This window comes from Peptostreptococcus canis (assembly GCF_014229965.1).
GTDB lineage: Bacteria > Bacillota > Clostridia > Peptostreptococcales > Peptostreptococcaceae > Peptostreptococcus > Peptostreptococcus canis.
In genome coordinates this window covers 230,687-288,357 of the sequence record NZ_JABGBW010000002.1, presented here as the reverse complement: position 1 = coordinate 288,357, position 57,671 = coordinate 230,687, and the positions used below count along the sequence as shown (strand labels likewise).

The 57,671-nt window shown below is 30.2% G+C and carries 49 protein-coding genes and 1 other annotated feature (2 of these 50 running past the window's edge); of the genes, 40 read left to right on the top strand and 9 right to left on the bottom strand.

Features of this window, described 5'->3' with window-relative positions; all coding sequences use genetic code 11:
- Positions 1–1,063, top strand: the 3' portion of a protein-coding gene (locus tag HLB29_RS04370) for a BaiN/RdsA family NAD(P)/FAD-dependent oxidoreductase (RefSeq protein ID WP_185623935.1). Its footprint begins 170 nt before the window's first position; only the last 1,063 of its 1,233 coding nucleotides appear in the window; its start codon lies beyond the left edge, outside the window; its stop codon occupies positions 1,061–1,063.
- Between the two features lie 147 nt (positions 1,064–1,210).
- Here HLB29_RS04370 and HLB29_RS04365 read toward each other — a convergent pair whose 3' ends face one another.
- A complete protein-coding gene (locus HLB29_RS04365) occupies positions 1,211–1,678 on the bottom strand; it encodes a hypothetical protein (protein ID WP_185623934.1) in 468 nt (155 codons plus the stop codon).
- Positions 1,679–1,893: 215 nt separating this feature from the next.
- On the opposite strand from HLB29_RS04365, the gene HLB29_RS04360 reads away from it, so the two are divergent.
- Both HLB29_RS04360 and nifJ read left to right on the top strand, forming a co-directional pair.
- Entirely contained in the window at positions 1,894–3,660 is a 1,767-nt protein-coding gene (locus tag HLB29_RS04360) for a SpoIIE family protein phosphatase (RefSeq protein WP_185623933.1), read from the top strand.
- A 468-nt stretch (positions 3,661–4,128) separates the two neighbouring features.
- Positions 4,129–7,662 carry a pyruvate:ferredoxin (flavodoxin) oxidoreductase gene (gene nifJ, locus HLB29_RS04355; protein ID WP_185623932.1) on the top strand — a complete coding sequence of 1,178 codons (3,534 nt, stop codon included), beginning with the start codon at positions 4,129–4,131 and terminating at the stop codon, positions 7,660–7,662.
- Between the two features lie 88 nt (positions 7,663–7,750).
- Here the strand turns inward: nifJ and HLB29_RS04350 are convergent, their stop codons facing one another.
- Positions 7,751–8,353 (bottom strand): Maf family protein, encoded by a 603-nt coding sequence (locus HLB29_RS04350; protein WP_185623931.1) that lies wholly within the window; start codon positions 8,351–8,353, stop codon positions 7,751–7,753.
- Between the two features lie 267 nt (positions 8,354–8,620).
- Here HLB29_RS04350 and HLB29_RS04345 point away from each other — a divergent pair, with 267 nt between their 5' ends.
- The 4 genes from HLB29_RS04345 to HLB29_RS04330 all read left to right on the top strand — a co-directional run bounded on the left by HLB29_RS04345 (position 8,621) and on the right by HLB29_RS04330 (position 13,162).
- Positions 8,621–9,538, top strand: a complete 918-nt coding sequence (locus tag HLB29_RS04345; RefSeq protein ID WP_185623930.1) for a putative ABC transporter permease — start codon at positions 8,621–8,623, stop codon at positions 9,536–9,538.
- Between the two features lie 206 nt (positions 9,539–9,744).
- Positions 9,745–10,956 carry a carboxylate--amine ligase gene (locus tag HLB29_RS04340; protein ID WP_185623929.1) on the top strand — a complete coding sequence of 404 codons (1,212 nt, stop codon included), beginning with the start codon at positions 9,745–9,747 and terminating at the stop codon, positions 10,954–10,956.
- Between the two features lie 12 nt (positions 10,957–10,968).
- Positions 10,969–11,676, top strand: a complete 708-nt coding sequence (gene cuyB, locus HLB29_RS04335) for a cysteate racemase (RefSeq protein WP_185623928.1) — start codon at positions 10,969–10,971, stop codon at positions 11,674–11,676.
- 1 nt (position 11,677) lies between these two features.
- Positions 11,678–13,162, top strand: coding sequence for a UDP-N-acetylmuramoyl-L-alanyl-D-glutamate--2,6-diaminopimelate ligase (locus HLB29_RS04330; RefSeq protein ID WP_185623927.1), 1,485 nt, complete (start codon positions 11,678–11,680; stop codon positions 13,160–13,162).
- Positions 13,163–13,229: 67 nt separating this feature from the next.
- Here the strand turns inward: HLB29_RS04330 and HLB29_RS04325 are convergent, their stop codons facing one another.
- From HLB29_RS04325 to HLB29_RS04315, 3 genes are all read right to left on the bottom strand, one after another.
- Positions 13,230–13,787 carry an HdeD family acid-resistance protein gene (locus tag HLB29_RS04325; RefSeq protein WP_185623926.1) on the bottom strand — a complete coding sequence of 186 codons (558 nt, stop codon included), beginning with the start codon at positions 13,785–13,787 and terminating at the stop codon, positions 13,230–13,232.
- A 110-nt stretch (positions 13,788–13,897) separates the two neighbouring features.
- Entirely contained in the window at positions 13,898–15,250 is a 1,353-nt protein-coding gene (locus HLB29_RS04320; RefSeq protein WP_185623925.1) for a hypothetical protein, read from the bottom strand.
- The gene (locus HLB29_RS04315) at positions 15,234–15,737 is read right to left on the bottom strand and encodes an RNA polymerase sigma factor (protein WP_185623924.1); all 504 of its coding nucleotides are present in this window, start codon (positions 15,735–15,737) and stop codon (positions 15,234–15,236) included. The genes HLB29_RS04320 and HLB29_RS04315 overlap by 17 nt, the downstream gene beginning before the upstream one ends.
- Before the next feature lie 163 nt (positions 15,738–15,900).
- Here HLB29_RS04315 and HLB29_RS04310 point away from each other — a divergent pair, with 163 nt between their 5' ends.
- The 3 genes from HLB29_RS04310 to HLB29_RS04300 all read left to right on the top strand — a co-directional run bounded on the left by HLB29_RS04310 (position 15,901) and on the right by HLB29_RS04300 (position 19,298).
- Positions 15,901–16,623, top strand: a complete 723-nt coding sequence (locus HLB29_RS04310; protein ID WP_185624131.1) for a DUF2254 family protein — start codon at positions 15,901–15,903, stop codon at positions 16,621–16,623.
- Between the two features lie 187 nt (positions 16,624–16,810).
- Entirely contained in the window at positions 16,811–17,908 is a 1,098-nt protein-coding gene (gene ychF / locus HLB29_RS04305) for a redox-regulated ATPase YchF (protein ID WP_185623923.1), read from the top strand.
- 292 nt (positions 17,909–18,200) lie between these two features.
- The gene (locus HLB29_RS04300; protein WP_185623922.1) at positions 18,201–19,298 is read left to right on the top strand and encodes an NAD/NADP octopine/nopaline dehydrogenase family protein; all 1,098 of its coding nucleotides are present in this window, start codon (positions 18,201–18,203) and stop codon (positions 19,296–19,298) included.
- A gap of 143 nt (positions 19,299–19,441) precedes the next feature.
- On the opposite strand, the gene nagA is transcribed toward HLB29_RS04300, so the two are convergent.
- On the bottom strand, positions 19,442–20,578 hold the full coding sequence (gene nagA / locus HLB29_RS04295; RefSeq protein WP_185623921.1) for an N-acetylglucosamine-6-phosphate deacetylase: 1,137 nt from the start codon (positions 20,576–20,578) through the stop codon (positions 19,442–19,444).
- 469 nt (positions 20,579–21,047) lie between these two features.
- Between nagA and HLB29_RS04290 the strand changes: the two genes are divergently transcribed.
- The 28 genes from HLB29_RS04290 to HLB29_RS04155 all read left to right on the top strand — a co-directional run bounded on the left by HLB29_RS04290 (position 21,048) and on the right by HLB29_RS04155 (position 52,148).
- The gene (locus HLB29_RS04290) at positions 21,048–21,500 is read left to right on the top strand and encodes a leucine-rich repeat domain-containing protein (RefSeq protein WP_185623920.1); all 453 of its coding nucleotides are present in this window, start codon (positions 21,048–21,050) and stop codon (positions 21,498–21,500) included.
- Positions 21,501–21,526: 26 nt separating this feature from the next.
- On the top strand, positions 21,527–22,786 hold the full coding sequence (yfmF, locus tag HLB29_RS04285) for an EF-P 5-aminopentanol modification-associated protein YfmF (RefSeq protein ID WP_185624130.1): 1,260 nt from the start codon (positions 21,527–21,529) through the stop codon (positions 22,784–22,786).
- A 35-nt stretch (positions 22,787–22,821) separates the two neighbouring features.
- On the top strand, positions 22,822–24,111 hold the full coding sequence (gene yfmH / locus HLB29_RS04280) for an EF-P 5-aminopentanol modification-associated protein YfmH (RefSeq protein WP_185623919.1): 1,290 nt from the start codon (positions 22,822–22,824) through the stop codon (positions 24,109–24,111).
- A gap of 9 nt (positions 24,112–24,120) precedes the next feature.
- A complete protein-coding gene (lgt, locus tag HLB29_RS04275; protein ID WP_185623918.1) occupies positions 24,121–24,858 on the top strand; it encodes a prolipoprotein diacylglyceryl transferase in 738 nt (245 codons plus the stop codon).
- A complete protein-coding gene (gene rsmH / locus HLB29_RS04270) occupies positions 24,848–25,783 on the top strand; it encodes a 16S rRNA (cytosine(1402)-N(4))-methyltransferase RsmH (RefSeq protein WP_185623917.1) in 936 nt (311 codons plus the stop codon). The genes lgt and rsmH overlap by 11 nt, the downstream gene beginning before the upstream one ends.
- Before the next feature lie 61 nt (positions 25,784–25,844).
- On the top strand, positions 25,845–27,257 hold the full coding sequence (locus HLB29_RS04265; RefSeq protein ID WP_185623916.1) for a UDP-N-acetylmuramoyl-tripeptide--D-alanyl-D-alanine ligase: 1,413 nt from the start codon (positions 25,845–25,847) through the stop codon (positions 27,255–27,257).
- A complete protein-coding gene (mraY, locus tag HLB29_RS04260) occupies positions 27,257–28,222 on the top strand; it encodes a phospho-N-acetylmuramoyl-pentapeptide-transferase (RefSeq protein WP_185623915.1) in 966 nt (321 codons plus the stop codon). The genes HLB29_RS04265 and mraY overlap by 1 nt, the downstream gene beginning before the upstream one ends.
- Positions 28,223–28,251: 29 nt before the next feature.
- Positions 28,252–29,631, top strand: a complete 1,380-nt coding sequence (gene murD / locus HLB29_RS04255; RefSeq protein WP_185623914.1) for a UDP-N-acetylmuramoyl-L-alanine--D-glutamate ligase — start codon at positions 28,252–28,254, stop codon at positions 29,629–29,631.
- Between the two features lies 1 nt (position 29,632).
- Positions 29,633–30,739, top strand: coding sequence for an undecaprenyldiphospho-muramoylpentapeptide beta-N-acetylglucosaminyltransferase (gene murG / locus HLB29_RS04250; protein ID WP_185623913.1), 1,107 nt, complete (start codon positions 29,633–29,635; stop codon positions 30,737–30,739).
- A gap of 160 nt (positions 30,740–30,899) precedes the next feature.
- Complete coding sequence (ftsZ, locus tag HLB29_RS04245; protein WP_185623912.1) at positions 30,900–32,063, top strand: cell division protein FtsZ; 1,164 nt, start codon at positions 30,900–30,902, stop codon at positions 32,061–32,063.
- 71 nt (positions 32,064–32,134) lie between these two features.
- Positions 32,135–32,599: a transcriptional regulator NrdR gene (nrdR, locus tag HLB29_RS04240; protein WP_185623911.1), complete on the top strand. Its 465-nt coding sequence runs from the start codon at positions 32,135–32,137 to the stop codon at positions 32,597–32,599.
- A gap of 20 nt (positions 32,600–32,619) precedes the next feature.
- The gene (der, locus tag HLB29_RS04235; RefSeq protein ID WP_185623910.1) at positions 32,620–33,945 is read left to right on the top strand and encodes a ribosome biogenesis GTPase Der; all 1,326 of its coding nucleotides are present in this window, start codon (positions 32,620–32,622) and stop codon (positions 33,943–33,945) included.
- A 12-nt stretch (positions 33,946–33,957) separates the two neighbouring features.
- Positions 33,958–34,569 carry a glycerol-3-phosphate 1-O-acyltransferase PlsY gene (gene plsY / locus HLB29_RS04230; protein WP_185623909.1) on the top strand — a complete coding sequence of 204 codons (612 nt, stop codon included), beginning with the start codon at positions 33,958–33,960 and terminating at the stop codon, positions 34,567–34,569.
- Positions 34,570–34,589: 20 nt separating this feature from the next.
- Positions 34,590–35,600 carry an NAD(P)H-dependent glycerol-3-phosphate dehydrogenase gene (locus HLB29_RS04225; RefSeq protein WP_185623908.1) on the top strand — a complete coding sequence of 337 codons (1,011 nt, stop codon included), beginning with the start codon at positions 34,590–34,592 and terminating at the stop codon, positions 35,598–35,600.
- Between the two features lie 113 nt (positions 35,601–35,713).
- The gene (locus HLB29_RS04220) at positions 35,714–36,409 is read left to right on the top strand and encodes a YggS family pyridoxal phosphate-dependent enzyme (RefSeq protein ID WP_185623907.1); all 696 of its coding nucleotides are present in this window, start codon (positions 35,714–35,716) and stop codon (positions 36,407–36,409) included.
- Between the two features lie 32 nt (positions 36,410–36,441).
- The gene (locus HLB29_RS04215; protein ID WP_185623906.1) at positions 36,442–36,936 is read left to right on the top strand and encodes a cell division protein SepF; all 495 of its coding nucleotides are present in this window, start codon (positions 36,442–36,444) and stop codon (positions 36,934–36,936) included.
- 12 nt (positions 36,937–36,948) lie between these two features.
- Positions 36,949–37,206, top strand: a complete 258-nt coding sequence (locus HLB29_RS04210) for a YggT family protein (protein ID WP_185623905.1) — start codon at positions 36,949–36,951, stop codon at positions 37,204–37,206.
- Between the two features lie 7 nt (positions 37,207–37,213).
- Positions 37,214–37,999, top strand: a complete 786-nt coding sequence (locus tag HLB29_RS04205) for a YlmH family RNA-binding protein (protein ID WP_185623904.1) — start codon at positions 37,214–37,216, stop codon at positions 37,997–37,999.
- Positions 38,000–38,065: 66 nt separating this feature from the next.
- The gene (locus HLB29_RS04200; RefSeq protein ID WP_185623903.1) at positions 38,066–38,710 is read left to right on the top strand and encodes a DivIVA domain-containing protein; all 645 of its coding nucleotides are present in this window, start codon (positions 38,066–38,068) and stop codon (positions 38,708–38,710) included.
- Between the two features lie 120 nt (positions 38,711–38,830).
- Positions 38,831–39,048, top strand: a binding site (T-box leader).
- Between the two features lie 59 nt (positions 39,049–39,107).
- Positions 39,108–42,230 (top strand): isoleucine--tRNA ligase, encoded by a 3,123-nt coding sequence (gene ileS, locus HLB29_RS04195; protein WP_185623902.1) that lies wholly within the window; start codon positions 39,108–39,110, stop codon positions 42,228–42,230.
- A 214-nt stretch (positions 42,231–42,444) separates the two neighbouring features.
- Entirely contained in the window at positions 42,445–43,083 is a 639-nt protein-coding gene (locus HLB29_RS04190) for a helix-turn-helix transcriptional regulator (RefSeq protein WP_185623901.1), read from the top strand.
- 17 nt (positions 43,084–43,100) lie between these two features.
- Positions 43,101–43,940 carry a pyruvate, water dikinase regulatory protein gene (locus tag HLB29_RS04185; protein ID WP_185623900.1) on the top strand — a complete coding sequence of 280 codons (840 nt, stop codon included), beginning with the start codon at positions 43,101–43,103 and terminating at the stop codon, positions 43,938–43,940.
- A gap of 135 nt (positions 43,941–44,075) precedes the next feature.
- Positions 44,076–46,721, top strand: a complete 2,646-nt coding sequence (gene ppdK, locus HLB29_RS04180) for a pyruvate, phosphate dikinase (RefSeq protein ID WP_185623899.1) — start codon at positions 44,076–44,078, stop codon at positions 46,719–46,721.
- A gap of 330 nt (positions 46,722–47,051) precedes the next feature.
- Positions 47,052–47,453, top strand: coding sequence for a GrdX family protein (locus HLB29_RS04175; RefSeq protein ID WP_207719512.1), 402 nt, complete (start codon positions 47,052–47,054; stop codon positions 47,451–47,453).
- A 19-nt stretch (positions 47,454–47,472) separates the two neighbouring features.
- Positions 47,473–48,759 (top strand): glycine/sarcosine/betaine reductase component B subunit, encoded by a 1,287-nt coding sequence (locus HLB29_RS04170; RefSeq protein ID WP_185623898.1) that lies wholly within the window; start codon positions 47,473–47,475, stop codon positions 48,757–48,759.
- 13 nt (positions 48,760–48,772) lie between these two features.
- A complete protein-coding gene (locus HLB29_RS04165; protein ID WP_185623897.1) occupies positions 48,773–50,065 on the top strand; it encodes a glycine/betaine/sarcosine/D-proline family reductase selenoprotein B in 1,293 nt (430 codons plus the stop codon).
- A 73-nt stretch (positions 50,066–50,138) separates the two neighbouring features.
- Entirely contained in the window at positions 50,139–51,251 is a 1,113-nt protein-coding gene (locus HLB29_RS04160; RefSeq protein WP_185623896.1) for a YkvI family membrane protein, read from the top strand.
- A gap of 240 nt (positions 51,252–51,491) precedes the next feature.
- On the top strand, positions 51,492–52,148 hold the full coding sequence (locus HLB29_RS04155) for a Crp/Fnr family transcriptional regulator (protein WP_185623895.1): 657 nt from the start codon (positions 51,492–51,494) through the stop codon (positions 52,146–52,148).
- Positions 52,149–52,352: 204 nt separating this feature from the next.
- Here HLB29_RS04155 and HLB29_RS04150 read toward each other — a convergent pair whose 3' ends face one another.
- Positions 52,353–52,859, bottom strand: a complete 507-nt coding sequence (locus HLB29_RS04150) for a dihydrofolate reductase (protein ID WP_185623894.1) — start codon at positions 52,857–52,859, stop codon at positions 52,353–52,355.
- 18 nt (positions 52,860–52,877) lie between these two features.
- On the bottom strand, positions 52,878–53,711 hold the full coding sequence (locus HLB29_RS04145; protein WP_185623893.1) for a thymidylate synthase: 834 nt from the start codon (positions 53,709–53,711) through the stop codon (positions 52,878–52,880).
- Positions 53,712–54,026: 315 nt separating this feature from the next.
- Between HLB29_RS04145 and HLB29_RS04140 the strand changes: the two genes are divergently transcribed.
- Together HLB29_RS04140 and HLB29_RS04135 are read left to right on the top strand one after the other, a co-directional pair.
- The gene (locus HLB29_RS04140; RefSeq protein WP_185623892.1) at positions 54,027–55,925 is read left to right on the top strand and encodes a cell wall-binding repeat-containing protein; all 1,899 of its coding nucleotides are present in this window, start codon (positions 54,027–54,029) and stop codon (positions 55,923–55,925) included.
- Positions 55,926–55,989: 64 nt separating this feature from the next.
- On the top strand, positions 55,990–57,378 hold the full coding sequence (locus HLB29_RS04135) for an aldehyde dehydrogenase (RefSeq protein WP_330604393.1): 1,389 nt from the start codon (positions 55,990–55,992) through the stop codon (positions 57,376–57,378).
- Between the two features lie 239 nt (positions 57,379–57,617).
- Here HLB29_RS04135 and HLB29_RS04130 read toward each other — a convergent pair whose 3' ends face one another.
- On the bottom strand, positions 57,618–57,671 hold the 3' portion of the coding sequence (locus HLB29_RS04130; RefSeq protein ID WP_185623891.1) for a flavodoxin family protein. It continues 1,173 nt past the right edge of the window; the window shows 54 of its 1,227 coding nt (coding positions 1,174–1,227); its start codon lies beyond the right edge, outside the window; its stop codon occupies positions 57,618–57,620.

The window sequence follows — 57,671 nt, the reverse complement described above, 5'->3', positions numbered from 1 at the left end:
AGCATTAATTTCCAATATATATAGAAATGGAAATTTTATGTATAGTTCTCTTTATTCCTACACAAATGAAAATTTAATATCGGATCTTAGTAAATATGGGCTTAAGATAAAGATAGAAAGAGGTAATAGAGTCTTTCCGAAGAGTGATAAAGCATTGGATGTTGTAAAGACTTTGGAAAAGATGGTAGACGATGATAATATAAACATAGTATTTAATAAGGCTGTAAAAAAGATTGAACATAAATCAAATAAAATAACGGGTATAAGTTTAAGTAATGGTGAAAAAATATATGCGGATGCCGTTATATTAGCTACAGGTGGATTAAGTTATCCATTAACCGGTTCCACAGGAGATGGATATACTTTGGCCAAAGAGTTGGGGCATAGTATTACTAGGATAAAGCCGGCCTTAATAGGAATGGAAACATCACCAATTCCATATAATAGTATGGTAGGGCTTAATCTAAGAAATATATCTATTGTATTAAAATCAAATGGTAAAAAAATATACGATGATTTTGGTGAATTAGAATTTAGAAGATATGGTATAGATGGGCCCGTAATTAAGTCAGCCAGTTGCTTTATAGAAGATTTTAAAGAAAACAATTATGAAATAGTATTAGACTTGAAGCCTGCATTGTCTTTTGAAAAACTAGATTCCAGAATTCAAAGGGACTTTAAGAAATATAGCAACAAAAAATTTGAGGATTCTCTTATAGATTTAATACCGAGAGATATGATAGATTATATTTTAGATTTATCACAAATTGAAAGAAATAAACCGGTACATCAAGTAACCAAAGAAGAAAGGTTATTTTTAACAAGGACAATAAAAAATATAGTATTTGATATAAAAAAATTACGACCTATTGATGAAGCAATTGTGACATCTGGTGGTATTTCTGTAAAAGAAATAAATCCTAGTACTATGGAGTCAAAAAAAATAGAAGGCTTATATTTTGCAGGTGAAATAGTGGATGTAGATGCTTTTACGGGAGGGTACAATTTGCAAATGGCGTTTTCAATGGGTTATTTGGCGGGAGTGAATTCGGCCATTAAATAGTGAAAATATAATAATAAAAGGACTATCAATCAATAAACTGATTAAAGTTGTACTCAAAATTCTGCTTAGAGAAAGTTATATCAGTTATTGTGATGGTCCTTTAATAATATCTAAATAAAAATATAATATAAGTTTAAAATAACTTAACTAGATAGGTTTTGTAACATAATTAAAAATTTTCTCATTTCCTAAGTCAATGATACCGGTATTGATATACTTAACTATACAGTCTATATCCCATTCGGTTAAGTATTGAGTAGGAATTTCCAGTATATATCCGCTTGATGATAGAACTTCATTTAATCTGAAGATACTCGAACATGGTGCTTTATCAGAATAATAACCTGTATATTTATTTTTATGACTTGATAAACTGTTATTTTGTATTTCTATAAGTGTTTCGACATAATTTTTGTAGCTGTCTCTGAAATCACTAACACAAATACCACAATTATCTAAAATTGCTACAAGTGACTTATCTTTTAACATATTTTCAACGAATTGATTTGAAGTTAATTTTCCTGAAATAATTCCTTTTTGATATTTTCTCAATACTTTCTTTGTTTGGGCATAGATTCTATATCGTGTATTTAAATCTAGTTGCAAAAATTGCATAAGAATCACCCCTTCAAATCTATCATACTATAAATACAGAAAAAAATCCATAATAATATATTAAAAATTCTAAAAATACTGTAAATTGTAATTTAACGAACTTTTCTATTTTTGATGTAAAAAAATTGATTACATAGTATAATATAGTAAATAAATTAATTAATTTGATAATAGACCGTAAGTATGTGTTTATATTATCTATTAAGGGGGGCAGTATGAAGTATATAGATAAAATGAAAAACCTTGTCGAAATATCTAAGATTGTCACAGAATCAGATAACTTTTATGAAATCAAAGATCTGATAATTAATAAGATGCTTGGAGTTGTTCACCCAACTAAAGCGTGTGTAAATCTTTTTTATGGAGATGATTTTAGATACGCGCATTTAGTATGTTCTGCGACGTTGGATCATATTCCCAGTTTATTTCCTCAAAATGAACCACATGGTTCAAAAATTGATTTTAGTGTGTATCCTCAATATATACATGATGCAGTAAGAGAGAAAAAACAGATTATTATAGATAATATTTTTGAAGATGAAAGAGCCAAAGGAGAGGAGGAAATGGCTCTAAAAGAAAAATATGTCGGAAGAGCAGTTTTTCCTTTTGTGTTGGAAAATAAAACAGTTGGTTTTATGACTTGTTATACTAAAAAAGATGAGAAACTGGAACAAAGTGATATAGATTTTATATCACAAGTTGCTTCCTTAATGACTTTATCAATATCTATTACTGAGAAAAATCAGGGGATTAACAATTTAGTTAGGAAATTAAGGAGTTCAATAAATAATATTAATAAAGCATCTATACAAATGTACTCATTAAAAGATTTGAATTATTATTTAAGTAAGATGACATCTGTCTTAAGGGATACGCTTCACAGTAAATACTCAATAATTATATTGTATGAAAAAAATACAGATGGTGGATTCGATATAAAGACTAAATCTGATGTATCTTTTGATTTTACAGAAGAATTCGAACTTATATTAAACGGTATTATTAATTCAAAAGATTCTAATGGTATAAATAACAACATAAATATGACGTTGAAAGATGATACATATATTAGTAGTTATATATATCATAGGATTATAATCGATTCTTCAACAAAACTGCTGGTCTTATGTGCAGGTGATAAAGAATACTCAAATGATGATGCAAATTCATTATCAATTTTGATAAAACAAATATCTATGGGCATACATACATATGAGTTTTCTATAATTGAAGAAAAGCACAAGGATATAGAGAATGATTTATCTATTTTAAGAAAACAGCAAAGACTTATAATGGATAGTAGTAACATACAGACTTTTAATAAAAAGGAAATGTTTTTTTATCATGAGCCGGCAAAAATTGTAGGAGGCGATTTTTATCACGCAATAGAATTGGAAGATAGAATATCTTTTATAGTAGCAGATGTAATGGGGCATGGTGTAGCTTCGAACTATATTGTAGCAATGATAAAAGGAGCTTTTGATATATTAGTTCAATATTCAGATTCTCCAAAGGAAATATTGAGTAAGATGAATGATCATTTATTTGATGAATTTGATGAAATGGGAATTTATGCCACTGCAATTGTAGGAGTTTTTTCAAAGAGAAATTTCAAGATGAATATTTCCAGTGCGGGTCACTATTTTCCGTTTATAACTTATGCAGATGGAACTATAAATCATGATCAGGAACAAAAAAGAGGATTACCAATAGGAATTGTAGAGCATTCTACTTATTATAACATTGAAATAGATGGAAATAATATAAGTGATATGTGTTTTTATACGGACGGAATATTAGAAATGCAAAATGAAAAAGGGGAAGAATTCGGTGAGAAAAGATTAGAACAATTCTTAATTGAAAATTATAAAAAAGACAAAGATGAACTTTTGAAGAATATTAAGGAATTGGTAGATAAATTCATATATAATAAAGAAAAGAAAGATGATATATTAATGGTATTTTTAAAAAATAAAAAATAAAATAAAAATATATTATTTTATAAATACTTTAATATAGCGAGTCTTATCTGAAAAATATACAAAAAAATGCATATAAAACTTTTTATAATTATTAATTCTTGTATTTATATCTTTTAAAAATAAGTATATAAGGGTTAATAATTATTTTTTTTAGGTTAAAAATGTTTTTTGAAATAAAATTAAGTTTTTTTTGAGTAAATGTATAAATGTTAATTTATTTACTAAGTTGATTTTTCAATTTTTTTTTAGTATAATTAGTCTTAATGGTTAAGATTTTTATTGTTAGTTATATTTCTAAGAAAATAAATCTTAAACTATGGCTTTATTAATTAAATATGAACATCTGTTGATATCCTATAAATCAATTGAGAATATATAATATAACATAATTTACTTATAGGAGATACATTTGTTTCATATTGTATACAAAAGACAATTTTAATATTATTCTTAAGGAGGAATAAAATTATGGCTAAATTTATGAAAACAGTCGATGGTAATACTGCTGCTGCTCATGTATCATATGCCTTTACTGATGTTGCTGCAATTTACCCAATAACTCCTTCTTCAACAATGGCTGAAGTTGTTGATGAATGGGCTTCACAAGGAAGAAAAAATATTTTTGGACAAGTTGTTGAAGTTGTTGAAATGCAGTCAGAAGGTGGAGCTGCGGGAGCATTCCATGGTTCTCTTGCTGCAGGTGCACTTACATCAACTTATACTGCATCACAAGGACTTTTATTGATGCTACCAAATATGTTTAAATGTTCAGGAGAATTACTACCGGGTGTATTCCATGTTTCTGCACGTGCTCTTGCATCTCAAGCGCTTTCAATATTTGGCGATCATCAAGATGTTATGGCCGCTAGAATGACGGGATGTTGTTTATTAGCTTCAGGATCTGTTCAAGAAGTTGCTGATATTGCACCGGTTGCACATTATTCTGCTATTGAAGGTAAATTACCTTTTATCCATTTCTTTGACGGATTCAGGACTTCTCACGAAATACAGAAGATAGAATTACTGGAAAACGAAGATTATGCTAAGTTACTAAATTTTGATGCGGTTAAAGAATTTAGAGATAAATCACTATCTCCAAATAATCCGGTTACTAGAGGTACTGCTCAGAACCCTGATATTTATTTCCAGGCAAGAGAGGCTTCTAATAAATACTATAATGATATGGTAGGCATTGTAGAAAAGTATATGGAAAAAATGTCAGAATTGACAGGAAGAAAGCATGGATTATTTGATTATTACGGTGCAGAAGATGCTAAGTATGTAATGGTTGCAATGGGATCTGTTACAGAAACAGCCGAGGAATTAATAGATGTATTAAATGCTAAGGGCGGAAAATATGGTTTGGTAAAAGTACATTTATATAGACCTTTTTCTACAGAACACTTCTTAAAAGCTATGCCAAATACTGTTGAAAGAATAGTTGTATTAGATAGAACAAAAGAACCGGGTGCAAATGGTGAACCTCTATACTTAGATATTAGAGATATTTACTATGGTAAAGAAAATGCTCCAATAATTATAGGTGGTAGATATGGTCTAGGTTCGAAAGATGTTATTCCTACTGACTTAATGGCAGCATTTGATAACTTAACTTCTGAAAAACCTAAGGATAGGTTTGTATTAAGTATAGTTGATGACGTTACAAATAACTCATTGGAAATCAAAAATGAAATTAAAATAGCACAGCCGGGAACAGTAAGATGTAAGTTCTGGGGACTTGGTTCAGATGGTACTGTTGGAGCCAATAAACAGGCGATTAAGATTATTGGTGATAATACTAACAAGTATGTACAGGCTTACTTTGACTATGATTCAAAGAAATCTGGTGGTGTAACTATGTCTCACTTAAGATTTGGTGACACTCCAATTAGATCTACTTATCTATTAGACGAAGCAGATTATATTGCTTGTCACAAACAAAGTTATGTGTACCAGTATGATGTGATTAAAGGATTAAAGAAGGGTGGGACTTTTGTATTAAATACAATATGGTCTTCAGAAGAATTAGATGAGAATTTACCAGCTAAGTTAAAGAGATATATTGCTAGAAATGATATCAAGTTCTACACTTTGGATGCTGTCAACATAGCAAAAGAAATAGGATTAGGAAATAGAATAAATATGATTTGTCAATCTGCATTCTTTAAACTTGCAGAGATAATACCTCAAGATGATGCCATTAGATATTTAAAAGATTCTATTGTTAAGACTTATGGTAAAAAGGGTGATAAAATTATAAATATGAATTTTGAAGCCGTTGATAAAGGAGCGAATGCTCTTGTTAAAGTAGAGGTTCCAGCTTCTTGGGCGGATGCGGTTGATGAAGAGGCTGTTGCTTCAAATGAACCGGAATTTATCAAGAATATATTAAGACCTATGAATGCCGTTGAAGGTAATAGTTTACCGGTATCTGCATTTAATGGTAGGGAAGATGGTCATTTTCCAGCTGGTACTGCAGCTTATGAAAAAAGATGTATAGCTGTAGATGTTCCAGAATGGCAGATTGATAACTGTATTCAATGTAACCAATGTTCATTAGTATGTCCTCATGCAGCTATTAGACCATTTTTATTGACAGAAGAAGAAGTTAAAAATGCTCCGGAAGGATTTGAAACTAAAAAAGCTATGGGTAAGGGATTAGAAGGATTACAGTATAGAATCCAAGTATCAGCTATGGATTGTACTGGTTGTGGAAACTGTGCTGATATTTGTCCGGCTAAGACTAAAGCTCTTATCATGAAGCCAATGGAAGAACAAAAAGAACAGCAAGAAGCTAATTGGTATTTTGCAACTGATTTCACTAAAGTTTCTGCTAAGCCAAATGCTATGCCAGTTAATACTATAAAGGGTTCTCAGTTTAGACAACCACTTCTTGAATTCTCAGGTGCTTGTGCGGGTTGTGGAGAAACAGCTTATATGAAGTTAGCAACTCAATTATTTGGACCAAGAATGATGGTTGCAAATGCTACGGGATGTTCATCAATCTGGGGGGCATCAGCTCCGGCAACACCATATACAGTAAACCATGAAGGTAAGGGTCCATCTTGGGCAAATTCATTATTTGAAGATAATGCTGAATATGGATATGGTATGTACTTAGCTGTTAAGCAGTTAAGAAATAGAGTTAAAGGTCTTGCTGAAGAGTTATTATCTATAGCTCCGGAATCAGATAAGACTGTTATAACTGAATACCTTGAAAATATGTATAATGGTGATACTACAGTAAATACAAGTCAGGCATTTGACACGTTGATTAAAAAATATGTAGCTGAAGATAAATTCCCAGAAATATCTTCTAAGTTAGCCGAATTAAGTGATTATTATGTTAAGAGATCTCATTGGATTCTTGGTGGAGATGGATGGGCTTATGACATTGGTTATGGTGGATTAGATCACGTTCTTGCGTCAGGAGAAGATGTCAATGTACTTGTATTTGATACAGAAGTATACTCTAATACAGGTGGACAATCCTCTAAAGCCACTCCAATTGCAGCAATGGCTAAATTTGCAGCAGCAGGTAAGAGGTCTAAGAAAAAAGACCTTGGAATGATGGCTACTACATATGGAAATGTATACGTTGCTCAGGTCGCTATTGGTGCTGATAAGAATCATTTCTTAAAGGCTATGTTAGAAGCTGAAAGACACAACGGTCCTTCTTTAATTATTGCTTACGCTCCATGTATAAACCATGGAATTAAAAAAGGAATGGGTAAATCAGTAGAAAATGAATCAGACGCAGTTAAATGTGGATATTGGCATTTATACAGATACAATCCAAACCTAAAAGAAGAAGGAAAGAATCCATTTATTCTTGATTCTAAAGAACCAACTGAATCATTCAGAGAATTTATAATGGGTCAGAACAGATATGCTTCAATAGCTAAAATGTTCCCAGAAGAAAGTGAAGAACTATTTGCTATGGCAGAACAGAATGCTAAAGAAAGATATGAAGGATATAAAAGAATGGCAGAAATGATGTAATTTACATCATAAAGTCTAAAATAAAATCAAAAATACCCCTCAATGTAAAAATGTTGAGGGGTATTTTTAAAGTCAGGAAAATATGAATTTATTCGGTTTTTTGTATAAGTTTTCTATATAGAAGAGAGATAGGCAATCCCATTACTGTGTAATAATCACCTTTTATTTCTTTTACTAATAGAGCACCCATATCTTGTATTCCATATCCGCCAGCTTTATCCAAGGGGGACTTTGTATCTATATATTTTTTTATTATATTATTCATATATTCGTCAAAAGGGAAAAATTCTACCTCGGTAAATGTTGTAAAGGTATCTATTCTTTCTTTAGATATTATGCTTAAACCGGTGTAGACACGATGTTTTTTTCCGCAAAGTGATACCAACATATCATAGGCAGCTTCATCGTTCTTAGGTTTTCCTAGAATAGAGTTTTCGCTTACGACTATGGTATCCGAGCCAATTACTACTGAATTTTTATTTTTCTTGAAAACTGAATTTGCTTTTTCAAAAGCGAGATTGTATGTAAGTTTGTCTGCTTTTTCAAAAGAAGATAACTCATTGTATTTATCATATATTTTTTTAGCAATTGCATCTTCATTTATAGTTGAAGATATAGTTTTAAATTTTAGCCCGCACATTTCTAGAAGTTCTTTTCTTCTTGGGGATCTGCTTGCAAGTATAATATCCATTTTTTTTCTCCTTTAAAGTAATATTATATATTTATTTTTTATAGTTACATATTAATACAAATTGGATATTAAATAAAGTATAAAAATTATTATTAAACATTAGAAAGTAAGAAATATGGATTTTTTTTTAAAATTTTAATATAAGAGTATGGTTTTATTTAAAAAGATTAAAGACATTACTTTAAAATAAAATTTAAGGATACTTTAAATTTAGTGATTTATAATAAAAATATAATAGTTGATAAAAAATTGAAAGGATTGATAAAAATGAAAGAAAACTTAATTTATATATATTTTTTTTATTTTTTTGTGTATGCATTTTTGGGATGGATAATAGAAGTTGCTTATCATGCTATAACATGTGGAAAGTTTATTAATAGAGGTTTTCTTGCTGGAACGGTTTGTCCAATTTATGGATTTGGTTCAGTGGTAATTATATATTTATTGGAGCCACTGAAAGATAACTTACTTTTATTATTTGCAGGTTCTGCAATATTTTGTACTATGTTAGAGTATTTTGCAGGTTTATTTTTAGATAAGGTATTTCATAAAAAATGGTGGGATTATTCCGATGTGCCATTTAATATTGGGGGATATGTATGTGTTCAATTTGCTATATATTGGGGAATAGGAGGAATTTTACTTATTAGGGATATTCATTCATTGATAGAAAAAATAACATTATTTTTTAGTTTAAAAGTTATTATTATATTTTGTATAATATTTTTTATTGTAATAATGATAGATACATTGGCGTCTATACAGTCAGTATTAAAATTTAATAAAAAGTTAGAAATACTATCTAAGTTACAAAATGACATTTATGAAATAAGTGATTTTATAGGTGAAAATGTGAGTGACAATACATTACTTATAGCAGAAAAAGCCGGACCGGTGGTTGATGAAATTTCTGAGAAAAAGAGATATATAAGTGATGAAATAGAAGGCGGAAAAAAAGCCATTAAGACAAATATTGACAAGTATAAAAATGAAAAAGTTGAATTTATAAGTGAATTTAAAAAAGAAAAGATAATCAAAATGCAAAAACTTATTAAAGAAAGAGAAGAAATACTGAAAAAACAGTACTTCGGAGAGAGAAGAATAATTAAATTGTCTCCAAAGATAAAAGAAATAAAATATGCAGAAATATTTGATGAAATAAAAGAAAGGTACAATAAAAAATAATCATTATCAATTTTATAAAATAATATGATTATACACTTATTTGTGTGTATATCTGTATTGAAAAAAAGGTTAATATGATATATCATATTTAATGTATAAAAGGATATTTATGAAAAAAAATAAATTTATGAGTCGAATATTCTAAAAAATGATATTGAGATTAAAAAATATTATACAGTTATATAAAAAATTAAGAGGTGAATTTAATGGAAAATTTAAAAATACAACCCATTTTATGTGGTGGTGATTTAAACTGTTACAGTGTTGCAAGAGCTTTTCATGAACAGTATGGAGTAAAGTCGATTGCTTTTGGGAGATATTATCTGGGAGCTACTAAGGATAGTAAAATTATAGATTTTAGAGTAACACCTGATATAAATGATGAAAGTAAATTTGTTCAAATTTTATTAGATGAAGCGGCTAGACATTCAAATGATGAAATACTAATTTTAATGGGATGTACAGATGAATATGCCGAATTAATAATAGATAACAGAGATAAGTTAAAAGAAAAATTTGTAGTTCCATATATCGATTCTGAATTAAAAAATAGATTGGTGGAAAAAGAATCTTTTTATAGTGTATGCGAGGAATATGGTTTGGATTATCCTAAGACATATATATATAATAAGGGAGATGAAACCAGAGAGTTTGGATTTAAATATCCTGTAATAGTTAAGGCTTCTGATAGTATTTCATTTTTTCAAAATCCTTTTGAAGGTATGAATAAAGCATATATTGTTCATAATCAGGAAGAATTTGATAAAGTAATAAAGGATGTTTATTCACATGGTTATGAAAAAAGTATGATAATACAGGATTTTATACCTGGTGAGGATGAAAACATGAGAGTGTTGACTTGTTATTCTGATCAAAATGCCAAGGTAAAGATGATGTGTTTAGGTCATGTTCTTTTAGAAGAGCATACTCCTAAAGGAATTGGTAACCATGCGGCTATAATAACCGAATATGAAGAAGAGTTGATGGAAAAATATAAAAATTTCTTAGAAAAAATAGGATATGTAGGTTTTTCTAATTTTGATATAAAATATGATGATAGGGATGGAAAGTTCAAAGTATTTGAAATCAATTTAAGACAAGGAAGAAGTAATTTTTATGTAACTTCTTCCGGAAATAATATTGCTAAGTATGTTGTGGAGGACAGAGTATATAATAAAGAAATGGATTTGAAAATACAAAAAGATCCTTTTTACTGGCATGTGATTCCCAATTCAGTTGTGTATAAATATGTGCATAATAAGGAATTGGTTAAAAAATGTAAGGAGCTTGTTGCAAGTGGGAAAAGTGCAAGTTCATACGGCTATAAATATGATTTAAGTGGAAACTTTAAGAGAAGTTTATATATATTCCTATATAACCTGAATCAGAAAAAGAAATTCAGAAAATACTGCAGATAACGGAGAATAAACATGGAGAATATAACAGTAGGTGTATTAGGGGGGCTTGGACCCATGGCAACTGTCTACTTTTATGATATGGTGGTAGAGATGACTGACGCGAAAACGGATCAGGGGCATGTTGATATGATTATTATGAATAGAGCCAGCACGCCTGACAGAACTGCCTATATTATAGGTGAGTCTGAGGAAAGTCCATTGGATATTATAATTAAAGATGCGAAAAAGCTTGAAAATGCAGGTTCAGATTTTTTAGTATTGACCTGTAATACCGCACATTATTTTTATAAAGAAATAAGTAATAATGTATCTATACCGGTTATAAATATGGTAGAAGAAACAGTGCAACACGCAATAAATACCGGACATAGAAAAATAGGTATTTTGGCTACAACAGGAAACATACAGACAAAACTTTATCAGTCGATGTGTGAATCTAAATCTGTAGATTACTACGTTCCGGATAATAAAATACAAGAACTTGTAATGAAACTTATATATGATGATGTCAAAGCCGGGAAAAAGGCGGATATGAATGACTTTAAAAGAGTTATTGCCTCTTTAAAAGAAAATGGATGCGATTGTGCAATTTTAGGTTGTACAGAGTTATCTATAATAAAAAAAGATGAGAACTTACCGGGTGATTTTTTTGTTGATTCTTCAGAAGTATTGGCGATGAAAACAATTGAAAAATCAGGAAGAACTCTAAAGGAGAAATAGTATGAAACTCAATAAAATACTAGAAGGAATTGAATATGTATCAAATTTAGATCCAAAAGTGTTAGATACAATTGAAGTGGATGAGATAACTTATGATTCCAGAAAATCAAAAGAAGGAACAATATTTGTTGCGATAAAGGGTGAGACTACTGATGGACATAAGTTTATTGATAGTGCATATAATAACGGGTGTAGAATTTTTATCATCAATGATAATATACACTTACCGGAAGATTCAATAAAAATTATTGTTGAAAATAGTAGAAAGGCCTTATCAAGGGCATCATCAAATTTTTTCGACAATCCATCGGAAAAGATAAGTGTAATTGGTGTGACCGGAACTAAAGGAAAGACTACAATTACAAATTATATTAAAACGGTGTTATGTAAGTCAGGTGTCAATACCGGCGTAATTGGAACTAATGGCGTTTTTTATAATGATATTGAAGGAAAAACTATAAACACAACACCGGAAAGTTATGAACTGCATAAAATTATAAAAGATATGGTAAATGCGGGTGTTAAGTGTGTTGCCATGGAAGTGTCAAGCGGTGGATTGATGATGAATAGAGTTGATGATATAAAGTTTGACATAGGAGTATATACAAACCTTTCCCCGGATCATATAGGACCTAAAGAACATCCTACTTTTGAAGATTACAGGGAATGTAAATCCAGATTATTTTCAATGTGTAAATATGGTGTAATAAATGTAGATGACGAAAATGCCCAATATATTATTGACAATGCAAATTGTGAGATATTTACTTTTTCAATTCATAAAAAAAGCGATCTTAAGGCTGATAATATAAAATTGACCAGAGATTCAAAATCTCTTGGAGCAAATTTTGATTATATTGAAGAAGGAAAGCGTATAACAAATACTCATATTAGTTCTCCGGGAGAATTTAGCATTTACAATGCTCTTTCTGTAATATCTGTCTGCAAATATTTGGGGATAGAAAAAGAAAAAATGTTAAAAGCTTTATCTACTGCACAGGTAGATGGAAGAGTAGAGGTTTTACCTGTTTTACCGTATGCTACAGTCGTAGTAGATTATGCGCATAATGGAATGAGCCTTGAAAATGTACTAAATACACTTTTAATGTATAAGCCATCCAGATTGATATGTTTATTTGGTTCTGTAGGTGGTAGAACAGCAATAAGAAGAAAAGAATTAGGAGATGTAGCAGCGAAATTATGTGATGTATGTATTATAACTACTGATAATCCGGATGATGAAGATCCTATGAAAATTATAGATGATATTGCTGAATCATTTGTAGATTCGAAATGTGAAATTTATAAAATAGTTGATAGAGCAAAGGCTATTGAAAAGGCTATGAAAATAGCTGGAGATGGTGATATGATAGTAATCACCGGGAAAGGGCATGAAAAATATCAATACATAAATGGAGAAAGAGTTTTTTATGATGAAAAGGGTGAAGTAATAAAAGCTGCAAAAGCTTTACTTGAAAACAAATAATAAATTAAGTTTTAAAACAAACAAAAGAGCATTGTCATTTTTAAAATGACTCTGCTCTTTTTAATAATTACTTAAGCTTTCTAGAAGGCATTTTCTTTTTATTGTCTCTTCGGTTTGTTATAGAAAACACTATATACGAAATACCGGAAACTAAAAATGTAACGCCTAATGCAACTGATAAAGAAATTGCAGTTATCCAAGGATTTATAAAAATACATACAGAACCGACCACGATTATGATGTTTGTAATTAATCCTAAAATATACAATTTAATATCAATAGTCTTTAAAATATTCAATTCCAAGAAATTATTCATAGCATCGTATATAAACCATATTGCAATTATATAAGCAAAAATTTTGTTTGCAAACAGCGGTTTAACAACAAATATAAACCCAAGAATGATAAGTACTATTCCGAGTACTAAAGCAGTATTTGCTCTAATCTTGAAATACTCCTTCAAATTAAAATAAAGATATATAAAATGTAATCCTTTTATTAAACATAAAGCACCTATTGAATATGATAAAATTAAAAAGGTTCCAATTGGTTTTATAAAAGTAAATACTGAAGCTATAATTAGTAAAATTCCTATTAGTAAATCTATGTAGCTTTTATTTTTCATAATAACACCTCCATTAACGACATTATATCATAAAAGTAGTGGAAATAAAAATATGGACCACATTCATTTTTATTTATAAATTTTAATACCAAATGTCAGCGTTTTATGAATTATTCACTATATATAGAAAGGTTGGTATGAAGTATTGTTAAAGTATTTATTTTTTCGTCTTTTAGTATATTTAATAACTCTTTTTTTGAGAGTTTTGCGACAAAAGAGTTTGTTTTTAATACCTTTTCCTTTGTTATATTATCGATATAGGAATTAATATTATAGAATTGTTCCGGTTTTTCGTAGATATCAGAGTCATATTTTTCTTTTAATTGTTCTTTTAGTCGATTGTCGGCAAAATATGATGTTGATAATCCACCAGAGTTAGTATAATGTGGTGCAATTCTGTTTAAAGTAAAGAATACATCAAAGATAGCCGGATTATTTTTCATAAGGTTTAAATGATTTATATAATAATCTTTTATTTTTTTATTGTTATATTTATCAAAATCGTCAATAATAGAATAATCAGTGGAAGTAAAGTATAAATTTCTTCTTAACTTTATACCAAGCTTAAATATTGAATAATTTGTATCAGGATTTTCTATATGTTTCTTTACATCACTGTCTAATTTATTGTATGCTTTTGTATCTATGACCGGCATCCATATTATATTATAATTTTCGTATTTATTAAGAAGATATTTAGTTAGGTCATAAATAGGTTCTAACTGTTTGGTATATAATACTACATTAAACTGGGTTGAATCAGGTAAATCATTAATATTTTTTATTGTTTCTTCATTGTGACTTTTAATTTCTGATGGTAAGTAATCCGGATACAGATATTGAGGCAAGTAGTGACCGGATTTTTTGTAAGATTGGATTTCTTTTGTATTACCCCTAATATACATTACTTTTTTATCTATATCATCATTTACTACGAGATTTTGAGTATAGCTATTGACTGCATTTATATCAAAATAATATTTTCCAAAGTTTTTGTCTACTACTCTTAATAAACGATACTCTATAAAAGGTTCAGTCATCGTACTAAAATTGTATAACATCATGGATAGTTTTGATTTTTTATTGTTTTCATCATCTTGTTTATCAATTTCAGCCTGTGAAGTACTTTCATTTTGATTAAAAACTATGGGTACATTAATTCCAAAATATCTTTGTTTGAAATTATCTACAAATGAGATATTTTTTCCTTTGTTTTCTAAATTATAAAAATCCGGATACATGCTTTTTATAACAGGGTTAATTACACATAATATACTAATTAATACAATGATGAGAATTAGAATTGTTTTTAAACTGCCTTTTAAAATAAGCATTTTGATTTGTTTAGCTATTTTCTTATCGAGCTCTTTTTCATAATCTATTTCCTGTTTGGAAAAAGAGAAATTGTCATTTTCTTTAAAAGAATCTATTATATCTTCCATATTTTTATTTTCTTTGAGCATTTTTTTCACATCCTATCATATTTTTTAATTTTTCTTTAGCTCTTGAGCGTATTTTTCTGACATTATCTTTACTTATGTTCATTAATTCGGATATCTCAGCATCACTCAGTTGCATATATATACTATACATTACTACCATTCTATATTTAATTGGCAGTAAAATTATAGCGTTTGATAATTCATTCATATTTTCATTTTGAATTATGATATCAAGAGGATTTTCGCTTGTATGAAGTTTTTCAAATACTTCCTCTGAATTAAGTATGAACTTTGTATTATATCTTATTGAATTTAAATATTCATTTTTTAATACTTTTGAAAGCCAATACTTTAAACTTCCGCCTTCTTTGTATGATAGTAAGGCTTTAACAAACGTATTTTGGACTAGAGATTCGGCTTCATGTAAATCTCCTGTCAAAGAAATCGCATATATTAGGAGTCTTTTGTAATATAAATTATATACTTTTTCAAATTCCGAATCCCTCAATAAATCACCGCCTTTATTTTTAATACTATCTATATTAATATAACACCTATAAACGTGATTTGTGACAAAAAAGATATTGTAATATGAATTTTTTTTATAAATTTATGTATTTTAATATAAGTAAGAGCATAAAAGGTAGGAATAGAAGTTAATAATATAGAAAATATTTACATTTTATTGTTTACAAGAAGAAAATAAAAATATAATTAAAATCTATGCTTCTGATTCAGGTTATTTATATTCAGTTGATGAAGAGGCTATTGGAAAATTCATTGGAGAAAATGGTTTAAATTTATTTATAAGATATAAAGCAGGAGATTATCTTGTAAAAGGTATGCATGTTGCGGATTTAACTGATTTAGCAAATGACAAAAAAATGGATAAGGATTTAATATATAAAATTACTAATGCCTTTATTTATAGTGAAACTTTAAATGATAAAAATGATTATCATCATGAAATTAAAAATTTGATTGAAATTGCTCTTAGGGCAATTAGTCCAGGAATAAATGATCCTAATACAGCAATAATATGTATTCGTAAAATAAGCATGATTTTAAATTTATTATTTTCAATTAAAAGTAATTATTCAGTGGTAGAAATTAATAAAAAATCCAAAATTATTTATAAAATGTATACTGTCGAAGAAGAACTTTATTACACTTTTTATCAACTTATTTTTTACGGCAAATCTGATCCGAGTGTAGCGAAAGCAATTCTTAATGGTGTAAATCTAATTTATATAAATACTCAAGGAAATTATTCCAGTGAGGTTAAGAAATTTTATGATTATGTTTATAGTGTATGCTTAGATTCCATGAATACTGAATTAGACAAAAAACATATTGAAAGTTTGAAAGAAAATTTTTATGAATTTGTAGAGTAAGCAGATGAAAATATAGAATGATTTAAAAAGAATTTATAGTCTGTAATAATAGCTTTTTTACAATACAGGCATTGATTTTAAAATCCTATTATTATATAATATATTTTGTGTAATTATGCAGATATATAAAGATTTATTTTTCATAATTTGATATACATAAATTGTTTTTTAATAACGGAGGTTTTTTATGAAATTAGGAATCGTAGGATTACCCAATGTAGGTAAGAGTACATTATTCAATGCAATAACTCAGGCAGGAGCTGAATCAGCAAATTATCCTTTCTGTACAATAGATCCAAATGTAGGTGTGGTATCAGTTCCTGATAAAAGATTAGACAAGCTAAAAGAACTATACAATTCAAAGAAAATTGTTCAGACGGCTATAGAATTCGTTGACATTGCCGGTTTAGTGAAAGGTGCATCAAAGGGAGAAGGGCTTGGGAATAAATTTCTTTCAAATATAAGAGAGGTAGATGCGATTGTACATGTTGTAAGATGTTTTGAGGACTCAAATGTCGTTCATGTAGATGGTAGTATCAATTCATTAAGAGATATTGAAACTATCAATCTTGAGTTAATCTTTTCTGATATGGAAATTCTAGATAGAAGAATTACAAAAACCACAAAAGCCTTAAAAGCAGATAAGAAACTTCAGTCGGAGTTAGATATACTAAATGAAATCAAAGTTACGTTAGAGGATGGAAAGAGTATAAGGACTATGGAGTTAAGTGATGATGAATGGGCCTATGTTAATACACTTGACTTATTGAGTTCAAAACCGGTTATTTATGTTGCTAATGTATGTGAAGATGATTTGGTAGACGACGGTGCTAACAATGAAATGGTAAATGCTGTGAGAGAGTTTGCTAAAACTGAAGATTCTGATGTTGTTGTAATTTGTGCTCAGATAGAAGCTGAAATTTCCGAATTAGAGACAGATGAAGAAAAAATGGAATTTTTAGAAACTCTGGGACTTGAACAATCAGGGCTGGATAAGTTGATTAAGGCATCATATCATTTATTAGGATTAATATCTTTTTTAACGGCCGGTCCACAAGAGGTAAGGGCATGGACTATCAAGAGAGGTTCCAAGGCTCCCCAGGCTGGTGGAAAGATTCATTCAGATATAGAAAGAGGTTTTATAAAGGCTGAAACAATTGCATATGAAGATTTGATTGAACATGGAACTATGACAGCAGCAAAAGAAAAAGGACTTGTAAGATTAGAGGGAAAAGATTACGTAGTTAAAGATGGAGATGTAATATTATTTAAATTTAATGTATAAATAATATAAATAGACTAATTTTATATATTAAAAATAAAAATTAATATAATATATAAAAGACCGTTATTTCGATAGATTATTGATATAGCGGTCTTTTTGATACTTTTTTGTTGTTTCATTTTTGGAGGAAATATATTAGAATATATATTATATAATATATTTTTTTGATATTATTAAAAAATAAGTTTTTTGATAATATTAAAACTATTCTTTACAGTAGTATGCTGAAAGAGTATAGGAGTGGTAGTTATAATTAATTTTAAAGAAAAGCGATAAAGAGTGGGAGGGGCTAATGAAAAAAGTTAATAAAGTTACAATTATAGCGGCAGGAAATGGTGGTATTACAGCTGCTGCAGATTTGAAGCAAAGAGGAATAGATGTAGTTTTATATGATTTGCCTGAAAAGTTTCACAAAATTAAAACAATACAGGAAAATGGTGGGATTTATTTAAGATATAATGGTGAAGAAAAGTTTATTGATGGAATAAAATGTAGCACTGATATAAATGAGGCAATTAAGGGCTCTCAAGTGGTTATGTTTACTATTCCAGGTTTACTTGTAGAAAAATATGCTGAAGTGGTCGCTCCTGCTGTTGATGAGAGTCAATTAATATTTTTTAACAGTGCTGCTTCTATGTCATGTGTGAGATTTATAAATAAAGCAAAATCGCTTGGTATAAATAAAGAATTTTTCTTAGCTGAGTCAAATTCATTGACGTATGCTACAAGGGCGGATATTAAGCGTGGAAGCGTAGATTTAACTTTAAAAGTGAAAGAAACTCTGGTTGCGGCTTTGCCAAAAGAAAATACTAAATTGGCTTACTCTATGCTGTCTGATTTATATGATGGCATTATACCTGTAGAGGATATATGGAGAATAACCTTGGAAAATGCAAATCCAGAAGTTCATCCAGGGATTTGTCTACTTAATGTTGGCCAAATAGAAAATTATTCTGATACGTTTTCCCTTTATAGAGATGGTTATAGTGAGCATACATCAAATCTTTTGAAGGAAATTGCAAAAGAAAGAAGAGAAATAGCAACAGCATTTGGGTATAAAATGGAGGATATAATAGAAAGTAGAATAAATAGAGGATATTTTGCTAACGATATAAAGGAAATACATTTGATGTTTAATGAAAGTCCTGTATTTTCTAAAATAAATGGTCCCTCTAGTGTCAAATCAAGATATTTTATAGAAGATATAGAAGATGGACTTGTCTTATGGTCTGATTTAGGAAAAGTAGCAGGTGTCAGCACAAAAGCAATTGATTCTGTTATATATTTGAGTTCTGTAGTAATAGGTATTGATTTTTATAAAAAAGGGCTTACACTTGAAAAACTTGGATTTTCAAAGATGAATATAGAGCAATTAAAAGCAATGGTTTAAAATCTATAATTAAAGGGCTTATCCAAAAGTCACTGGTTTATAACAGGTTAACTTTTGGATAAGCCCTTTTTGGATATTTTTAATAAAAAAAAGAAAATATGTTTTGTATATTAATTCAATAATTCAAGTCAGAAAAATAAAACTCAATTATTGGATACCAATTTACCATTTAAGTATACATATTTAACATCGTAGTTTTTGTTTAGCACTATTATATCGGCATCCCTACCTTCTTCTATAATTCCACAAATATTGTCTATACCTACTGATTTTGCTGGTATTTGTGAGGCCATCTGTATAGCTTCAAATGGAGACGCTATACCCCAATTAATCACGTTTTTTACAGCATCTTTAAGTTTGACTATGGAACCAGCTAAGTTTCCTGAATTTAAACGGGCTGTATTGTCTTTTACAGTCACATCAAAATCACCCAGTTTATATTTGCCTTCAGGCATACCACCAGCCATCATACAATCGGTAATAAGTGCGACACTTTCGGTACCTCTGCATTTTAAAACAACATCAGCGGATGCAGGATGCACATGATGTCCATCGCATATTAGTTCGGCAAATACATTTTTAAGTGTCAATGCAGCGCCTACCATTCCTGGATTTCTATGATGTAATGGACTCATTGCATTATATGTATGAACAAATATGCTTGCTCCGGCTTCTACGGCTTTTTTTGCTTCAAAGTAACTTGCATCGCTGTGTCCAAGTGCCACGTATATGCCCAATTTTCTAGCTTCCTTTATAAAATCTTCCACACCTTCTAATTCAGGAGCTATAGCAATTTTTTTTATCAATCCATTTGATAGCTTTTGCCATTTTTTAAGTTTTTCAATGTTGGGTTTACAAAAATGAGAAGGATTTTGAGCACCTTTATATTTATCAGAAAAGAAAGGTCCTTCTAAAAATATACCTTGTATTTTTGCGCCATAGGCATTTTTATTTTCTCCTATCATTTTAACAACATCATTTAAATCTTCTGTTGAAGCAGTGAGAGTAGTTGGTAAGAAAGAAGTAACTCCCATTTTTAATATATCTTTACAAATTATCCTCAATCCATCAGAATCTTTGTCCATAAAATCATGTCCTGAAAAACCATGAATATGAGTATCGACGTATCCAGGAGCAATGATATTATCTTTGTAATCTATGAAATCTTTTATATTCTCTGTATTTTCAATTATTTTATGAATCTTTCCTTCTTTTATTTCAAGAGCTCCATTTTCTAAAACTCTATCTTTTAAGATTATATATTTTGATTTAATTATCACTGGTATGCCTCCTTATTTTATAATTTAATCAAATTATAATAACAGTAAGTATTATTACTGTTTAGTTTCTTATACCTATTTTTTACGATACAAATAAATTATAACCTTGCATAAAAATAAATACAAGAATTTATGGTATTTTTTTTCAAAAAAACTTTAGTATCATATATAATTAATGTCTTGTTTTATAATAATACAACTGCATTATATGAACTGAACAAGTCAATGAAAAAACTTTAGTTAAAAAACGAAAATTAAATTCAAAAAAAGATAATAAATCTTATGAGAAAGCCTTTTTATTATTATACTACTAATAAAATTTATGATATAATATTAAGATGGGAATTATATAATAATAAATATTAGCTGCGTGTATTAATAATTATAAATGTATTTTAATCGGTATAAGCACTAGTACAAGATGTGAATTTATTTAATAAGTTATTGTTTTATAAGGAGTTATGTTAATATGATTAATTTTGTTTGTGAAAATTTGAAAAAGGCTATACTTAAAAATTATGTGGAAAAGATAGATCCCTACTATAAAAGTGATGAAGTGACTGAAGAAATGATGGAAAAATTTGAGCTTCTCGATATGAATAATTGTGCAATTACAAATTTAAGTGGTATAGAATATGCAAAAAATATTAGACTATTATATATTGCTTGTAATGAAATAGAGGATTTAACACCTCTTAAGGAATGTAAGATGTTGGAAATATTGGATTTTCATGAAAATAAAGTAGAAGATATTTGGCCATTGGAAATGTTAAGAAGATTAGAGTTTTTAAATATTTCTTACAATAAAATAACTGATGTGATGGCATTGAATGATATAGCAAATATAGACAGTATTAATATAAAAGGTAATAATATAGAAAATAGACTTCCTTTACGCCATATTAGATTTGTCAAAAAGTAAAAAGTAAGAGGAAAGGTAATGTGAAAATGGATAATATTAATGTATATACCTTAGATAAAGGTGTGTCATTGGCATTGATAAAAAATAAAAAGTTTAAGTCAAATTATATATCTGTATATTTTATTAGAAATTTGGATAGAGATGAAGTTACAGAAATTTCATTGCTTTCCAATATGATGTCAACCGGATGTGAAAAATATAGAACTATTAAAGAGATTTCTAAAAAACTGGATGAGTTGTATGGTATGACTATGAATATTGGAGTTACAAAGCATGGAGAAAAATCGATCAGCTATTTTAAATTTTTAACTATTTCTGACAAATATTTAGATAAACCAATTTTTGAAAATGTCATAGATTTTGTAAATGAAATAGTTTTTAAGCCACTAGTGGTTGACGATGGTATAAATCCAATGATGATAGATATAGAAAAAGACAATTTGGCTGATGAAATAAAGTCTAAAATTAATGATAAAAAAACATATGCTATCATTAAATGTATAGAAATAATGTGTGCTGATGAACCGTATTCTATAAATAAGAGCGGATACTTGGAAGATATTGACAAAATAACACCTAAAAAGCTTTATGATACTTATAAACAGTTGATATCGACATCCAATATCCTAATTACTATAGAGGGTGACTATGATGAAAATTATATTAGGAAAATTTGTAATAAAAAGTTTAGTATAAAAAGAGATAGTATTGTTGAAATAAATAGAGAAAAATTTGATATTACACCGAAAACTGTGAAAAAAGTAAATGAAGATTTTGGGACTAATCAAGGAAAATTAGTAATTGGATATAGAACGGGTGTAGATTATAAGGATTATAAAAAATACTATAGCTTACTTATCGCAAATAGTATTTTTGGTGGTGGACCTCATTCTAAATTATTTAATAATGTAAGAGAAAAAGAAAGTATTTGTTATTATGCATCATCTAATTTAGAAAAGAATAAGGGAATTATTTTGGTGAGTTCCGGTATTGATGCTCAACATTATAATAAGGCTTTAGAACTTATAAGAAAAGAGTTGGATGATGTTATTAATGGAAACATCACAGAAATAGAAATAGAGAATGCAAAAAAGAGTATAATAAATTCTCTTAGAGCTTTCTATGATTCAATTTCCGGCGAAACTGAATATTTTTTAAATCAGTTTATAAGCGGTACTGATTTGAATATAAATCAGGTTATAGAATATATTGAGCAAGCGACTAAGGATGAGATTGTTGAGTCTATGGCTGGAATTGCCGAAGATACAATTTATTTTTTGAAGTAGAATCTCTTTATATTATCAAAATTAAGGAGGAAAAAATGGAAAGAATATATAATGAAACTATAAACGAGGAACTTTTCATCGATACTCTTGATAATGGTTTGGAAGTATATTATATGCCAAAAAAGGGATTTATAAATAAATATGCCATACTTGGTGTGGATTTTGGTTCCAACGATCTTGAGTTTATTTCGATTGATGACAACAATAGGGTAAGAGTAAATGAAGGAATAGCTCATTTTCTTGAACATAAAATGTTTGAGCAACCTGATGGGGGTAATGCTTTTGATAAATTTTCAGTATTAGGAGCTAATGCCAATGCATTTACAAGTTTTAACATGACGGCATACTTGTTTTCGGCAACTGAAAATTTTTATGAATCGTTAAAACATTTAATTGAATATGTTCAAACCCCATATTATACAAATGAAAATGTCGAAAAAGAAAAAGGGATAATTGCCCAAGAAATAAAGATGTATGAAGATGATCCTGAATGGAATGTGTTTTTCAATTGCTTAAAAGCTATGTATTCGAATCATCATACAAATATAGATATTGCAGGTAGCGTAGAAAGTATTTATAAGATAACTCCAGAAGAGTTGTATACTTGTTATAATACATTTTATAATCCTTCAAATATGAAACTATTTGTAATAGGTGATTTAGACGAAAATGAGATAATGAAAGTAGTAAAAGATGCTAATAATGATTCAATAGCATTTAAGAAAGATATTGAAAGATTTATGCCGGAAGAACCGGTTGAAGTAAATAATACAAAGATAGAAGAAGAATTTACGGTATCAATGCCTTTATTTTATGTTGGATATAAAGATAGTATGCAAGAAATAAATGGAAAAGAAATATTGAAAAGAGAGATTTCAACAGATATATTATTTGATATTATATTTTCAGAAAGTGCACAGTTACATGAGGATCTATACAATGAAGGATTGATAGTAGGTGGACTTTCCGGTGGCTATAATTATCAAAAGGATTATGCTTATGCAGTTGTATCCGGAGTGTCAAAAGATCCGGAAGAAGTAAAAAGAAGAATTGACAGATATATATCTGAATTAAGAATAAATGGCATAAATCAAGAGGAATTTGAATTAAATAAGAGGAAAAAAATCGGTGCATTTTTGAAGTTATTCGATTCGATAAATTATATTGCTAATAATTTTCTAAGGTTTATTTTTAAGGGAGTTAATATTTTGGATTATTTGGATGCTTTAAAAGAAATTAAAATTGATGATATAACTTCCAGATTGAATAATTTTTTCTTGGAAGATTATAGTGTTATATCAATAGTAAGGCCTAAGAAGGATTAAGGTGAACTTATGGATAGAGTAGCATTTTCAATACTTGGTATAGACGTAATGTGGTACGGTATTCTTATAGCGACTGGTATGATATTAGCTGTTTTCATAGCTATTAGGGAAGCCGGAAGGGTAGGATACAATGACAATGATGTAGTGGATTTATCGCTTTTTCTTCTTCCGCTAGGTATAATTGGTGCAAGAATTCATTATGTGATATTTAGTTGGGATTATTATTCGAAAAATCCCGCCGAAATATTAAATATCAGAGGAGGAGGGCTTGCTATACACGGTGGAATAATTGCAGGTATTGTTACTGTTCTGATATATACTAAGATTAAAAAGTTTGATTTTTATAAATTTGCAGATGTAGTAATTTTAGGTGTTCCATTAGCACAAGCTATCGGTAGATGGGGCAATTTTATAAATAAGGAAGCACATGGTGGACCTACTAATTTACCCTGGGGGATACTAATTGACGGTCAAAAAGTTCATCCGACATTTTTATATGAATCTTTATGGAATGTAATTGTTTTTGGTATTTTATTTTTTAGAAGGAAGAACAAAAAATATGAAGGACAATTACTGGTAGATTATGTAATTTTATATTCGATTGGCAGATTTTTTGTAGAGGGACTAAGAACGGATTCGTTGATGATTGGTCCATTAAGAATTGCACAACTTTTGAGTTTTATAGGTGTCATTTTAGGATTTATTCTAAGTGGAATATTAAGGAAAAGGAGTAAAAATGGAGTTTAATCATGTTTCGGTTTTGCTTAACGAATGTATAGATAATTTAAATATAAAAAGTAACGGTGTCTATGTGGATTGTACCATGGGAGGTGCCGGTCATAGCAGTGAGATTGCAAAGAGACTTTCAGAAACAGGTAAACTAATATGTTTTGATCAGGATATTAATGCTATAAATGTGGCGAGAGAAAGATTAAAAGAGTTTGGAGATAGAGTGATATTGGTCCACAGTAATTTTGAAAATATAAAAACTGAACTTGAGAATTTAGGAATATATAAAATTGACGGAGTATTGGCGGATTTAGGTGTATCATCTCATCAATTGGACGAAGCATCAAGGGGGTTTTCATATATGAATGATGCTCCATTGGATATGAGAATGGATAATAGAAGTAATATTTCTGCATGGGACGTAGTAAACACCTATTCGGAAGAAGAACTTTATAGGATAATAAAAGACTATGGAGAAGAAAACTGGTCGAAGAGGATTGCAAAATTTATTGTTGAATATAGGGAAGCCGAAGAAATAAGAACAACTTATGAGTTGGTTGATATAATAAAAAAGGCGATTCCTAAGAAAGCGAGAATAGATGGTCCTCATCCTGCAAAGAGAACTTTTCAGGCAATTAGGATAGAAGTTAACAATGAATTAGGTGTAATTAATAAAATGATCCAAGATTCAGTGTCGATTATGAATAAAGGTGGGAGAATTTGTATAATAACATTTCATTCGCTTGAAGACCGAATAGTAAAAAATGAATTTAAATATCTGAATCAAGAATGCATATGTCCACCGGAACTACCATTTTGTCAATGTGATAAAAAAAGAGAGATAAAAATAATAACAAGAAAGCCAATTTTGCCAAGTCTTTCAGAAATAGATAATAATCCAAGAGCTAGAAGTGCAAAATTAAGGGTAGCAGAAAAAATCTAAAACTGTTATTATATAAGGTGGTAAAAAATTATGACAGCTGTCATTTATTTAGGAGGCAACAATGATTAGCTTAAAAGTTGAAGAAATAATAAAGTCAACGAAAGGCGAACTTATTAGTGGAGATGAAAAATATGAAATATCTCATATAACTATTGATAGTAGAGATGTTAAACAGAATTCTATGTTTATTTCAATAGTAGGTGAAATACAAGATGGACATAGATATGTAGAGTCGGCATATGATAATGGGTGTAGAGCTTTTTTAGTGAGTTCATTAGATTTTATTAATGAAAAAATATTAAATGATTCTTCAGTTATAAAGGTGGAAAATACTGAATTGGCTTTGGGAAAAATATCAAAATATTATATAGATTTATTTGATCTGGATGTTATTGGTGTTACTGGAAGCGTTGGAAAAACAACTACAAGGGATATGATATTTTCCGTAATATCAAATAAATTCAATGCTGTTAAGAATCAGAAAAATTTTAATAATCAATTTGGAGTTCCTCTTACAATATTTAATATTGAGAAAAAACATGAATGCGCTGTAATTGAAATGGGAATGTGTGGATTTGGAGAAATAGATTATCTTGCTGAAATTACAAGACCGAAGATAGCTGTTATATCTAATATAGGTTTATCCCATGTGGAAAATCTTGGTTCACAAGAAGGAATTTTAAAAGCAAAAATGGAAATAGCTAATTATTTTGATGAAAATTCCATTCTAATCATAAATGGAGATGATGCATTTTTAAGCAAAGTAGCTAGTGAGTATAGAGATAATGGTGAAAAATTTAGGTATAAAATCCTTACTTTTGGAAAATTTCCTACAAATACAATATATACAAAAAAAATAGAGGTTTTGGGAAATAATAAAACTAAATTTACTGTAAAAATAGATAATTATGATGAAAGTATTGATTTTGAAATACCGACAGTAGGAGAACATAATGTATTTAATGCTATGTCTGCAATACTTGCAGGTTTAAGTATGAATATGAGTATAGATGAAATTAAGGAAGGTTTACTAAAATTTGTACCTACTGAAAACAGACAAGACGTAATAGATACTGAAAAATATACGATAATTAATGATGTATATAATGCCAGTCCAGATTCGATGATAGCTTCATTAAGAGTACTTTCTTTATTTGATAAAAATAGAAGAGTAGCTATATTAGGCGATTGTCTCGAAATGGGAGATTTTTCAGAAGAAGGTCATAGAAAAATCGGTCATCAAGCTATAGGAAAGACAGATGTATTAATCAGTATAGGTGATGTTTCGAAATATATTGCAATTGAAGCAAAAGAAAGAGGTTTTGATCTTAGCAATGTATATCACTTTAACAATAAAGAAGAATTTTTTAATGAATTGAACTCTATTATCAAAGATGGAGATGTAATATTGGTAAAAGCATCTAGGGGTATGAAATTTGAAGATATTGTAGAAATATTGAAAGGAGGTAAATAATGCCAGGTTTAAAGGAATTGACATATACTACACTAATTGCATTAATTTTAGTATTGATAATGGGACCTGTATTTTTACCTGCTTTACATAAATTTAAATTTGGACAGACGGTAAGAGATGATGGTCCACAATCACATTTAAAGAAAAATGGAACACCAACAATGGGTGGAGTAATGATTATTATAGCTATACTTATTACAACATTACTAAGAAGCAAAATAAATACTGATTTAATAATTGCTATACTTTGCATGTTCGGATTTGGTATGATTGGTTTTTTAGATGATTTCATAATAATTAGAAAAAAAAGATCGTTGGGACTTACTCCAAAGCAAAAGATAATAATGCAAGTTATTCTTTCTTTTGTGATATCATTTTATAGATATAATTCAATAGGAGATGGTACTCAATTTACAGTACCTTTTTTACAAAGCGGAATCAACATAGGTATCTTTTATATACCTATTATGATGATAGCTATAATAGGTACTGTAAATGCTGTTAATCTAACTGATGGTTTAGACGGACTTGCCAGTGGAATAACAGCTATTGTATCTGTATTTTTTGTTCTATTTGCACTTTTAGTATCAAATAACATTGAGGTATCACAAATGGCAGCAGCAACTTTTGGTGCCTGTATTGGATTTTTGTGGTTCAATGTAAATCCGGCTAAAGTATTTATGGGGGATACTGGTTCTATGGCATTAGGAGGGGCAGTAATATCATTTGCTGTTTTTACCAATTCTGTATTGATAATACCAATTGTAGGTGGAATATATTTTGCAGAAGCTTTGTCGGTAATGATTCAAGTTATGTATTTCAGGAGAACTAAAAAAAGAATTTTTAAAATGGCTCCACTTCATCATCATTATGAGCAGTGTGGATGGCCGGAGACAAAAGTTGTGTTTATATTTTGGATAGTATCAGTAATATTGTCATTATTAGGTATAATTGCATTATTTTAGGTAATTAGTAAGGTTGAATAGAGGTGAACATGTTGTTTAATAATAAGACTGTATTAGTAGTAGGTGTAGCTAGAACCGGTATTTCTACTGCTGATTATTTATTAAAAAATGGAGCTACAGTGATTTTAAATGATTCTAAAAATAAAGAGGAACTGAAAGACGTATTAGATAATTTTAGCAATAAAGATAATATTGAATTTATTCTAGGTAGAAATCCAAGTTTTCATGAATTGGAAAAAATTGACTTTGCAGTTGTATCACCAGGTGTTCCACTTGATTTAGACTATATATTGGAACTTAAAAAAGTAAAAAAAGAAGTTATAAGCGAAATTGAACTGGCCTTTAGAGCAAGTAGACAAAAAAATATGGATTTCATAGGAATAACCGGAACAAACGGTAAGACTACTACAACTTCGATAGTTGGTGAAATTTTTAAAGCTTCCGGAAAAGAAACATATATCGTCGGAAATATAGGAAATCCCTCAATTCATGCGGTGGATATTGGAGGAGAAAAGTCTGTATTAGTAACAGAGTTATCAAGTTTCCAACTGGAAAGTATAGAGGAATTTAAACCTAAAGTATCGACTGTACTCAATTTAACTGAAGATCACCTAAATAGACATCATACAATGGAAAACTATACAAATGCAAAAGCACGAATTTTTATGAATCAAAATGTTGAAGATTTCTGTATACTGAACTATGATGATGAAATAACGAAAAAGATGGCAGAAAATTGTAAAGCTACTGTAAGATTTTTCTCCAGAAAAAATAAAGTAGAAAATGGTATATATTTAAATGAAAAAAATGAAATAATAATAAATGATAAAGGCATTGAGTCTGTATTTATGAAAGCAGAACAATTAAGTTTACCGGGAGCTCATAACTTAGAAAATTGTATGGCAGCAATTGGCATGTGTATTTCGTACGGAATAGATAAAAATGTAATTAAAAACGTATTAAAAAATTTCAAAGCTGTTGAACACAGGTTGGAGTATGTGGATACGGTTAATGGAATTAAATTTGTTAATGATTCAAAGGGAACTAATCCTGATTCAACAATTAAAGCCGTTCAGTCCTATAATGAACCGATAATATTAATTGCCGGTGGCTATGACAAAGGAAGTGATTTCAATGAGTTGTTCGAGATTGCAAAAAAATATGTGAGGACTGTTATAGTTCTTGGACAAACAGCTGAATTAATAGAGAAAACAGCTAAAAATAATGGAATAGAAGAAATTTATAAAGTGAATTCTATGTCAGAAGCAGTTCAAAAATCCTTTGAAGTTGCCTCAGAAAATAATGTAGTATTATTATCTCCGGCATCTGCTAGTTGGGGAATGTATAATAACTATGAAGAAAGAGGCGATGACTTTAAGAAGTGTGTAGAAAGTCTAAAGAGGAAATAAAATGAAAGTTATATTATCTGGCGGAGGGACAGGAGGACATGTCTACCCTGCGATTGCAATTGCAAATAAAATTAAAGAAAATCATCCTGAAGCAGAAATTCTGTTTGTAGGGACTAAAAATGGAATAGAGTCAACTATTGTACCTAAATATGGGTATCAAATTAAATTTATTGAAGTTAAAGGCTTTAAGCGAAAAATAGATTTTGAAAATGTAAAAAGAGTTTTAATGTTTTTAAAATCTTTAAGTGATTCAAAAAAAATCATTCAAGAATTTAAGCCGGATTTAGTAATTGGAACTGGTGGATATGTGAGTGGTTCTGTGGTGTTAAAAGCGAGTAAAATGGGGATAAAATCATGTATACATGAACAAAATTCTTTTCCAGGCATTACAAATAAAATGCTTTCTAAAAATGTAGATTTTGTAATGACCAGTTTTGATGATTCGCATAAAAGATTTCCGGAAAGTGCTAGAAAGAAATTAGTTTTAACGGGTAATCCGGTAAGAGAAGAGATATTAAATTCTGAAAAAGAAAAATCCAGAGAGATATTAGACATACCTAAAAACAAAAAAATGCTGCTGGTTGCTGGTGGAAGTGGCGGTTCTGAAGAAATAAATGATGCTTTAAAAACAGCACTTCCAAGATTAGTAAAAGAGGATATAGCATTTACTATATCTACCGGAAAAGATTACTATGAAAAATTCATGAAAATGTACGGAAAACTTAATTTTAAAGAACATCAAAGGGTTGTTCCATATTTAGATGATATGGCGAATAATCTGGCTGCATGTGATCTGGTTATAGGGAGTGCAGGTGCAATATCTATGGCTGAAATGACAGCAATAGGAGTAGCTGCTATAATAGTTCCAAAAGCATATACAGCGGAAAATCACCAGGAATATAATGCGAAAAGTCTTGAAAGTGCAGGCGGTGGCATATGTATTACAGAGAGAGAGCTATGTCCGGAGAAATTAAGTAATACTATTTTTAGTCTTTTAAAAAACACACAGAAACTTGAAGAAATGGCTAGATGTAGTAGAAAATTTGGGAAAAGAGATTCCATAGATATTATTTATAAAAAAATATCTGAGGAATGTTTTAAAAAATAAAAAACATAAAAATATCAAAAAGTTTGAAAAAAATATTGCAATGTAGGTGTTTTATAGGATATTATAGAATAGATAGAATATTAATTTTTTGATGAACTATAAATCTTTGATATTTAATTATTAATCAGATATAAAACTAAGTGCGAATGGAGGTTTAAATATGTTAAACTTTGTTGAAGAGATACCAAACTCTGCAAATATTAAAGTCATAGGTGTTGGCGGTGGTGGTAACAATGCCATCAATGTTATGATAGGTTCCGGAGTAAAAGGAGTAGAATATATAGCATTAAATACTGATAAACAGGCGTTAGAACATTCTAAGGCGGAACATATACTACAAATAGGAGAAAAACTGACTAAAGGATTAGGTGCTGGTGCTAATCCTGAAAAAGGGAAAAAAGCAGCGGAAGAATCTGCGGATGAAATAGCAAAGGTTATTGAAGGTGCAGATATGGTATTTGTAACGGCGGGTATGGGCGGTGGAACTGGTACAGGTGCGGCCCCAATAGTTGCTCAAATTGCAAAAAATGCCGGTGCACTGACAGTTGCTGTAGTTACCAAACCTTTTTCATTTGAGGGAAGAGTTAGAATGAGCAGAGCAGAAGAAGGTATTGCTGAATTAAGAAAAAATGTTGATACATTAATTACAATACCAAATGATAAAATTCTTCAGATAATAGAAAAGAGAACAAGTATTACAGACGCATTATCAAAGGCTGATGATATACTTAAACAAGGTATACAGGCAATTTCCGGTCTTATATCTGAAGCTGCATTAATCAATCTTGACTTTGCAGACGTTGAAGCTGTTATGAAAGATCAGGGGCTTGCTCATATGGGCATGGGAACTGCTTCTGGAGAAGACAGAGCTATTGTCGCAGCTAAACAGGCTATTGAATCACCATTACTTGAAACTACTATTGATGGTGCAAAAGGTGTGTTGATAAACGTTACAGGTGGAAAAGATTTAGGATTGCTTGAAGTTAGTGAAGCAACTGAAATAATTAGACAAAAATGTGATCCGGATGCAATGATTATATTTGGTGCTGCTACGAGAGAAGATTTTGGTGATGAGATAGTAATTACAGTTGTAGCAACAGGTCTTCAAGATTCGTCAGATGATTTTTTTAATACTCCGCAGTTAAGAAGACAAAATGTTTCTTCTGCACCAAAATATAATGAAATTCCTAGAGTAAATGAAGGTCAGAAAGTTGTTGAGTCAATTACGACTGTTGAAGATACTTTTGCTAATGATTTTGAAGATACGGTAACAGCTGGAGATGATGATATGGTCATTCCAACATTTTTAAGAAGAAAAAAGTAGAGATGTCAATATAAGTGAAAATGACTCAACTGTTGTTGAGTCGTTTTTCGTATATGGGAAGGAGAGAAAAAATGCTTTGTCCTTATTGTGAATGTAAAGAATCCAAGGTGCTGGATTCTCGACATATAGATTCCACATCAATAAGAAGAAGACGCGAATGTGAAAAATGTAGGAAAAGATTTACTACATATGAAAAAATAGAGATGATACCAGTCATGGTAATAAAGAAAGACGGAAGAAGAGAGTTATTTGATAGAGACAAGATAAAATATGGCTTAATTAGATCATGTGAAAAAAGACCGGTGTCTATTTCAAAGATTGATGAAGTTGTGGATTCGATAGACTCAGAGATTAATAAGATGTATGTAGATGAAATAGAATCTACAAAAATTGGTGAAATGGTTATGGACAGACTGAAGAATATAGATGAAGTAGCTTATGTAAGATTTGCTTCTGTATATAGACAGTTTAAAGATTTAAATACATTTGTTAATGAATTAGAGAGTATATTGAAAGAAAGAGGAAATGACAAATAAAAGAATAAGGATGTGATATTTTGAGTATAGATAATAGACCTATAGTTGCCGTAGTAGGAAGACCTAATGTCGGAAAATCTACAATATTTAATAAATTAACCGGTAAGAAAATTTCTATAGTAGAAGATACACCCGGAGTTACACGTGATAGAATTTTTGGAGAAGTTGAGTGGTTAAACAAATTTTTTACAATAATTGATACGGGTGGTATAGAACCGGAAACGGATGATGTGATAGTATCACAGATGAGAAATCAGGCTCTTTTAGCAGTAGATATGGCACATGTAATATTGTTTATAGTGGATGGTAAAGCAGGTATTACTGCTGCTGATAAAGAAGTGGCTGATATTTTAAGAAAAACTAATAAACCAGTGATACTTGTAGTGAACAAAATTGACTCCATGAGCCAGTATGATAATATATATGATTTTTATGAATTAGGACTTGGAAATCCAACTGCAGTGTCAGGAGCAAATAGTATGGGACTTGGTGACTTGCTGGATGAGATTGTAGAAAATTTTCCGGAAGGATTGAATACAGAATATGATGAAGATATTATAAGAGTGGCAATCACCGGTAAACCAAATGCAGGAAAAAGTTCTATTTTGAATAATATTTTAGGAGAAAACAGAGTAATTGTATCTCCAATAGCAGGTACAACAAGAGATGCGATAGATACATATTTTGAAAAAGATAATAAAAAATTTCTGCTTATAGATACGGCAGGTATTAGAAGAAAGAGTAAGGTTTATGAAAATGTGGAGAGATTTTCAGTTATAAGATCTATGAGTGCTGTTGATAGAGCAGATGTTGTATTGATAGTAATCGATGCCACTGAAGGTGTAACCGAGCAAGATACTAAAATCGCAGGTATTGCTCATGATGAAGGAAAAGGATGTATTTTTGTTGTCAATAAATGGGACCTAATTGAAAAAGATAACAAAACTATGGGAAATTATAAAAAAAGTATTAGAGAAAAATTTCCGTTTATGAATTATGCTCCTATAGTATTTGTATCGGCTGTTACTAATCAAAGAATAAATAAAATTTTGGATACTATTGTAGAGGTTTCATTTGAGCAAAATAGAAGAGTCACAACGTCTGTTTTAAATGAAGTAATCGGTGAAGCTGTTATGTTGAATCAGCCCCCATCTGATAAGGGAAGAAGATTGAAGATTTATTATGGAACTCAGACCGGTATAAAACCTCCTACCTTCACATTATTTATCAATGATACGGAATTAACGCATTTTTCTTATACCAGATATATAGAAAATAGATTAAGAGAAAATTTTGGTTTTGAAGGAACTTCAATAAGAATAGAATATAAACAAAAAAGAAGGTAATAAGGGGGAATTATGCTTGCATATATATTGATAATTTCGCTATCGTATTTTCTCGGGAATATATCTAATTCATACTTGATAAGTAGATTTATTTTTAATAAAGATATCAGGCATTTAGGATCAAAAAATCCCGGAACGACAAATGCGATAAGAACATTAGGTAAAAAAGCCGGTATACTTACTTTTATAGGTGATTTTTTAAAGGGAACAATTTCTGTCATATTATCTATATTAATTGCCAATAAGATGGGAGTTGATATAAGTCTTGCCAAATACATAGCATTAGTAGCTTCTGTATGTGGACATAATTGGCCTGTATTACTTAAATTTAAAGGTGGAAAAGGTGTCGCGACAACTTATGGTGCAATGGCGGCAATATCTCCTTTAATGTGTATTACCTGTGCAATATTTTTTTCAGTAGTGGCATTGGTAACCAGATATGTGTCAGTTGCATCAATATTATCTATTTGTTTATTCCCGGTATTAATGTATATTACGGAAGATTTTAGTGGTGTATGGATATGTATGATACTATCTATAATTATAATATATAGACATAAGGCTAATTTATTAAGACTATGGAAAGGTGAAGAAAACAGTATAGATTCAAAGAAAAAACTTTAAATGCAGAGGAGGTGTTTTGTATGGATAAAATTTGTGTGCTTGGTGCTGGTAGTTGGGGAACTGCCTTAGCTACTGTGTTAGATGAAAATGGTCATAATGTCGTGATATGGTCTAGAAGAAAAGAACAAGCTGATGAAATTAACAGTAATCATACTAATTCTAAATATCTGTCAGATATTAAATTAGGAAAAAGTCTGCTCGCTACTAATGACATAAAACAAGCTGTAAAAGATTCGAAAATAATAGTATTAGGAGTGCCTTCTCAGCAAGTTAGAAAAATATGTAAAATGATTTCTAACATAATTACTGATAATCAGATTATTGTGAATGTAGCTAAGGGAATTGAAAATGATACAGGTTTAAGAATTTCAGAAATATGTAAGGAAGAAATTCCAAATAATAGATATTGTATGTTGTCAGGGCCATCTCATGCCGAAGAAGTATCTAGGAAAATGCCTACAGCACTTGTCGCTGCATCTGAAGATATAGACGTATCCAGAACTGTTCAGGATTATTTTATGAATGAATACATCAGAGTATATACTAATAATGATTTAATAGGAGTAGAATTAGGTGGAGCCACAAAAAATATTATAGCTTTTGGAGCGGGAATATTAGATGGGTTGGAATTTGGGGATAATTCTAAAGCTGCTTTAATGACAAGAGGTCTTACTGAGATAAGCAGATTTGGAGTAGCACTTGGAGCTGAACTTTCTACTTTTTCAGGATTGACCGGTATAGGCGATTTAATAGTTACATGTACAAGTATGCATTCTAGAAATAGAAGAGCTGGTATTTTGATAGGTCAGGGATACTCTATTGAAGAAACAATCAAGAAAATAGATATGGTTGTAGAAGGGATTACTGCAACAAAAGCCGTATATAATATGACTAAAAAATTAGATATAGAAATGCCTATTACAGAATGTATTTATAGAGTAATAATGGGTGAACTGGATCCAAAAGTAGGCGTTACGGAACTTATGACCAGATCAAAAAAACATGAAAATGAGTTTATATTCAAATTATAGCAATATTTTTTTCAAATAATACATACAAGATGAAAAGTTTTTGTTATAATAATATATATGTGATATTATGCTTATTTTTGTTTTTAAGTATAATAGTGATTGGAGATATAATTATGAAAGATATAAAATCTAAAATTGAATATATTAAAAATAATATTATGACAATCGCTAAAAATGTTGAGAGAAATCCCGAAGACATACTGCTTTTAGGGGTGACAAAAACTGTTGATGTCAATGTTATACAAGAAGCAATTGAATCTGGAATTACTGAAGTAGGAGAAAATAAGCCACAGGAATTACAGAGGAAATATGATGTTATTGGAGATAAAGTGAAATGGCATCAGATTGGTTCTCTTCAGACTAATAAAGTTAAGTATATTATAGACAAAGTTACTCTTATACATTCGCTTGATAGAATATCTTTAGCGGAAGAAATTCAAAAAAGAGCAGAACTTTGTGATTTGAATATAGAGTGCTTGGTTCAGGTTAATATATCCGGAGAGGAAACTAAACATGGACTTAAAAAAAATGAGGTTGAAGGATTTATTAGAGAATGTTCCAAAAGATTTGATAGAATTAAAATTGTAGGAATGATGACTATGGCTCCTTTTGATGCAGATGATAATGAAATTAGAAAAGTATTTAAAGGCTTGAAGGATTTATCGGAATATATTTTAACACTGGGAATAAAAGGTGTGGAAATGAGAGAGTTATCGATGGGAATGAGTCAAGATTACAAAATTGCAATTGAAGAAGGTGCTACCATAGTTAGAATAGGAACATCTATATTTGGAAGCAGAAATAAATAACAAAAATAAAAGATAGTGCTAGGAGGTAAATTATGGCAGGCTTTAAAGATAGAATGGGAAAATTGAAAAATTGGATGATTATTGATGATGAGGCTCCAGAAGAATATGATTCATATGATGAATATGATGAAAATTATGATGAATACGATGAAAACTACGATGATTATGATGAAGATGAAGAAGCGGGTGTTTCATTAGGTTCGTTGACTGGTTCTATGCCGGAATACCACAGTCATAATCAGATGAAAGTGGTAATTGTAGAGCCAAAGGTGTACGATGATGCTGCTACAATAGCTGATCACCTGAGACTTAGAAAAACAGTGATTGTAAACTTGGAAAAGATGACACAACAAAACACCAAAAAGTCCATTTTTGATTTTATGAATGGTGCCGTATATGTTCTTGATGGAAATATTCAAAGAGTGAATAAATCAATTTTTATATTAGCCCCTAAAAATGTTGATGTTGACTCAAACATGAAAAAAGAGCTTGAAAGTAAAGCTATTTTCCCTTGGCAAAACAAGTAAGGAGAATAAAAAATGTTAATTTTAAAAATAGCACTTGTTAGGTTATTGGATGTAATAACATGGATGATAATAATAAAAGCTCTTATGAGTTGGTTTCCTGGAGCTATGGACAGTAAAATTTACCAAATTATCAGTGAATTAACAGATCCAATTGAAGCACCAGTAAGAAAAGCTATGAGTAAGTTTACGGTTGGACCTGTTGATTTTTCTCCTATGATATCTATTATAATATTAATGGTGATATCCAGGTTAATAATGAGATTATTATAGGTGTTAAATGGATAGACAGAAAGTAACTGCATATATTAAAGATGATAATCTTAGGATAAAAATGTATAGGGTAGTGGATTTATGTAATGGTGTTCTTAAAAACCATGATATAAGAAATACAGAATTTTTAAATCCTTTTGAAATAAAAAATGCTGTTTCTATTATTAACTCTGAATCTGATCTGAAATATGAAATACTTGGTGGTTACAAGGATTGTGAAAGAGCAATTATACGCATTTTTCCTTTTTATTATGAGACTGATGTAAATGATGAAAATTTAAAATTTATTCAGGCAGATGGTAATTTTAAATTTACTTCAATAACTCATAGGGATTATTTGGGCTCCATTCTTGGTTTGGGAATAAAGAGAGAGAAAATAGGCGATATACTTGTACATGAAAATTTTTGTCAGATAATAGTTGATAAGGAAATTTCAGATTATATTTTATATAATTATACTAAGGTTGCTCACAATAATATAAAAGTTCATGAAATTTCAAAAGAGGAATTAGTGATTCCTCAACAAATTATGAAAGATAAATTATTATCAGTATCATCATTGAGATTGGACAATATCATAGCAGGAGTATTTAATATGTCTAGACAAGAGGCGGATAGGTGTATTAATTCAGAATACGTAAATGTAGATTATGAAAATGTAAATCAGACATCCAGACAAATAAAAGAAGGAACGCTTATTTCAGTGAGAAAAAAAGGTAAGTTTCTAGTCAAGGAAATAGGCGGTATATCTAAAAAAGGAAAAATACGAATTATAGTTAGTATTTATATGTAAGAATTATTAATATATAGTTTGAATAATTATTAGAGAAAAAAATATTAAAGTATAGGAAGTGAAGAAATGATAACACCAGAAATTTTGGAAACTAAGGATTTTAAAAGGGGATTCAGAGGTTACAGTGAAAATGAAGTAGACGTTTTTCTTGACGAGGTAAAAGAAAGTTATGAGGCGTTGTTTAAAGAAAATGAAGCTTTGAAAGAAAAACTATCTATGTATAAAGATCAGGTAAGCAAATACTCAAGTATTGAAGAAACTTTAAAAGAAACTTTAATTACTGCTCAAAGTGCTGCTGAAGATACTACTAATGCTGCAAACAAGAAGGCAAGAATAATAGTTCAGGAGGCTGAACTTCAATCAAAACAAATGATTGATAAGGCGAATAATAAAGTTATTGAAATAAGAAATGAGTATGAATCTCTTGTGAAAGAATTCAAAGTATTTAGAATAAAGTTTAAGTCTTTACTTCAAGATGAAATAAAGAATGTCGATGATATATTTAGTGATATAGTTACAGAATCGGATGGATTTACTCAGGCTACATCACCGACTGCATTTGAGCCAACTGGAACAATGAGAATGGCGGTATTGGAAGATGTGCAAGAGGAAGAGGAGAAAAATACGACTTCAGAGCATGATTTAGGGATAATTAGTGCTGAAGATGAAGAAAAGTCGAGTTCTCCGGAAGATATATTTAATATAAAATAAATAATTGATAGTATTAATATATTTAAGTTATAAAAGTATCAAATAAAATTTTAAAAAATATTTTAAAAATACTTGACGATTTTTGTTTATTGCAATACAATATTATCTAAATAAATAAAATATTAAGTGTTGACGAAGAGAGTAATATAAATCTACTTTAAAGCGAGTTGGGTATGGTGTAAGCCAATAAAGGATGTTTTATATGAAAATCACTTCAGAGCTGAAGGCTGAAAGTCGCAAGATTAATAGGCTGACCGGGTAGTTTCGATATAGACTGGAGAGTGCCTGGTTTTAGACTGGGAACTAGGGTGGTAACGCGATTTCAACTCGTCCCTTGCATTGCAAGGAGACGGGTTATTTTTTTAGGAATTATTTATTATTTAAAGGAGTTGGAATTATGGAAAAAGAATTAGTTTTTGAAAAGCTTCTTGATTGTAGCGTATCTGAAGCTGAAGAACAGACATTAAAAGGATGGCAGAGAGATAATATACTTGAAAAGGTATTGGAAAAAGGTGAAAATGATCCAACATATGTTTTCTTTGAAGGACCCCCTACAGCGAATGGAAATCCTGGTATTCACCATGTTATTTCCAGAACGTTGAAAGATTGGGTGTGTAGATATAAGACTATGAGTGGATATAAAGTACCTAGAAAAGCAGGATGGGATACTCATGGTTTACCAGTTGAACTTCAAGTCGAAAAAGAATTGGGGTTATCAGATAAAAAAGCCATTGAAGAATATGGAATTAAAGAATTTTGTGAGAAATGTAGAGACTCTGTTTTTACTTATGAAAAGCAGTGGAGAAATATGACAGAAAGAATGGCATATTCTGTAGATTTAGATGATCCATACATAACTTTAGATAACGATTATATTGAATCACTTTGGTGGATACTTGATAAATTTAACAAAGAAGGTCTCTTATATGAGGGGCATAAAATACTTCCTTATTGTCCGAGATGTGGAACCGGACTTGCATCTCATGAAGTTGCTCAAGGATACAAAGAAATAAAGAGCAATACTTTGGTCGCAAAGTTTAGAAAAAAAGGGACTGAAAATGAATATTTTCTTGCCTGGACTACAACACCATGGACACTTCCATCTAATGTAGCACTTACTGTAAATCCAGAGGTGGACTATTTGAAGGTAAGAAAAGGAGAGGAAATTTATTACATAGCTCAAGCACTTGCTGATAAACATTTGGGAGAAAGAGAATATGAAATAATAGAAAATCTTAAGGGTAAAGATCTAGAATTTATTGAATACGAACAGCTTATGCCATTTGTAGATGTCGATGAAAAAGCATTTTTTATCACATGTGGAGATTATGTAACTACGACAGATGGTACTGGTATTGTTCACACTGCACCAGCATTTGGTGAGGATGACTATAATTTGGGAAGAAAATATAAGCTTCCATTTATTCAACCTGTAAATGATGAAGGTAAGTTTACAGCCACTCCATGGGAAGGTAGATTTGTGATGGAAGATGGACTAGATGTTGATATAATTAAATGGTTAGCTGCAGAAAATAAACTTTATTCAAAGGAAAAAGTTGAACATAATTATCCACATTGTTGGAGATGTTCTACACCACTTGTTTACTATGCTAATCCTGGATGGTATTTAGAAATGACTAAATTAAAGGATAAGTTGATTAAAAATAATAATGGTGTAAATTGGTTCCCTGAGTTTGTTGGTCAGGGAAGATTTGGCAACTGGCTTGAGGAATTAAAGGACTGGGCCATTTCTAGAACTAGGTATTGGGGAACTCCATTACCGGTTTGGAAATGTGAATGCGGACATATAACTACTGTAGGATCAAGAGAAGAATTAGCTGAAAAGGCAGTAGAAAAAGTAGATCCAAAAACAATAGAACTACATAGACCATATATAGATGATGTTCATTTAAAGTGTGATAAGTGTGGCGAAAATATGACAAGAGTAAGCGAAGTAATTGATTGTTGGTTCGACTCAGGTGCGATGCCTTTTGCTCAATGGCATTATCCATTTGAACATAAAGAAGATTTTGATAAATTATTCCCGGCAGACTACATTTGCGAAGGTATAGACCAAACAAGAGGTTGGTTCTATTCACTGTTAGCGGTATCTACATTTGTCACTGGAAAGGCTCCTTATAAAAATGTTCTCGTAACAGATTTGGTACTGGATAAAAATGGAAAGAAGATGTCAAAATCAAAAGGAAATACAATAAATCCATTTGAAATGTTTGATAAATATGGAGCAGACGCTTTAAGATGGTATTTATTATATGTATCTCCACCGTGGACTCCAATAAAATTTGATGAAGATGGCTTGAAGGAAATAATGTCTAAATTTATCGGAACTTTGAAAAATACTTATAATTTCTTTACACTATATGCAAATACTGATAAGTTAGATCCAAGAGAGTTTTTCGTTGAATATAAGGACAGGCCCGAATTGGATAGGTGGATACTTTCTAAGTTCAATAATTTAAAGAAAGAAATTGAAGATAATTTAGAAATATTTGAAGTTAATAAATCAATTAGAAGAATGACCGAATTTTTAAATGATGATTTATCAAACTGGTATATAAGAAGATCTAGAAGAAGATTCTGGGGAACTGAGCTAACTGAAGATAAGAAATCAGTATATAATACTACATATGAAGTTTTAACAGATTTTTGTAAGATGATAGCTCCGTTTTCACCATACCTATCAGAAGAAATGTATAGAAAATTAACAGGAGAATATTCCGTTCATTGTGCTGATTATCCAAGATGTAATTCTGATTTAATAGATTTGGATTTAGAAGAAAAAATGGATCTTACAAAGAATCTTGTGACATTAGGAAGAGCAGCGAGAGAAAATTCTAAGATCAAAGTCAGACAGCCGATTGCTGAGGTATTGATAGATGGTAAATATGAATCTACAATCTCAGATTTGGTAGATTTGATGAAAGAAGAATTGAATGTTAAGGAAGTAAAATTTGTAAAAGATTTAAGTGTATTTATGAACTTCTCTTTAAAACCTAATTTTAAGGTATTGGGACCTGTTCTTGGAAAAAATGTTAACGAGTTTGGAAAAGTGTTGAATAAACTAGATGCTCACGAAGTAGTTTCTAAGGTTGAAACAGGAGAAAAAGTAAAAGTTCAGGTTGGAGGTTCTGACTTTGAATTTGGTAAAGAACATATTTTAATTAATATTGATTCCAAACCAGGATTTAATGTATCCATGGAAAATAATCTATTCGTTATATTAGATACAACTTTAACCAAAGAACTTATTAATGAGGGACTTGCCAGAGAATTCGTTTCTAAAGTTCAACAATTAAGAAAGTCAAATGGATTTGAAGTTCTTGACAATATAAAAATTTATTACAATGGTGATGAAGATGTTGTAAGTGCGGTGAATTCATTTGAAGATTATATTAAAACTGAAACATTAGCATTATCAATAGAAAAATGCGATTGTGATGATTTAGAAAAACAAAATTTAAATGATCATGTCACAGGAATAAAAGTAGAAAGAGTATAAATTATTGTAATATATACCATAGAAATAGGGGGGTTAACTCATAAACAAAAATTTTATTTTTAAAAATAATAAAATTAGAGGTTTTTGGGTTAGCTTCTTTTAGTATATAGAAAAATTATTTGAAATATAATATAAATAATGTATACACTTTATTATAAATATGGTATACTATATATAAATTGTGTATCATATATATGCAATAATACGAAAGAAGGTGATTACTATCCAACTTAATGATAGACAACTAAAGATAATTGAAATAGTAAAAGCCAATGAACCTATAACAGGTGAGAAGGTAGCCGAAAAATTAAATGTTACAAGAGCTACTTTGCGATCAGATCTTGTAGTATTGACAATGACTGGCATATTGGATGCCAGACCTAAGGTTGGCTACTTCTATGTGGGAGAAGGAGACTTTTCCAATGAAAATAATTTAATGAAACAGATGAAAGTTTCAGATGTTATGGGGGTACCACTTACTGCCAGACAAAGTGATACGGTATATGATGTAATTGTAAATATATTTCTTGAAGATTCAGGAGGTGTATTTATAATAGATGATAACGACTATCTTTGTGGTGTTGTATCAAGAAAAGATCTACTAAAAGCCACTATGGGTAATAATGATATAAAAAAAGATCCTATAGGTCTGGCTATGACTAGAGTACCTAATATTGCAACTGTATTAGAAGATGAATATATTTGTGATGCGGCAAAAAAGTTAGTGAAGAGAGAAGTTGACAGTCTTCCAGTTGTTAGATATGTCAATGGGGATAGTCAAAAGATGAAAATTGTTGGTAAAATATCAAAGACATTAATTACTCGTCTTTTTGTAGAAATGACTGACAAATAAAAAACCTAGGAGGTAGTATGGAAAAAAATATTTCAGTATTTATAGTATCTGACTCTCTTGGAGAAACGGCAAGAGCTTTAGCCAGAGCTACAATTTCTCAATTTGAAAATAAAGATCAGTGGGATATAAGAAGATTCCCATATATAAATAATATAGAGCTACTTGAAGAAGTGCTCAATGATGCAAAAACTATGGATGCATTAGTTCTTTACAGTATAGTAAGTGATGACTTAGCAAAACATGCTGGAGAATTTTGTGAAAAGATAGGTGTAGAATATGTGGATTTGCTATCATCAATAATAGAAAAAATGAGTGAGAAATCAGGACTATCTCCTCTTAGAGAAGCAGGTTTAATTAGAAAAATGGATAAATCATATTTTAATAGAGTAGAAGCGATTGAATTTGCAGTAAAATATGATGATGGGAAAGATCCAAGAGGCTTATTGAAGGCAGATTTGGTATTGGTGGGAATTTCGAGAACTTCCAAAACTCCTTTGAGTATGTATTTGGCAAATAAGCATATAAAAGTTGCCAATGTTCCCCTGGTTCCTGAAGTGCCGATTCCAAAAGAACTATCTAATGTAGATCCTAAAAAGATAATAGGTTTAACAAATTCACCGGAAAAATTAAATACGATAAGAGTAGAAAGATTGAAATCGATGGGGCTATCTGGTTCTGCTAATTATGCTAAATTAGATAGAATATTGGAAGAATTAGATTACTCTGAAAAGGTAATGAAGACATTGAAATGCCCGGTAATAAATGTAGCAAATAAGGCAATAGAAGAAACAGCTGGAATTATTTTAGATATATTGAAAGAGAATGGGTTAACTATTATTAAAGATTACGATATTTAATATTTGGCGAATAATCAGTTTAACCATGGAAATGAATAAAAATGATTTATATCGCATTAGTGGAGTTGTACTCCGTGCGTTTAAATAATGTATCTAATAAAAAATATTTACTTTAAGAATTTTTAGGAGGAAAAAATGAGTATAAAATTTGTTTACAGTTTTGACGAAGGAAATAAGGAAATGAGAAGCCTATTGGGTGGTAAAGGAGCTAATTTAGCTGAGATGACTAATATCGGTCTTCCAGTACCTCAGGGGTTTACAATAACTACAGAAGCTTGTAATGACTACTATGATAATGACCATAAAATTAGACAGGAAGTATTAGATCAGATCGATGATAAACTTGCAAAGCTTGAAGCAGAACAGGGTAAAAAATTGGGTTCTGATGAGAATCCACTTTTGGTTTCTGTTAGATCAGGTGCTGTATTCTCAATGCCAGGTATGATGGATACTATATTAAACTTAGGTTTAAATGATACAAGTGTAAATGGTTTGATTTCAGCTACAAAAAATGAAAGATTCTCTTATGATAGCTATAGAAGATTTATTCAGATGTTTTCAGATGTTGCTATGGAAGTTCCTAAATACAAATTTGAAAATGTTTTAGATAAAGTAAAAGCAGATAAAGGTTACAAATTTGATACTGAGTTGACGGTTGATGATCTTAAGGAAATCGTTGTAGAATTCAAGAAAATATATAAAAATGAAGTAGGAGAAGATTTTCCGCAAGAACCTAAAAAACAGTTATTATTGGCAATTGAAGCTGTTTTTAGATCTTGGAATAATCCGAGAGCAATTGTATATAGAAAGTTAAATGATATTCCTAATAATCTTGGAACAGCTGTAAATATTCAGTCAATGGTATTTGGTAATATGGGTTCTGATAGTGGAACAGGAGTTGCTTTTACCAGAAATCCATCAACAGGTGAAAATAAGTTATTCGGTGAATATTTAATAGATGCACAGGGAGAAGATGTTGTTGCAGGTATTAGAACTCCACAAAGCATTGATACGTTAAAGACTGATATGCCGGAAATGTATGAACAATTTGTGAAAATTACAGATATTTTGGAAAGCCACTATAAAGATATGCAGGATATAGAGTTTACTATAGAAAAAGGTAGATTGTTTATCCTTCAAACTAGAAATGGTAAAAGAACTGCAAAAGCAGCTATAAATATAGTTGTTGATCTAGTTAACGCGGGTGTTATTGATAAAGAGGAAGCTATAATGAGAATAGAGCCTAATCAGTTAGATCAGCTTTTACACCCAACTTTCAATGCTGAAGCATTAAAGGATGCACAATTATTAGCAAAAGGACTTCCAGCATCGCCGGGTGCTGCAACTGGTAAAGTTTATTTCCATGCAGATGACGTTGTTGATCATGTAAAATCTGGAGAAAAAACTATATTGGTAAGACAAGAAACATCTCCAGAAGATATAGAAGGTATGGTAAATGCTGAAGGTATATTAACAGCAAGAGGAGGGATGACTTCTCATGCTGCAGTTGTTGCAAGAGGTATGGGTAAGTGTTGTGTAGCTGGTTGCGGTGAATTAAGTGTAGATGAAGCAGCTAGAGAAATAAGAGTTGGCAATAGAGTAATTAAAGAAGGTGAATATATATCAATTGATGGTTCAAGTGGATGTGTATATCTAGGTTCTATTGAAATGACCAGTGTTGAAGTAAGCGGTAGTTTTGGAGAATTCATGACATGGGTTGATGAAGTAAGAGATATGATGGTTAGAACAAATGCAGATAATCCTAGAGATGCAAAAAAAGCTATTGAGTTTGGAGCTGAAGGTATCGGTCTTTGTAGAACTGAGCATATGTTTTTTGAGGAAGAAAGGATACCTGCAGTAAGAGAAATGATAATTGCTGACAATGTTGAAGATAGAATAAAAGCTTTGGATAAATTACTTCCATTCCAAAGAGAAGATTTCCATGGAATATTTAAAGCTATGGAAGGCAGACCTTGTAATGTTAGATTACTAGATCCACCACTTCACGAATTCTTACCTCACGAAGACTCAGCTATTGAAGAACTGGCTAATCAGATGGGAATAAGAACATCAGAACTTAAAAAGAGAGTACTTGATTTAGATGAATTTAACCCAATGCTTGGACATAGAGGTTGTAGACTTGCGGTAACTTATCCGGAAATATGCGAAATGCAGGCAAGAGCAATTGCGCAGGGAGCGATATTAGCAATAAAAGAAGGATATGAAGTTGTTCCTGAAATAATGGTACCATTAATTGGAACAGTTAATGAACTTAAAATGCTAAGACCTATTATTGAAGAAACTGTAAACTCAGAATTGGAAAAAGCTGGTGTTAGTATGAATTACACAGTAGGTACTATGATAGAAATACCTAGAGCTTGTTTAACTGCAGATGAAATAGCAGAAGTTGCAGATTTCTTCAGTTTTGGAACAAATGACCTTACTCAGATGGGATTTGGATACTCAAGAGATGATGCAGGAAAATTCTTGGGTGAATACGTTGAAAATGGAATACTTGAAAAAGATCCATTCCAGGTATTAGATCAGAAGGGTATCGGTAAATTGGTTGAAATGGCAGTTAAACTTGGTAGGGGAGCTAAGTCAGATCTTAAATTAGGTATTTGTGGTGAACATGGTGGAGAACCGTCTTCAGTAGAATTCTGCTATAATCAGGGATTAAATTATGTTTCTTGTTCTCCATTTAGAGTACCTATTGCAAGATTAGCCGCAGCACAGGCAACTATCAAAAAAAGAAGTGGAGCAATAGAAAGAGATAAATAGTTAAATATTGATAATATCTATTTTAGGTATTTAAAAATAGAATAACAAAACTTTTTTTCAAAAATTGATATTTGAGTTTTATTTAAAAAAGCTCTATAAGACTGTTTTTAAGGCTTATAGAGCTTTTTATAATGCAAAAAAATAATTGTTTTACGAATTGAATAATAGGAGCATCAAAAAAGTGTTGCCTTTCCAACTTGTTATGAATATTTATGATAGTTATAATATTGTCAAATAAATAGAAATGAAATTGTACCTAAAAATATAAAATATTCTAAAATTTATATTAAAATTAATAAAGTCTAAATTAGTATAAATTAAAAGTTGGAGGTGTTTAAAATAAGAAAATTAATAGTAACAAATAATAAGAAGTTATCATGCCCAGATTTTAATATTGTTAAAGTTGAGGGGAATTTTTTGGATGTGTTGTATAAAACGAGAGATCTTATTCATTTGGGATACAAATTGATTTCACATCCTCTAGGGGCAAGCATGAGGATTATGCATTCTCCAGTTAGATCGATATTAATGAGCAATCATGTGGGCAGTATTGATGAAGAGTCTTTGGAAATTATTGAATCAAGTATAGAAAAATATAAAATTTCTATGGGAGAGAGAACGATAGACGCTAGAAATATAAATGATTATGAATTAATTGATTATGAGTTATTAAAATCTGCTATTAGAGAAAACGATTTTATTAATTCTATAATCAAAAATAATAATATATAAATAGAAGGGGTGAAGTGTTTTGAGGTTAGAGCTAAGAAAAATTCCAATTACTAATATTGAGTTTGGAAATGAAACAAAGGTTGATGGGGCTACGCTATTAATTGACAGAGAAGAGTTGATTAAAAAATTGAAGGAAGTTCCAAATGTAAAAGAAATAAAAATAGACCTTGCAAGACCAGGTGAAAAAATCAGAATAATACCTGTAAAGGATGTAATCGAGCCAAGGTTTAAAGTAGAAGGACCAGCAGGTTTTGCTGGTGTTACAAGTGATGTTGCTCAATTGGGCAATGGAGTTGTAAATGTATTAGATGGAGCAGCAATTGTTACAATTGGAGACATAGTAGGTTTTCAAGAAGGTATAATTGATATGTGGGGTGAGGGAGCAAAGTGGACTCCATTTTCAAAAACTAATAATATAGTGGTCGATATAAGTGTGATTGACGGACTTACACCCCATGAACATGAAGAAACTTGCAGGTTAGTAGGATTGAAAGCATCCGAATTGGTTGGACTTGCAGCAAGAGAAATGATTTCGGAAAATATCGAAATATTTGATATGGGGGATAATGTAGAAGAAACTTCTAAATATCCGGATCTGCCTAAAGTTGTGTATGTTGAGATGCTTATATCACAGGGATTACTTCATGCAAGTTATATATATGGAGTAGATTCTGCTCATATCCTTCCTAATTTAATTGCACCTAATGAAGAATTAGATGGTGCTGTGATAAGCGGAAATTGTGTTGCCGCTTGTGACAAAATAACGACTTATCAACATCAAAATAATGCAGTTATAAAAGAATTATATAAACTTCATGGAAAAGAGATAAATTTCCTGGGCGTGGTACTAGTTCCAGAAATGACAACTTTAAATGGTAAATTTATATCTTGTGACTACACTGCAAAACTTTGTAAAATGCTGGGAGCAGACGGTGTAATAGTATCTGAGGAAGGATATGGAAATCCGGATTCGGATCTGGTAATGATTTGTTCAAGATTAGAAAAACAAGGAATAAAAACAGTTTTAATCACCGATGAATGCTCCGGATGGGATGGAATGAGTCAACCTCTTACAGATATTGCAAAAGAGGCTGTTGCCGTGATTTCTACGGGAAATGTATCCCATGTGGTAGAGTTAGAAAAAGCTGACATAGTACTTGGTGATCCTAATGCAGTTTCAAATATTGCAGGTGGTTGGGCAGGTGCCTATAATCCGGAAGATGGAACAATGAAGTGTGAACTTAATGCAGTGATAGGTGCTACTTCTGAAATTGGCACTCATAACTGTACTGTAGAACTATACTAAGGAGGGGATTGATATGTCAGAAAAGAAAATAATATATTATTTAAACCAATTCTTTGGACAAATAGGTGGAGAAGACAAAGCAGATATATCTCCAATGTTTAAAGAGGGCGGAATAGGTCCATCAGAAGCTTTTGAAAAATCATTAGAAGGTTTGGGAAAAGTTATTGGTACAATAATCTGTGGAGATAATTTTTTCAATGAAAATAAAGATGAAGTTTTGGATTTTTTAGAAAATATTAATAAAGAGCATAATCCTGATTTGATTGTGGCGGGCCCAGCTTTTAATGCAGGAAGATATGGAATGGCTTGTAGTGGTGTTGCAGAATTCTTTGAAAAAAAAGGTGTTCCGGTAATTTCTGGTCTGTATGAAGAAAATCCAGGTTTGGATAGTGCTAGAAAATATGCATATATAGTAAAGACAGGGGATTCAGCAGGCACGATGAGAAAAGCACTTCCCGCGATGTCCCGTTTGGCGAAGAAGTTACTGGCAGGGGAAACTTTGAAGCCTGAAATAGATGGGTACTTTGCCCAAGGAAAAAGACTAACTGTATTTTCAGAAAAGACCGGTTCTAAAAGAGCAGTTGATATGTTGATGAAAAGATTAAAAAATGAGGAGTTTGTAACGGAGCTACCAATGCCGGTATTCGATACTGTGGATCCTGCTCCAGCTATCAAAGATTTATCAAAATCTAAAATAGCACTTGTTACAACGGGTGGTATTGTACCTTGTGGAAATCCTGATAGAATACAATCTGCATCTGCCCAAAAATGGGGAAAATATGATATATCTAAACTAGATATGCTTAAAGGTGAATATTGTACAATTCATGGTGGATATGATCCGGTATATGCCAATGAAATACCAGATAGAGTTGTTCCTTTAGATTCACTGAGAATATTTGAAAAAGAAGGTATAATAGGACAAGTGTATGACTATTTTTATACAACTACAGGAACTGGAACGGCAATAGGTAACTCAATTATATTTGGCAAGGAAATAGGAGAAGAATTGAAGGAAGCCAAGGTTGATGGTGTTATCCTAACATCTACGTGAGGTACTTGTACTCGTTGCGGTGCAACGATTGTAAAAGAGATTGAAAGATATGGTATTCCAATTGTTCATATGGCTACGATAGTCACAATATCTAATTCAGTTGGAGCCAATAGAATAATACCTACAATTGCCATACCTTATCCAACTGGAAACCCAGAAAAAGGTGAGAAAGAGTTTGAACTAAGACATTCTTTAGTAAAAAAAGCACTTGATGCTTTGGTGACAAATGTAGATAAACCGACAATTTTTTAAAAAACTATATGACTTTATATTTCCTTAAAGTATATAAATCATCATAAACTTTAAGGTAGAAAAAGGTGACAATATGAAAAAATCTAATGAATTGGTTAAAGCGGACGAATTGGTCAAATCAGGTAAAGTTTTAAATTATGCAGGTGCATTTATAGCCCTTCTTATAGGATCAGGTTTTGCAACCGGGCAGGAAATACTCCAGTATTTTGCTGCATGGGGATATAAAGGTATGTTGGGGGTTATAGTGTGTTTTATACTTCTTGCATATGTTGGAGTAAGTTTTATTTCAGCAGGGTACAATAATAAATTTGATACACCAAATGATATTTATAGATACTATTGTGGAAATAAATTGGGGACGTTTTACGATTTATTTTCTGTCTTCTTTATTTTTTTATCGTACACAGTAATGATAGGAGGAGCCGGTGCCACAGCAGCACAGCATTATGAAATATCACCTTATGTAGGTGGAATATTAATGGCAATATTTGTTGTAATTACAGTAATATTCGGTTTAAATAGAATTGTTGAAATTATAGGAAATATTGGACCTGCTATTGTAGTTATAGCAATTTTGGTCGGTACGGTTAGTATTTTTAGAAATTTGGATGGAGCATCAACTGCCAGTGATGTTGTTTCTGAATTGGTTAAAAATAAAGAAATTAAGGTAGCTTCAAATAATTGGCTATTAGCTGCAGGTTCATATGTTGGATTTTGCATGTTATGGTTAGCGGCTTTTTTAGGACAAATAGGTTCTAATGCTAATAGTGATAAAGAAGGTAAGTTAGGAGCATTCTTTGGTGCCACTGGATTTTCAGTAGCAGTACTTTTGATGTCACTTGGGATATTTTTCTCTATATCCAAGTTAAAGGGTTCTCAGATTCCGACACTAATACTTGCTGGAGAAATACATTCGCAACTGGCCAATATATTTTCCATTATAATATTGCTAGGCATATACACTACATCAGTTCCTCTGTTATGGTCTGTTGTTGCCAGATTTTCAAAAGAAAAAACAGATAAATTCAGGGTGTTAACTATTGTGTTGGGAGCCATAGGTGCTTTTGTAGGATTAATATTAAGATTTGATGTACTTGTAAATTATGTTTATGTTCTCAATGGATATGTTGGTTTAATATTGTTATTTATAATGATTTTAAGAAGTATTCAATGGAGGATAATTTGATATAATTTATTAATAATATTTTTTCAGGGCTATAGATAATACTTTTTTACTATAGCCCTGAATACTATAAATAAATCGTTTTATTTAATAAATTTCAATATCAGTATGCACATTTGTTATTTATGTATTTCAGATTCATATCAAGGAGATATTTTGTGATATAATATATTATATAAGAGATGTATAAAGTTCATATATAGCATATGTAATGATATATTAAAATTTTGGAGATGTATGCAAATGGATGAAAAATTTTGGGAAATTCAAATTTTTAAAGGTATTTCTGAAAATTCTAAAACAAAAATATTAAAAATGGATAAAAAAGAGGTTTATTATAAATCCAGTGAAACATTGTTTAATGAAGGTGATGAAATAAACTATTTTGGTGTAATTCTTGATGGAGTTTTGAAATGCACAGAGTACACAATAAGTGGTAAAGAACTTAATTCGTCATATTTTTTTAATGGAGATGCTTTTCCTTTTTATTTAATATATGGTGGAGCAAGTAAATATAATTTTAATATAGTAGCTTTTAAAAAATCTAAAGTCGTTCTATTACCAGTTGTAGAGTTAAAAGAAATTATAGATAGTGATATAGTTTTTTTACACAATATTTTAACTTTTGTTGCAGAGTACAATTGTTATAGTAAAATTCTTTTAAGATGTGTTCAGTATAGAAGAGTAATTGAAAGACTAAGTTATTGGTTATTGAATATTAACGAAGCTGATAATATCATACAAATACCAAACTCACAAGAAGTTTTGGCTAATATACTTCATGTAAACAGAAGCAGTTTGAATCAAGAACTCGTATTTTTAGAAAGGCTAGGAGTTATTGAATGTAATAGAAGAAACATAAAAATATTGGATAGAAAATATTTGGAAGATTTATTATAAATATTGATATTTAATATATCAGATGACAATATAAACGAAAAAGAAACATAAAAAGATATATAATCTAATGATTGCCGGGGATAAAAAAGAATGTATAAGGGTTTAAAATAATGAGGTTGACTAAAAAGTTCGAGTTATAACTTTTTATGCCAACCTCATCTTTAATAACTACAAAAATATAGTATCTCAGAAAAATAGAAGTTACTATTTTTTTCTTTCGTACACAAGAAATCTGTATTTGGGTGCATTTTCAGGTGTTATATAATCGGATTTTTGTATTAGTTTCCACTCTTTATCGGGTATCTGTGGAAAGAATGTATCTGCAACAACTTTTTCATTTTCCTCTATTTCAGTTATATATAGTTTGGAGGATACATCCATAAACTGTTTATAAATATTATCTCCACCAACTATAAATATTATTTCGTTTGGATTATTTTGAGCATATTTAACTACTTCTTCTTTTGAATTCATTGTTATTGCACCATCAAATATGGATTTGCTTCGTGTAAGAACGATATTTTTTCTATTTGGAAGAGGTCTCTTTGGGAAACTAAAATATGTTTTTCTTCCACAGACAATTGTATGTCCACTAGTTGTTTCTTTAAAATACTTCAAATCTTCTTTTAAGTGATATAGCATATCTCCATTCAGTCCAATTGAATTACTTTTTTTTGTCATAGCAACCATCATATAAATATTATTTATCATTTTTGCCTCCAGTATATTTTATATTGCCATTTCAAATTTAAGATTAGGTTTAATAGGATCATACCCTTCAAGCGTGAAATCTTCAATGGTAAAGCTATAGAAATCAGTTTTTTCAGGGTTAAGAACAAGTTTAACCGATTCTGAATCTTTTTGTGAATTTCTACTGATTATCTCCTTTACCTGTTCAATATGTCTATCATATATATGGGCATTATTTACATAATGGCAAAAAACACCTGGTTCTAGTCCTATATGTCTAGCAACCATCATTTGAAGGGCTACATATTGAATTTTATTGATTGCATTGGCAACGGGAACATCCGAAGATCTTTGTATAAGAGTCATGTCCAAGTATCCATCGCGAACACTCCACTGAGTTTCCATGGCACAAGGGAAAAGACCTTTCGTTGACATTAAATCGGCTTCCTGATATAAGTTAATTATATGTCTTCTTCCATAGGGTTGATTTTTTAGATTTTCTAATAACTTATTCATCAAATCGTATTTTTTTACTGTTGCACCATATCTCTGGCCTATAGTTCTGTCGCCTATATCCCATTCATCCCACCAAGTTATTCCGTGTTTTTCTTTAAGGAGATTTAGATCATTGCTTTGATCCTGATATATCCATAGTATTTCCTTAATTCCGGATTTCCAAGCCACCTGTCTAAGGGTAACAATGGGAAGTTCACCCCTGGAAAGATCATATCTTTCAAAGACTTGGTTTATAAAAAAAGTATGTGATGGTGTCCCGTCAGCATATTTAGGTCTTACCTTTTCTCCCAAAGTATTGTTTTTACTTTCAAGTATTTCAGTACATAATTTTTTAAAGTTTTTATCTGCTAATGTCATTTATTTCCCTCCAATTTTTTTTTAACATTATATGTTAGTATATCATATTATATTTTTTATATAAATGGCATAATATTATACCTATAATATTTTACACTATTAAAGTTACCGTGTTAATATCAATTACAAAAACTTATATATTTTTTAATTTTTGTAGATATATTGTAGCTATTTTTTGTTTATATTGTTATTGTATTGTTACCACATAACAAAGTTTTTTGATATATACTAAATATGAGAAAATAATAATTTTTGGAATTTATAATTAGTATTATTTAGGAATTATCACAAGTTTTTATGAAAGGATAGAGTGTTATGAAAAAAAATATTAAAAGAACGATTTTAACAGTTGCTGTTATGACTTTATTTTTGTCATTGGGATCCAGTATGTCAAATGCAATTAATAGAGATTTAAGTGGTACTGATAGATTTTCAACTGCAATTAGTATATCAAAGAGTGGATGGAGCAATGGAAGTGAAATTGTTATGCTTGTAAATTCTAGAGCAGTTTCGGATTCTCTAGCAGTTGCACCACTGGCAAAAAAACTACAGTCTCCTGTTTTATTGACTAATAGTGAAGTTATTAACTCTAATACAAAAGAAGAGATTGTTAGACTTAAAGCAAAAAAAATTATAATTATTGGAGGTAAAAGTTCAGTTTCAAGTTCTATAGAAGATAATCTTAGAAATGAAGGTTATGAAGTTGAAAGAATTACTGGTAGCAGTAGAGTGGAAACATCTATAAATATAGGACGTAAAATATCAAAAATAAATGGAAAACCGTTTTCTGAAATTTTTATAGTAAATGGTAAGACAGGTTTGGCTGATGCAGCAGGTGCCGGTGCAATTGCAGCGAAAAGAGATGCGGCAATTATTTTTGCAGATAATAACTCATTTCAATTGGTGCAACAGGAATTATCTTCTATCAATAATGGCATAGAGTATCTTATTGGAGGAATTAGCAATATACCTGTTGAATACGAAAAAATTGGCAGTAATGTAGAGAGAATATCCGGAAAAGATAGACAAGAAACAAATTATAAGTTGATAAGGAAATTTTACTCAGAGTTTAATTCTGTTTATATAGCTGATGATGGTAATAAAAATCCATCAAGATTAATCGACTCGGTATTGATAAATGCGGGTATAATAGCTAGTCAAAATAATACAAATAATATAGATAACACAGAGAATACAACCACTATAAGTGAAGTATCTGATGATGGTGTTGCGACTGAAAATTTAAGTGCTGATAACAATGCATCTAAACCTTTAGTAGATGGACCGGTTGTTCTTGTAAATGAAAATAAGGGATATACATTTGACCAATTGGATTTGATTAATGGTTCATCAAGTACTGTAAACGAAATAGTTCAAGTAAGTGGTGGAGAAAAGTTTGCTAAATTAAGGGAAATTATGGCAACTTTTATTGAAAATAGAAATAATCAGGCTGTAAATGACAATTATAATAAATTGATGAGCTATAGAAATATGCAAGTAGAGTACAATTTGGGAAATAGAAAGGTATTGCTTAATAGTGATAGGATAATGCCTATGGTTATTATAAAAAATGATGCAGTTAATACTATTGATGTGAATAGAAATTCTGTTAGAAATTTTGTATCTTCTCTGAATCCATCGGGAATTACTCAAAGCAGCAATGAATCATATGCTTATTGGAAGAATAATAATGTGATTATAACAAGTTCTTCTACTTTAAAATTAGATATAAACAAAGAAACAGAAAACTTGATAAGGATAATAAAAGAAGCTAAATCTGTGTATGGAATAACTCCAAGATACATTAAAGTTGAACTTCCTAAGAATGGTAAAAAGATAGGATCAAAATATATTGTAGTCAATATATCTCAACAAAATATGAAACTTTGGGATAATGGAAAGGTTGTTTTATCCACACCAATTGTGTCTGGTAATCCAAACAAAGGGTATGCTACACCTCCGGGAATATTTAAAATTAACTATAAAATGAGGAATAAAGTTCTGAGAGGACCAGGTTATGCATCACCAGTTAAATATTGGATGCCTTTCAATGGTGCAATAGGTATACATGATTCTTCTTGGCAACCGGCTTATGGTGGAAATAGATATTTATATGCAGGGTCACATGGATGTATAAATACACCTCTAAAAAGTGTTGCACGTTTATACAATATGGTTTCTGCTGGAACTCCAGTGATTGTAGTTAGAAGATAGAATTTATTATACTAGCTTTTGGTTGGAAAATATAAGATAATCTGTATTTATGGAGGAAGAGCCAGTGACGGAATACCTAGATGAAACTATAAATATAAGTGATTTAATTAAATTGCAAAAAGAATTCTTTATAAAAGGCGATACATTGGAATATAGTTTTAGACTCAAAAACTTGGTATCTCTCAGGAATGAAATTTTAAAAAGAGAAAAAGACATTGAAGAAGCTTTGTATAAAGATTTGAGAAAATCATCTTTTGAATCCTATATGACAGAAATAGGTTTGGTTTTGGAAGAAATCAACTATCATATCAAAAATCTAAAGAAATGGATGAAAAAGAAAAAAGTAAGAACTTCAATATCACAATTTCCGGCTAGAAGCTATATCTATCATGAACCATTGGGAATTTGTTTAATAATGGCACCATGGAATTATCCGATAAACTTAGTCTTTATGCCTTTAATAGGAGCTATTTCAGGTGGAAATACAGCTGTTATAAAGCCATCTGCCTATGCACCTAATTGTTCTAATATAGTACGGGAGATTATAGAAAGTATTTTTTGTAAAGAATATGTGGCTGTCATAGAAGGTGGAAGAAAAGAAAATGAGAAATTACTTGAAGAAAAATTTGATTTCATTTTTTTCACAGGTTCTATATCGGTTGGAAAATTGGTAATGGAAAAGGCTTCAAAAAATTTAACTCCTATTATTTTAGAGTTAGGAGGAAAGAGCCCTACAATTATAGAAAAAACGGCTGATTTAAAACTTGCCGCTAAGAGAATTGCGTTTGGGAAAATCCTTAATGCAGGTCAAACATGTGTTGCACCTGACTATGTTTTAATAGATAAATCTATTTGTCAACTTTTCACGAAATATTATGTTGAATATATAAAAGAATTTTTTGAAAATGATGATTATAAAAATTTTCCAAAAATAATAAATAAAAAGCATTTTAACAGAATTATTAAATTGATTGATAGTGAAAAAGTTGTTTTTGGTGGTGAGTATAGTGAAGAAAATTTAATCATATATCCCACTATAATTCACGAAAATGATTTTAATTCGAGGATAATGAATGAAGAAATATTTGGACCTATTTTACCGATTATTGAGTATGAAGACATTGAGGAATGTATTGAATATATTAATTCGAAACCCAGACCATTAGCTTTGTATTTATTCACTAATAGTAGTGAAATTGAAGAAAAAATCATTAAAAGATGTTCTTATGGTGGCGGTTGCATTAATGATACTCTGGTTCATATTACAAATAACAAGATGGGATTTGGTGGAATTGGAGAATCTGGAATAGGTCAATATCATGGTGAAAAGAGCTTTGAAGCTTTTACCCACCCTAAAGCTATTATGAAAAAATTTAATTGGTTGGATTTACCTATGAGATATCATCCATATAATGAAAAAAAATCAAAATTAGTAAGATTTTTTATAAAATAGAATTATTTTTAGTTAAATAATGTAATTATATATATAAAATTATATAAGATATACTAATTTAGTATTAATAATGAAATATAATAATTTAGTATAAAAAGTATAGAGAAACTCAAAAGAAAAGTTTTATCATTATAAAAATTATGTCCTTTCTAAAACGGTTTTATAAGGTTTAAATTTATATTTTGAGTTTTTGTATGAAAGAAAGGGGAGATAAAGTCAACCCCTTTTCTTTTTTATATTTATTTATTGATTTTATTTTTATCTAAAGCAAATTTCCAAATATTATTAATTAT

Bases quoted from the DNA above. Each gene is read 5' to 3' on its own strand.
- HLB29_RS04365 (WP_185623934.1), bottom strand. From the start codon at position 1,678: ATGCAATTTTTGCAACTAGATTTAAATACACGATATAGAATCTATGCC.
- HLB29_RS04360 (WP_185623933.1), top strand. From the start codon at position 1,894: ATGAAGTATATAGATAAAATGAAAAACCTTGTCGAAATATCTAAGATT.
- nifJ (WP_185623932.1), top strand. From the start codon at position 4,129: ATGGCTAAATTTATGAAAACAGTCGATGGTAATACTGCTGCTGCTCAT.
- HLB29_RS04350 (WP_185623931.1), bottom strand. From the start codon at position 8,353: ATGGATATTATACTTGCAAGCAGATCCCCAAGAAGAAAAGAACTTCTA.
- HLB29_RS04345 (WP_185623930.1), top strand. From the start codon at position 8,621: ATGAAAGAAAACTTAATTTATATATATTTTTTTTATTTTTTTGTGTAT.
- HLB29_RS04340 (WP_185623929.1), top strand. From the start codon at position 9,745: ATGGAAAATTTAAAAATACAACCCATTTTATGTGGTGGTGATTTAAAC.
- cuyB (WP_185623928.1), top strand. From the start codon at position 10,969: ATGGAGAATATAACAGTAGGTGTATTAGGGGGGCTTGGACCCATGGCA.
- HLB29_RS04330 (WP_185623927.1), top strand. From the start codon at position 11,678: ATGAAACTCAATAAAATACTAGAAGGAATTGAATATGTATCAAATTTA.
- HLB29_RS04325 (WP_185623926.1), bottom strand. From the start codon at position 13,787: ATGAAAAATAAAAGCTACATAGATTTACTAATAGGAATTTTACTAATT.
- HLB29_RS04320 (WP_185623925.1), bottom strand. From the start codon at position 15,250: ATGCTCAAAGAAAATAAAAATATGGAAGATATAATAGATTCTTTTAAA.
- ychF (WP_185623923.1), top strand. From the start codon at position 16,811: ATGAAATTAGGAATCGTAGGATTACCCAATGTAGGTAAGAGTACATTA.
- HLB29_RS04300 (WP_185623922.1), top strand. From the start codon at position 18,201: ATGAAAAAAGTTAATAAAGTTACAATTATAGCGGCAGGAAATGGTGGT.
- HLB29_RS04290 (WP_185623920.1), top strand. From the start codon at position 21,048: ATGATTAATTTTGTTTGTGAAAATTTGAAAAAGGCTATACTTAAAAAT.
- yfmF (WP_185624130.1), top strand. From the start codon at position 21,527: ATGGATAATATTAATGTATATACCTTAGATAAAGGTGTGTCATTGGCA.
- yfmH (WP_185623919.1), top strand. From the start codon at position 22,822: ATGGAAAGAATATATAATGAAACTATAAACGAGGAACTTTTCATCGAT.
- lgt (WP_185623918.1), top strand. From the start codon at position 24,121: ATGGATAGAGTAGCATTTTCAATACTTGGTATAGACGTAATGTGGTAC.
- rsmH (WP_185623917.1), top strand. From the start codon at position 24,848: ATGGAGTTTAATCATGTTTCGGTTTTGCTTAACGAATGTATAGATAAT.
- HLB29_RS04265 (WP_185623916.1), top strand. From the start codon at position 25,845: ATGATTAGCTTAAAAGTTGAAGAAATAATAAAGTCAACGAAAGGCGAA.
- mraY (WP_185623915.1), top strand. From the start codon at position 27,257: ATGCCAGGTTTAAAGGAATTGACATATACTACACTAATTGCATTAATT.
- murD (WP_185623914.1), top strand. From the start codon at position 28,252: ATGTTGTTTAATAATAAGACTGTATTAGTAGTAGGTGTAGCTAGAACC.
- murG (WP_185623913.1), top strand. From the start codon at position 29,633: ATGAAAGTTATATTATCTGGCGGAGGGACAGGAGGACATGTCTACCCT.
- ftsZ (WP_185623912.1), top strand. From the start codon at position 30,900: ATGTTAAACTTTGTTGAAGAGATACCAAACTCTGCAAATATTAAAGTC.
- nrdR (WP_185623911.1), top strand. From the start codon at position 32,135: ATGCTTTGTCCTTATTGTGAATGTAAAGAATCCAAGGTGCTGGATTCT.
- plsY (WP_185623909.1), top strand. From the start codon at position 33,958: ATGCTTGCATATATATTGATAATTTCGCTATCGTATTTTCTCGGGAAT.
- HLB29_RS04225 (WP_185623908.1), top strand. From the start codon at position 34,590: ATGGATAAAATTTGTGTGCTTGGTGCTGGTAGTTGGGGAACTGCCTTA.
- HLB29_RS04220 (WP_185623907.1), top strand. From the start codon at position 35,714: ATGAAAGATATAAAATCTAAAATTGAATATATTAAAAATAATATTATG.
- HLB29_RS04215 (WP_185623906.1), top strand. From the start codon at position 36,442: ATGGCAGGCTTTAAAGATAGAATGGGAAAATTGAAAAATTGGATGATT.
- HLB29_RS04210 (WP_185623905.1), top strand. From the start codon at position 36,949: ATGTTAATTTTAAAAATAGCACTTGTTAGGTTATTGGATGTAATAACA.
- HLB29_RS04205 (WP_185623904.1), top strand. From the start codon at position 37,214: ATGGATAGACAGAAAGTAACTGCATATATTAAAGATGATAATCTTAGG.
- HLB29_RS04200 (WP_185623903.1), top strand. From the start codon at position 38,066: ATGATAACACCAGAAATTTTGGAAACTAAGGATTTTAAAAGGGGATTC.
- ileS (WP_185623902.1), top strand. From the start codon at position 39,108: ATGGAAAAAGAATTAGTTTTTGAAAAGCTTCTTGATTGTAGCGTATCT.
- HLB29_RS04185 (WP_185623900.1), top strand. From the start codon at position 43,101: ATGGAAAAAAATATTTCAGTATTTATAGTATCTGACTCTCTTGGAGAA.
- ppdK (WP_185623899.1), top strand. From the start codon at position 44,076: ATGAGTATAAAATTTGTTTACAGTTTTGACGAAGGAAATAAGGAAATG.
- HLB29_RS04160 (WP_185623896.1), top strand. From the start codon at position 50,139: ATGAAAAAATCTAATGAATTGGTTAAAGCGGACGAATTGGTCAAATCA.
- HLB29_RS04155 (WP_185623895.1), top strand. From the start codon at position 51,492: ATGGATGAAAAATTTTGGGAAATTCAAATTTTTAAAGGTATTTCTGAA.
- HLB29_RS04150 (WP_185623894.1), bottom strand. From the start codon at position 52,859: ATGATAAATAATATTTATATGATGGTTGCTATGACAAAAAAAAGTAAT.
- HLB29_RS04145 (WP_185623893.1), bottom strand. From the start codon at position 53,711: ATGACATTAGCAGATAAAAACTTTAAAAAATTATGTACTGAAATACTT.
- HLB29_RS04140 (WP_185623892.1), top strand. From the start codon at position 54,027: ATGAAAAAAAATATTAAAAGAACGATTTTAACAGTTGCTGTTATGACT.